General features: G+C 41.5%; 44 protein-coding genes (1 of these 44 running past the window's edge). 17 read left to right on the top strand and 27 right to left on the bottom strand.

The window, feature by feature from the left end; all coding sequences use genetic code 11:
- A protein-coding gene (locus ACFEL9_RS04995) for a sugar phosphate nucleotidyltransferase (protein ID WP_385886682.1) crosses the window boundary here: on the bottom strand, positions 1-397 show its beginning. It extends 596 nt beyond the left edge of the window; only the first 397 of its 993 coding nucleotides appear in the window; the start codon lies at positions 395-397; its stop codon lies beyond the left edge, outside the window.
- A gap of 348 nt (positions 398-745) precedes the next feature.
- Between ACFEL9_RS04995 and glyA the strand changes: the two genes are divergently transcribed.
- The 3 genes from glyA (at position 746) to ACFEL9_RS04980 (ending at position 3189) form a co-directional block, all read left to right on the top strand.
- The gene (glyA, locus tag ACFEL9_RS04990; protein WP_385886680.1) at positions 746-2026 is read left to right on the top strand and encodes a serine hydroxymethyltransferase; all 1281 of its coding nucleotides are present in this window, start codon (positions 746-748) and stop codon (positions 2024-2026) included.
- Positions 2027-2198: 172 nt separating this feature from the next.
- On the top strand, positions 2199-2810 hold the full coding sequence (locus ACFEL9_RS04985) for a hypothetical protein (protein WP_385886679.1): 612 nt from the start codon (positions 2199-2201) through the stop codon (positions 2808-2810).
- 28 nt (positions 2811-2838) lie between these two features.
- A complete protein-coding gene (locus ACFEL9_RS04980; RefSeq protein ID WP_385886677.1) occupies positions 2839-3189 on the top strand; it encodes a carboxypeptidase-like regulatory domain-containing protein in 351 nt (116 codons plus the stop codon).
- Positions 3190-3224: 35 nt separating this feature from the next.
- Here the strand turns inward: ACFEL9_RS04980 and ACFEL9_RS04975 are convergent, their stop codons facing one another.
- The 4 genes from ACFEL9_RS04975 to ACFEL9_RS04960 all read right to left on the bottom strand — a co-directional run bounded on the left by ACFEL9_RS04975 (position 3225) and on the right by ACFEL9_RS04960 (position 8187).
- Positions 3225-6035 (bottom strand): CHAT domain-containing protein, encoded by a 2811-nt coding sequence (locus ACFEL9_RS04975; protein WP_385886675.1) that lies wholly within the window; start codon positions 6033-6035, stop codon positions 3225-3227.
- 5 nt (positions 6036-6040) lie between these two features.
- Positions 6041-6505, bottom strand: a complete 465-nt coding sequence (locus ACFEL9_RS04970; RefSeq protein ID WP_385886673.1) for a hypothetical protein — start codon at positions 6503-6505, stop codon at positions 6041-6043.
- 338 nt (positions 6506-6843) lie between these two features.
- Positions 6844-7584 carry a tetratricopeptide repeat protein gene (locus ACFEL9_RS04965; protein WP_385886672.1) on the bottom strand — a complete coding sequence of 247 codons (741 nt, stop codon included), beginning with the start codon at positions 7582-7584 and terminating at the stop codon, positions 6844-6846.
- A gap of 12 nt (positions 7585-7596) precedes the next feature.
- Entirely contained in the window at positions 7597-8187 is a 591-nt protein-coding gene (locus tag ACFEL9_RS04960; RefSeq protein ID WP_385886670.1) for an RNA polymerase sigma factor, read from the bottom strand.
- A gap of 244 nt (positions 8188-8431) precedes the next feature.
- Here ACFEL9_RS04960 and ACFEL9_RS04955 point away from each other — a divergent pair, with 244 nt between their 5' ends.
- The 7 genes from ACFEL9_RS04955 (at position 8432) to ACFEL9_RS04925 (ending at position 12640) form a co-directional block, all read left to right on the top strand.
- Entirely contained in the window at positions 8432-8983 is a 552-nt protein-coding gene (locus tag ACFEL9_RS04955; RefSeq protein WP_385886668.1) for a hypothetical protein, read from the top strand.
- A 141-nt stretch (positions 8984-9124) separates the two neighbouring features.
- Complete coding sequence (locus ACFEL9_RS04950; RefSeq protein ID WP_385886666.1) at positions 9125-9961, top strand: DUF6597 domain-containing transcriptional factor; 837 nt, start codon at positions 9125-9127, stop codon at positions 9959-9961.
- A gap of 87 nt (positions 9962-10048) precedes the next feature.
- Positions 10049-10687 (top strand): DinB family protein, encoded by a 639-nt coding sequence (locus tag ACFEL9_RS04945; RefSeq protein WP_385886664.1) that lies wholly within the window; start codon positions 10049-10051, stop codon positions 10685-10687.
- A 35-nt stretch (positions 10688-10722) separates the two neighbouring features.
- Positions 10723-11166: an ester cyclase gene (locus ACFEL9_RS04940; protein ID WP_385886662.1), complete on the top strand. Its 444-nt coding sequence runs from the start codon at positions 10723-10725 to the stop codon at positions 11164-11166.
- Positions 11167-11191: 25 nt separating this feature from the next.
- Positions 11192-11599: a nuclear transport factor 2 family protein gene (locus tag ACFEL9_RS04935; protein ID WP_385886660.1), complete on the top strand. Its 408-nt coding sequence runs from the start codon at positions 11192-11194 to the stop codon at positions 11597-11599.
- Between the two features lie 26 nt (positions 11600-11625).
- The gene (locus ACFEL9_RS04930) at positions 11626-11982 is read left to right on the top strand and encodes a hypothetical protein (RefSeq protein WP_385886658.1); all 357 of its coding nucleotides are present in this window, start codon (positions 11626-11628) and stop codon (positions 11980-11982) included.
- A 241-nt stretch (positions 11983-12223) separates the two neighbouring features.
- The gene (locus ACFEL9_RS04925) at positions 12224-12640 is read left to right on the top strand and encodes a DUF4293 family protein (protein ID WP_385886656.1); all 417 of its coding nucleotides are present in this window, start codon (positions 12224-12226) and stop codon (positions 12638-12640) included.
- Positions 12641-12798: 158 nt separating this feature from the next.
- Here ACFEL9_RS04925 and ACFEL9_RS04920 read toward each other — a convergent pair whose 3' ends face one another.
- The 5 genes from ACFEL9_RS04920 to uvrA form a co-directional block, all read right to left on the bottom strand.
- Positions 12799-14631 carry a T9SS type A sorting domain-containing protein gene (locus tag ACFEL9_RS04920; protein WP_385886655.1) on the bottom strand — a complete coding sequence of 611 codons (1833 nt, stop codon included), beginning with the start codon at positions 14629-14631 and terminating at the stop codon, positions 12799-12801.
- A 308-nt stretch (positions 14632-14939) separates the two neighbouring features.
- Positions 14940-17468, bottom strand: a complete 2529-nt coding sequence (locus tag ACFEL9_RS04915; RefSeq protein ID WP_385886653.1) for a T9SS type A sorting domain-containing protein — start codon at positions 17466-17468, stop codon at positions 14940-14942.
- Between the two features lie 399 nt (positions 17469-17867).
- Positions 17868-19937, bottom strand: coding sequence for a beta strand repeat-containing protein (locus ACFEL9_RS04910; RefSeq protein WP_385886651.1), 2070 nt, complete (start codon positions 19935-19937; stop codon positions 17868-17870).
- Between the two features lie 613 nt (positions 19938-20550).
- On the bottom strand, positions 20551-23289 hold the full coding sequence (locus ACFEL9_RS04905) for a T9SS type A sorting domain-containing protein (protein WP_385886649.1): 2739 nt from the start codon (positions 23287-23289) through the stop codon (positions 20551-20553).
- A gap of 298 nt (positions 23290-23587) precedes the next feature.
- Complete coding sequence (uvrA, locus tag ACFEL9_RS04900; RefSeq protein ID WP_385886647.1) at positions 23588-26476, bottom strand: excinuclease ABC subunit UvrA; 2889 nt, start codon at positions 26474-26476, stop codon at positions 23588-23590.
- Between the two features lie 305 nt (positions 26477-26781).
- On the opposite strand from uvrA, the gene ACFEL9_RS04895 reads away from it, so the two are divergent.
- The gene (locus tag ACFEL9_RS04895) at positions 26782-27363 is read left to right on the top strand and encodes an RNA polymerase sigma factor (RefSeq protein ID WP_276501186.1); all 582 of its coding nucleotides are present in this window, start codon (positions 26782-26784) and stop codon (positions 27361-27363) included.
- 219 nt (positions 27364-27582) lie between these two features.
- Here ACFEL9_RS04895 and ACFEL9_RS04890 read toward each other — a convergent pair whose 3' ends face one another.
- From ACFEL9_RS04890 to ACFEL9_RS04870, 5 genes are all read right to left on the bottom strand, one after another.
- Entirely contained in the window at positions 27583-29559 is a 1977-nt protein-coding gene (locus ACFEL9_RS04890; protein WP_385886645.1) for a protein-disulfide reductase DsbD family protein, read from the bottom strand.
- 71 nt (positions 29560-29630) lie between these two features.
- Positions 29631-30083, bottom strand: a complete 453-nt coding sequence (locus ACFEL9_RS04885) for a protein-disulfide reductase DsbD domain-containing protein (protein WP_385886643.1) — start codon at positions 30081-30083, stop codon at positions 29631-29633.
- A 106-nt stretch (positions 30084-30189) separates the two neighbouring features.
- Positions 30190-30864, bottom strand: a complete 675-nt coding sequence (gene purQ / locus ACFEL9_RS04880) for a phosphoribosylformylglycinamidine synthase subunit PurQ (protein WP_385886641.1) — start codon at positions 30862-30864, stop codon at positions 30190-30192.
- A gap of 152 nt (positions 30865-31016) precedes the next feature.
- The gene (locus tag ACFEL9_RS04875) at positions 31017-31922 is read right to left on the bottom strand and encodes a hypothetical protein (protein ID WP_385886640.1); all 906 of its coding nucleotides are present in this window, start codon (positions 31920-31922) and stop codon (positions 31017-31019) included.
- A 107-nt stretch (positions 31923-32029) separates the two neighbouring features.
- A complete protein-coding gene (locus ACFEL9_RS04870; protein ID WP_385886639.1) occupies positions 32030-33550 on the bottom strand; it encodes a hypothetical protein in 1521 nt (506 codons plus the stop codon).
- A gap of 232 nt (positions 33551-33782) precedes the next feature.
- On the opposite strand from ACFEL9_RS04870, the gene ACFEL9_RS04865 reads away from it, so the two are divergent.
- The 3 genes from ACFEL9_RS04865 (at position 33783) to ACFEL9_RS04855 (ending at position 37868) form a co-directional block, all read left to right on the top strand.
- Positions 33783-35756: a KUP/HAK/KT family potassium transporter gene (locus ACFEL9_RS04865; RefSeq protein ID WP_385886637.1), complete on the top strand. Its 1974-nt coding sequence runs from the start codon at positions 33783-33785 to the stop codon at positions 35754-35756.
- A 71-nt stretch (positions 35757-35827) separates the two neighbouring features.
- Complete coding sequence (locus ACFEL9_RS04860; RefSeq protein ID WP_385886635.1) at positions 35828-36616, top strand: alpha/beta hydrolase; 789 nt, start codon at positions 35828-35830, stop codon at positions 36614-36616.
- Positions 36617-36722: 106 nt separating this feature from the next.
- Positions 36723-37868 carry a hypothetical protein gene (locus ACFEL9_RS04855; RefSeq protein ID WP_385886634.1) on the top strand — a complete coding sequence of 382 codons (1146 nt, stop codon included), beginning with the start codon at positions 36723-36725 and terminating at the stop codon, positions 37866-37868.
- Between the two features lie 79 nt (positions 37869-37947).
- Here the strand turns inward: ACFEL9_RS04855 and ACFEL9_RS04850 are convergent, their stop codons facing one another.
- From ACFEL9_RS04850 to metG, 5 genes are all read right to left on the bottom strand, one after another.
- Positions 37948-39126: an ABC transporter substrate-binding protein gene (locus ACFEL9_RS04850; RefSeq protein WP_385886632.1), complete on the bottom strand. Its 1179-nt coding sequence runs from the start codon at positions 39124-39126 to the stop codon at positions 37948-37950.
- A 40-nt stretch (positions 39127-39166) separates the two neighbouring features.
- Positions 39167-40702, bottom strand: a complete 1536-nt coding sequence (gene guaA / locus ACFEL9_RS04845; protein WP_385886630.1) for a glutamine-hydrolyzing GMP synthase — start codon at positions 40700-40702, stop codon at positions 39167-39169.
- 74 nt (positions 40703-40776) lie between these two features.
- Positions 40777-44601, bottom strand: a complete 3825-nt coding sequence (locus tag ACFEL9_RS04840) for a hypothetical protein (RefSeq protein ID WP_385886629.1) — start codon at positions 44599-44601, stop codon at positions 40777-40779.
- Between the two features lie 122 nt (positions 44602-44723).
- A complete protein-coding gene (locus tag ACFEL9_RS04835; RefSeq protein WP_385886628.1) occupies positions 44724-45161 on the bottom strand; it encodes a YbjN domain-containing protein in 438 nt (145 codons plus the stop codon).
- 157 nt (positions 45162-45318) lie between these two features.
- Positions 45319-47490, bottom strand: a complete 2172-nt coding sequence (gene metG / locus ACFEL9_RS04830; protein WP_385886627.1) for a methionine--tRNA ligase — start codon at positions 47488-47490, stop codon at positions 45319-45321.
- 97 nt (positions 47491-47587) lie between these two features.
- On the opposite strand from metG, the gene ACFEL9_RS04825 reads away from it, so the two are divergent.
- Together ACFEL9_RS04825 and ACFEL9_RS04820 are read left to right on the top strand one after the other, a co-directional pair.
- A complete protein-coding gene (locus ACFEL9_RS04825; RefSeq protein WP_385886626.1) occupies positions 47588-48634 on the top strand; it encodes a S66 peptidase family protein in 1047 nt (348 codons plus the stop codon).
- A gap of 57 nt (positions 48635-48691) precedes the next feature.
- On the top strand, positions 48692-49603 hold the full coding sequence (locus ACFEL9_RS04820; RefSeq protein ID WP_385886624.1) for a S66 peptidase family protein: 912 nt from the start codon (positions 48692-48694) through the stop codon (positions 49601-49603).
- A gap of 102 nt (positions 49604-49705) precedes the next feature.
- Here the strand turns inward: ACFEL9_RS04820 and katG are convergent, their stop codons facing one another.
- Positions 49706-51991, bottom strand: a complete 2286-nt coding sequence (gene katG, locus ACFEL9_RS04815; RefSeq protein WP_385886623.1) for a catalase/peroxidase HPI — start codon at positions 51989-51991, stop codon at positions 49706-49708.
- 103 nt (positions 51992-52094) lie between these two features.
- Between katG and ACFEL9_RS04810 the strand changes: the two genes are divergently transcribed.
- The gene (locus ACFEL9_RS04810; protein WP_385886622.1) at positions 52095-53030 is read left to right on the top strand and encodes a hydrogen peroxide-inducible genes activator; all 936 of its coding nucleotides are present in this window, start codon (positions 52095-52097) and stop codon (positions 53028-53030) included.
- A gap of 56 nt (positions 53031-53086) precedes the next feature.
- Here ACFEL9_RS04810 and ACFEL9_RS04805 read toward each other — a convergent pair whose 3' ends face one another.
- The 6 genes from ACFEL9_RS04805 to ACFEL9_RS04780 all read right to left on the bottom strand — a co-directional run.
- Complete coding sequence (locus tag ACFEL9_RS04805; protein ID WP_385886621.1) at positions 53087-53560, bottom strand: hypothetical protein; 474 nt, start codon at positions 53558-53560, stop codon at positions 53087-53089.
- A gap of 78 nt (positions 53561-53638) precedes the next feature.
- The gene (locus tag ACFEL9_RS04800) at positions 53639-53839 is read right to left on the bottom strand and encodes a helix-turn-helix transcriptional regulator (protein WP_385886620.1); all 201 of its coding nucleotides are present in this window, start codon (positions 53837-53839) and stop codon (positions 53639-53641) included.
- 12 nt (positions 53840-53851) lie between these two features.
- Positions 53852-54298, bottom strand: coding sequence for a hypothetical protein (locus ACFEL9_RS04795; RefSeq protein WP_385886618.1), 447 nt, complete (start codon positions 54296-54298; stop codon positions 53852-53854).
- A 72-nt stretch (positions 54299-54370) separates the two neighbouring features.
- Positions 54371-55195 (bottom strand): alpha/beta hydrolase, encoded by an 825-nt coding sequence (locus ACFEL9_RS04790; RefSeq protein WP_385886616.1) that lies wholly within the window; start codon positions 55193-55195, stop codon positions 54371-54373.
- A gap of 18 nt (positions 55196-55213) precedes the next feature.
- On the bottom strand, positions 55214-55618 hold the full coding sequence (locus ACFEL9_RS04785; RefSeq protein WP_385886615.1) for a Dabb family protein: 405 nt from the start codon (positions 55616-55618) through the stop codon (positions 55214-55216).
- 100 nt (positions 55619-55718) lie between these two features.
- Positions 55719-57671, bottom strand: a 1953-nt coding sequence (locus tag ACFEL9_RS04780; protein WP_385886613.1) for a T9SS type A sorting domain-containing protein, incomplete at its 5' end; no start/stop codon positions are given.

Below are 57671 nucleotides of genomic sequence, written 5' to 3'. Positions count from 1 at the left end.
GGGGATCATCTACTTTTCGTACACCCAACATCGAGCAAGGGCTATTTACGACGTCCAACACATCGTATTCACAAATAGTGTCCCCTAACACCACCATCACTTCATCATTGTTCACTACTTCTTTCGTGATTTTGATGGCATGCCCTACCCCCTGTCTGTCGATTTGCTGAACATAGTGAGCTTGCAGATCAGGATACTTTGCCTGTACATAATCCCTGATCTTATCACCCAAATAGCCAACAATAAATACAAATTCCTGGATTCCGGCATCCCGCATTTGATCGATAATGATGCTTAGCACGGTCTTTCCTGCAAGCGGAATAAGAGCCTTTGGTTGTGTATAACTATGAGGACGCAGCTTGGTTCCTGCCCCTGCTACTGGTATAATTGCCTTCATTAATTAGTTGATAAATACCTGCCTCGTCGCCGTTCCGCCTTACGTTTGTAAGGTTTTGGCGGTAAAGCCAACGAAAGTAAGGATTTTTGAGACAATCAAAAAGTTATCAATACTTCCCCCTTTTAATACGTCACACACTTAATTTTGCAACCTGAAATTGTGTAACCAGCTGTTGTACTACTATGGGCTTATGTTGCGTCGCACTCTTCAGCGCCTGGATCGCTATTCAGCAAGGTTCAAAGGATTAAAGGTCTAAGAAGTTTACAAAGTTCCTTCAACGGGATCCGGCTTCGTAACCTCTGCAACTTTTGGAACCCATGAAACCTATTAACTTTTGAAACAATTTATATGCAAAAAGATACCCAGATATTTGATCTTATCAACCAGGAATTGCAACGCCAACGCAACGGCATTGAATTAATTGCTTCTGAAAATTTTACTTCCCTGCAGGTAATGCAAGCCATGGGAACCGTCCCTACTAATAAATATGCAGAAGGCTATCCCGGAAAAAGATATTATGGAGGTTGCGAAGTGGTTGATGAAATAGAAACACTGGCTATTGAAAGGCTGAAAAAAGTCTTCAACGCAAGTTGGGCCAATGTGCAACCGCATAGTGGAGCCCAGGCCAATGCAGCGGTGTTCCTGGCCTGTGTAAAGCCCGGTGAAAAGGTATTAGGCCTGGACCTAAGCATGGGCGGCCACTTAACACACGGTAGCCCGGCCAATTTCAGCGGCAAAAACTTCCAGGCGCTTTTCTACGGAGTCAAAAAAGAAACCGGCCTGGTAGATTATGACCAGCTTGAAGCCACCGCATTAAAAGAAAAACCTAAAATGATCATTTGCGGCGCTTCGGCTTACAGCCGCGACTGGGATTATAAACGTATTCGTGAAGTAGCCGATAAGATCGGCGCGGTGATTATGGCTGACATTGCCCACCCGGCTGGCTTGATCGCAAAAGGATTACTGAATGATCCATTCGAGCATTGCCATATTGTAACTTCCACTACACATAAAACTTTACGGGGACCAAGAGGTGGTATCATCATGTTGCGCCATGATTTTGAAAATCCCTGGGGCATCAAAGATCCAAAAGGCAACACCCGTACGATGAGCCAATTGCTGGATCTCGCTGTTTTCCCTGGCACCCAGGGTGGACCGTTGGAGCATGTCATCGCTGCCAAAGCAGTCGCTTTTGGTGAAATTCTTTCCGACGACTTTGCCACTTATGCAAAGCAGGTTATTACCAATGCACAGGCAATGGCAAAAGCCCTTGTAAGTCGTGGCTATGATTTGATCAGCAACGGCACAGACAACCACCTGATGCTAATCGATCTGCGCAACAAGAACCTGACGGGTAAAAAAGCACAGGAAACCCTGGACAAAGCCCATATCACGTTAAACAAAAATGCCGTGCCTTTTGATGACAAGTCTCCTTTTGTTACCTCGGGAATCCGTGTTGGTGTTCCGGCGATAACCACCCGCGGTATGAAAGAAAAAGATATGGAAACAGTGGTAAGTATGATTGATAAGGTATTGATGAATGCTGATGATGAAAAAACGATCTCTGCTACAAAAGAAGAGGTAAAGACATTTATGCAGCAGTTTCCGCTGTATCCCGAGTTAGGATAAAAACTCAATAACGATCTGAAGAGCCATCCGCCTAAGGCGGATGGCTCTTTTATTTCAACTCAGGAAAGATTGTTTACTTCCATTTAAACACTTCGACTAATTCATAAAAGCAATCATCTGAGACTTGTTGGTTCCTTTCCGTGCCTGATTGAATATTACAAAAACTTGTGGTATGGAAAGTTCAATTGTCTACTGGTCTATTCTTTACGGCGCCTATGTGCTTTTACCGGTAATACCAGCTGTAATCATATATAAGCACTTTCCGGATACTTCCGTAGGGGCCAAAGGCATCCTGGGAGGTTTAAAGATAAATGCTACTGGTGCCTTCGGAGCTTATATCATAACCTGTTTGCTGGGAGTATTTATTATCAAAAAAGCGTTGGTATTTATCGAGGATACAAGTAATAAAAACTGGACCATCAGTGCACAAATTCGATTTGCTGACGAAAATGGCAAAGAGCTCGATCTTGACACCGACCAATTGGAAAGTATGACTCGCCTGACCAATGTTAGTTTTAATCCTCCGGACTCAGTTATGAAATCAAGTGCAAAAATTGAAGCTAAAATCAACTGCTTATCGAAACGTCCTTGCATTTACTATACAAAAGATGGCTTCATGCCTGCCATTATCGATTTGGATACTATCGAAACGAATATCAACAATATTAAAAGAACAATTAAGCTTGGTACCATCTATCTTAAAAAAGCCAGTAATAAATATCAAGTTGATGAAAGCAAAGATTTTGTGAAAGCCGGTCCTCCGGTCCAAATAAAAAATAATTAAAAAACTCATCACTGAAAAAAATAAACAGATGAAAAAAATATTCGTATTGTCCACTTTATTACTTGCAGCAGTAATGATACAGGCTCAACAACAAAGGGTGAACCTGAGAGGATTGGTTCGTACAACTGATCCGGTAACTCATTCCTCTGTGCCGCTCCCTAAAATTTCCGTTGATTTATTTCGCAAGCAAGCAAATAACGAAAACTGGCAGTTGGTCGCTTCTGCTTATACTGATGAAAGCGGCTTTTATTATTTTAATAATATAAGCCTGGGAAGCTATTATATACAAATCAACAAACGAAAAAACTATGATATCAGCGTTACCCCTATTGATGAAAGACGACAAAGCTTTTTAGACATTCCTGTGCTAAAATATTAAACCATGTTAACCCTAATCTTATTACCTCTCATCCTTTATGCTGCTTTTTTGAAAATGGCCCACTTGCGTGCTACAAAGAAAACAATGCACCCAACCCCAGCTAATAGAGCTATCCATTTCCAGGGTTGAGTTTTTTCTAAATGTATAGCATCACTCTTTCCTACCAGCACCGGCGCTGCCCAGTAAAAAGGCAACGATTTTTCCCCGGAAGCATTTTTTAAAAATTCAAGCTTGGCCTTTTGCAGCGCTATATCAATCGGCAGATCTTTCGACAGCCACTTATAAAACAACTCCGTAAGTTCATACGTCGATTCATTGTCCACAGCCCACAAATTTGTGATGGCCGAGGGAATTCCCAAAGCAGCAAATCCCCGGTTAAAGCTGAACACTCCTTCACCGTTATATAGCTTACCCCTGCCTGTTTCACAAGCGGATAGTACGATAAGCCTTGTCACAGGTTTAGATTCATGGATAAGTTCTGATAGATACAAGGCTGAGTCAGCGAAATAAATCACAGGTTCATTGTTAACACTACTGTCGGCGGCATGGGTATACAGCTGAATGATTTTATACCCGGAGAATTGCCGCAAGAAATTATTTCGTGAAGCGTTGACGGCAACCTGTTTTGCACTGGATCCAAAATAACTTCGTATTCGTTGTAACGACTGGTCACTGCCCGGTAAGGATGCCAGCGAAAAAGAAGCGGGATAGTTAATCGGTGCCACACCTATAAAATTCCTTCCCTTTCCCGAAGCAGCCTTAAAATCATTCATCAGAAACCTCGCTGAATAGGTATAGCTGACAGCATGATCACTTATTAAATATCCCGGCGATTGGACAGCATTAGTTGAAACCAATGATTCAAATGGGAAGTATTGCCCATCAGGTGATATGATAAGGCGTTGCCCTGGCGGTAACTTATCGTTAAAGATCAGGCTATACAGGTGGGAAGCTACCTTGATGTAACCAGCAAAATCACGATTTAATACACTACTATTGGAAATATAGGAAATGTATTCGCCTACGGTATTCTCATAGTCCTGCTTATCTATTCTTTTTAAAAAAGTATGGCGGGTAGTTATCAGTAAAACGTATACTGCACTATCACCGGAAAATAGTTCCAGCAGTACCTGGTTATCGTTCAACAAGTTCCTTTGTGTATAAGCCAGTGAAATAACCCCGGTATCAAGGAAGTTTTGGTAATATAACGGGTTTTTGTTTTTTATTGATTGCTCCAGCCTATCCAACTCCTGCTTGGCTGAAAAAATTTGCGATTGAAATGCTGAATATTTCGCTCCCGGACTTTTCTCGTTGGCCAGTCCTCGTTCAAGATTTAGTATACTTTTCCTAAGTTGAGTTTGCTGTAGAATCTCTCCTTCACCCATCCACTGTTGTTCATTGAGTTGATCATTGAGTAGTACGGCCCGGCTTTTTTCAAAGAAATAAAGCGCATCAGTCGCATTACCTTGCAAGTAACAGGCTTCAATGGCATTTTCATAAAGACGGCGTGAATCGCTGCGCCAGAAAAGTTTGGATTGCAGATCGAATTGCACTGCCTTGATTTTGTCCAATAACAAGTCTGCGTTTTTATAAATGAACGCAGCATTTTTTAGGTCTCCCGGCAATTTATCCCTCTTAAATTTATGCAAGTATGCATTTCCCTTTTCAATTACCAGGTTACTTAAATAATAGATCTTTTTATTTTCTCTAAAATCTTCTGCTGAACTGTTCAGGATACTCCGTTCATGGAGACCTGGTTTGATTTGGTCAAAGGCATGCTGAAAATATTTAAATGCGGAGTCATACAAGCTTTTTTTAATATAGACTTTTGCAATGTTTGTAAATATATCGGCTGATTCAAACACATCTTCCATATACCAAGCTTTGTCTGTGGTAGCATATCTCAAGGCTCTTTTATAATAATCTAGTGCAGTACCCACATCGTTTAAATGTGTGAAGTAAATGTTGTGTCCAATGTCTTTTAATGTTTGTTTACAATTGAACGAATCTTTGTTGAGCTGGTAAGAAAGAAGGGATTTGTTATAATAGAATAACGATTGTTTAAAATTTCCCTTATGCTTTTCCACCATTGCTAACTGTCCATACACTAATCCGAGATAATTTGTTAGTCCGCTCTTACTATATTCTTCGACTTTGTTTTGCAAAAGTCCTTCTGCCAGCTCGTATTTATTTAGGTTCAAAAGTGCATTTACCTGCCAGCCCAGACTGCTTAAGCCGTAACTCTCCCCGACACTTTTTTCATAGCCGATATTTTTTTTCGAATATTCTCCAGCTAATAAACGGCATTTCTCTGCATAATCAATGCAACGATGATAATCACCAATATCAAAGTAGTATTCTACCTGAGTGTATAATGCTGTCAACACAGATATGTCAACATATTTTAACCTGGCTGCAATGGTAGCACAGCTATCCAGTGCCTTCATTTTTTCACCAAAGTTGCCTAGTGAATCATAAGCAACCGATATATAATAATAAATACCGGGCAATGTCTCTGCTCTAACAAAGGGTTTACCTACATTTTTTGAAACGATGCCGGCAGCCTGGCGGCGAAATTCTATCGCCTTTAAGTAATCTCCCTGTTTAATATATACATCAGCGATCTTCCGAAGTAAATACGCATGGGTGGAGTCAAACTTATAAGAACAATTTTTTAAGCTATCCAGTGAAGACAAAAGATTGGTGAGTTGATGCTGAGGATCAAGTTTTGAATGCCTTAAATTAGACAATCGACTCCATAAAGCGTCCCTATCCGGACATTGAGCCAGCAGGGACGCCGAATTGAAAATAATAATACCAAATAGTATTAGTAGTTTTTTAACCATAATACCTATGACTCTGGTGGTGGCGGTGCAGGGGGCTTTGGTGGATCAACATTGTATTCCGGAGGGGTAAAACTGATGTAAATCCTTATTTTATCCTTTTTTCCACCTTTTTCTTCAGAGAACCATTCGAAATAAATCTTATGCTCAAAATCCTTTGTAGGATACTCCTTCCATTCAGGACATCCCCCTGTGCCTTGCGGATATTTTTTAAATTCTACATCGTGATAATAAAGAAATCCACCACAAAATATTTCATATTTTCTTCGTCCTGTCTCGCTAAGTGATGGCAATTCCTTAAAGTTATTATATATACCCGGATAAGTAACCCATTCGACTAATCCTAACTTTTCAAGCTCATCTTTAAGTTCAGGATCTCCATCCTTGTATTTAAGATCAAGCTCTTCGAACATAAATTTTTCGTTATCCGGTAAATGTGGAGGAAATTTTCCTTTTCTAATTTTCCATTTCATAAAAACTAGTTTTTATTTTTATATAATCGGGTTGCCTATTTCTTTAGATTTAATCCATAAGTTTTTGAAGGGTAGCCAAACGAAATCGCTCCAAATGGTTGTGGTTCACTATATGACTGAGCGGTAAGATTAAAAAGAATGATAAAGAATTTTCCGGGGCTGGAAAAAGGTAAGTGCTCTGTACTCACAATTCGGATCACAAGCCAGAGAAACCGACGGATGAAGATTGTCTTCAGGTTAAGACGGGATTAATAATATATCTGGGAGGGATTAGAAGAAAAATTTCAATGGCAATTTCCTGCTTCTAATTTACAGCTTTTCATTCGTTCCCTATCACTTTACATTTTCTTCAACCATATCGCTGCTTCCTTGTTTCCTTCCAGGCGATTTTGTACCACGTCATTTAAAAGGTGTTTGGCTCTTTCAGCATCACCGGGCTGATTACGTTTCATGAGAGTGAGGGCATGATAAAATTTTCCGGGGTTGGAATAAAGGTGAGTATAGCTTTCTAATTGAACGAAATGATTTATTGCTTTGTCGTACTCCCCAAGTTGGAGGGCAACAATTCCAGCATATTTTTTTGCTTCAACGGAAGCCGTATCATTTGTCACCAGGGATTCAAATTGTTTTTGTGCTGCCTGCAATTTGCCTTCATTATACAAGGCCAAACCCGCCTGCAGACTGTCCTGTTTACTACCCATCGTCACGGATAATACCGACAGATTTTCTTTTACATACTTATCGGCCAGTTCTTTGTAGGACGAAGGCTGCCGGAAAATAGTTAAGCCCCACACAATAGCGGCCAGGACGGCTGCAGCAGCAACCCAAGGCAGGATTCTTCGCATCAAAGCTGGCTGTGGTTTTGATAAGGGCTTTCCCTTTTTATACTCCTCAAAAACCCGTCTTAAATCTGCCCTCTTCTCCATCATTGCCGAGGCTGCGAATTGCTTTGTTGACATATAAAAAGCGACTTCGTCTGCAAACAGCGGATCGCCGATAATTCTTTGTTCAAACTCTCGTTGCATTTCATCGGAAAGCTCGTGACTACAGTATGCCTCTATCATTTCTATATTGCTCAAGTTATTTTTGTTTTAACTAGTCCTATATAATTGGCGCAGTTTTTCCAGGCAGCGCAACCGGGTCGTTTTTACTACGTCAGCTGTTTTGTATTCAAATATGGTCGCAATTTCTTTGTCACTAAATCCGTCGGCCCAATGCTGCAGAAGCTGACGGCAGTTCTCTCCTATCTCTTTCAACTTTTGCTTTAACAGGTCAGCGTCTGTTTTATCCATCATCTCCTGGATTATCGTCTTTGCATTATCAGCCATATGCAGCAAGACTGCTGAAAGATCACCGGTACGATGCACACTGTTTTTATTAGTCGTCTTCTTGCGGACAAGGTCAACACATTTATGGTGAAAAATCTGGAAGAGCCAGGTTTTCAGGGAAGATCTGCCTTCAAAAGAATGGTCACTTATCCTGGCAATTGCTGCAATAACGGTATCAGCATAAATGGTAAAGGCTTCGTCTTCCCGGAAAGAATATTTGCGCATGGCTTGTTCAATGAAGTAAGCATATTGTGTAAAAAGTTGCTCTTCTGCTTTTTTCCGGTCAATACCGTCCTGCAATAAATTATTAATGATGTCCTGATCAGAGCGGGATGTTAGTTGGTGAAAAGGCATATACCTTTTTTGTACTCATAAGATACTGAAAAACGGGGATTAAGAAAAAACTCTTTTGCATGTTTCCCTTATCACCCTCTTATCCGACAAATATTTCAAATACACATTTTTTCGAAAAAGTGAGCCGGTTTGCCTGCCATTTGTCAACCAACTCTTTCCCCAGCCCAGGGCCCACTCTGGCAGGCGCCGGCTTTTTGAAATCATTCTTCCTCATCAAGAACCATTAACCATTAAACTTTAAAAAATGAAAAGACTATTTTTTCGCTATACAACAGGGTTCATCCCGTTTATAGTACTATGCAGTGCCCTCTGCGCCCAGGACAACCTCAATACAATATCTCCTGATCCGGGAGCAAAGGATTTAGCCTATAATGCCAAAGCTAAATCCCGCAACCTGCTCGTGCCCGAGGGCACTACATTTATCAGCATCAATGCAAAGGCTGTAAAGGATTTTAGCAAAACTTACAAGCATGCCGCAAACGCCAGTTGGTTTGAATTGAAAGACGGCTACCTTGCCAAATTCGAAAAAGATGGAGTGATAACAAAAGTTTATTATGACAGTAAAGGAAGGTTGCTTGGAAACATCCGCTCATATTTTGAAGACAAACTGGCCCGTGATATCCGTCACCAGGTGAAGAGCAGCTATTATGATCACAACATCTGTTACATTCATGAGTTAAGCGTAGGCACTCACAAGGTATACCTGGTAAAACTAGAAGGCAAAAATGATTGGAAGACAATTCGGCTCGTCGACGGCGAAATGGAAGAAACTGAGTCTTTTCAAAAAACCAAATAGCTTGACGCAATGTTTAAAAAATCAGTTCGGTCCAGGGTTAGGTTAAACAACATTAAACTTTAAACCCCGTCTTAAAATGGCGGGGCTTTTTGTTGGAAGCCTGCCTATTATTTGCGAACTTTAAAAACCAAGTTTTCTCTGATGATTTATCAGAAATTTCAACCAAACGAAATACTGTCGCAATATGTGGAATGTTATTTCGACTGGCATTCCGCTGAATTATTGGATAAAGAATTTATTGTCGAATCACCGCCCAATTGTTTTTGCTCGCTTGTTATCAACTACGGAGATTCTTATTTCCTGGAAAATAAAAAGTATGAACGTTTACCGGTGCCCGCACAGTTCGTTTGTGGTTTGTCGACGTATAGTTACAAATTATCCCTAAAAGGTAAAATCGGGATAACCGGCATTGTCTTCAAACCCGCGGCCCTGGCCACACTTTTTGGCTTAAATGCATATGAGCTAACAGAAGAACGAATCGACCTTTTCTCAGTGTTACCGCAGGATTATATAAAAAACTATGCCTGCAAAGTCAGGGAAGCAACCACGGCTGTTCAAAAAGCAAACTTACTGGAAGAGCTGCTGCTATATCATATCCGGCGGGTGAACCCACAGCCCGATTATATCGACAAAGCAGCCAACATCATCGTGGAAAGAAATGGGATGTTACAGGTAACCGATTTGCTTGCCGACAGCTGTATGTCACGAAGAACTTTTGAGCGACGATTTTTCCAAAAGGTTGGATTAAGTCCAAAATACTATGCCCGGATCAGGCGCATTGGCTATATATTTAACCTGGTAGCAGGTAAGAAAAAAGTAAACTGGCCGGAAATATTTTATGAAGGTGAGTTTTATGACCAGGCTCATTTTATCAAAGACTTTGAGGCCTTTACCGGCAGAACTCCACAACAATATTTAAAAGAAAACCTTGAGCTGGCCAATTATGTGGAGAAGCCTGTCACCCGGAAGTTGACCTAAGCCTGTCGCAATTTTACAACGGGTTGACGCAGTTTTACAATGTTTCCGCATATAGCTGATGCTACCTTAGCAGTAAATTAAACTGCTATGAAGAAAGCATTTTTCTTTTTATTACTCTTGAACTTTTCAATCGCTTATTCACAAAAACAGGACGAAGCTCTTACAATTGACCCGGAGGTGAAACAATGGACCAACAGCGACCGTCAATATCTTCTTGAAAATCTAATCCGCAGTAAAGCTGAGCTTGTAAAGGAAACGGCGGGCCTTACAAAGGAACAATGGAATTTCAAAGAAACGCCGGATAGGTGGTCTATCAACCAGGTGATTGAACATATTTCAATGTGGGAAATGCTAATTAGCCATGATATAAGCAGAGCCCTGGCTGATGGTCCAAAACCTGATCTTTCAAAAACGTCCAGGCCTGATAGCGTTTTTGTAACTTTTATCATGGAAGAGAAACCGCATATTTCGACAGATTATACCAAACCGTTTACCTATACAGTTCCCATGGGCATCAATGAAGGGAAAAACAATTTGGAATGGTTTTTAAAACTGAGAAATGAAGCGATTAGTCATCTTACAACTACAAATGACGACCTGAGAAGCTATAATCTTAAGCCTGGAAGCCCCGACATTCATCAGCGATATATCATCATTTTTGGCCATTGCGATCGCCACCTTCGTCAAATTCGAAAGATTAAACAGCATAGTAATTATCCCGGCTAGGCCGGTATTATTCAATAACCATTCAATCTTATATTATGGACACTCTCGTAAAACAACAACAAGAACTAAGTTTAAAAAACGCCTGCGTCTCTTTTATGTTTGCCTATCAGCAAAGAGACGTAGACAAGATGTTGAGCTTTTGCAACCCGGAAGGTGAAGTTTATTTCAAACCGCTTGGAGATTCGGGTAAAGGAAAAATCGGCGAGTTGGGTAAGGCTATCTGGACTTCATTGATCGATTGCTTCCCTGATATTGATAATACAGTAGATGCTGCTATAGCTGAGGATGGTGATACAGTACGCTGCCAGGTAGTGATAAGAGGTACGCAGGCGAAAGACTTTGCAGGTATTCCCAGCAAAGGAAAATCATTTGACAGCGATCATATTTTTATTTTCCGCCTGAATCCAGCTGGAAAAATTGAAAAAATAGAGATTGAATGGGATCACGCCGATTTTCAACGGCAACTGGGGGCAAACTAATTCTTCACCATTAACCATTAATCAAATGCCAACAATTACCTTATCAAAAAGCCAAATCCTTCACCAGGTAGCCAAAGACTATGTATTAAAAGGATTAGGAGGTAAAAACTTTGATGCCATCCCTTATGCCGATGATGTGGTACTAAGAGCTCCTATTTGTCCCGGCGGTTCAGCAAATCCTTTAAAGGGAAAAGAAAATTTAAGAACCCAGTGGTGGGCACCTTTACCATCCTTGCTGGGAGGCGTTGAACTCATCGAAACGTTTATCAATAGCGATGAAACGACGGCTACTGCAGAATTTCATTGTCATATTACACAACCAGCCTGTACGCTACGGATTATTGATCGGTTCATTGTAGACGAGGAAGGGAAAATAATAGAACAGGAAAACTTTTTTGATCCAAGAGATATTACGAATCCCGGCTGGAGATAATTTTCATAACATACAAATCGGTTACGATGATAAATCGAATTTGTGGGTCAATACTGTTGGCCCTGCCGGTCATCTTTTTCTCCAGGTGTACTGATGGACCTGCCAAAGGCCGGGATACAGCAGGGGGCAAAGAAAATTCCACGACCGCGCCGATCGGTGGCGCCTTGCAGGTCGTGGGCAAAACGGTCGATGGGGAGTTTATAGAAAAGGCAAAATTCAGCCAGTTCAAAATGTTTCACAATGACTTCTTTTTATTATCGAAAGATTCATCAGGTAATGAAACAATAGTCGGATCAGGCACATTTTCCTTAAATGGAAATATTTACCAGGAAACGTTCAAATACAGCAACGTACCTGAATACACTGGTGCCGCCGATTGGTAGGAATACGAATTGAAAGGAGATACATAACATCCCGCTATCCAAAATTTGAAGAAAAAAAGCGAGAGTTAAATACCAGTTTCTAACTATAATTATTTTGCCTGATCAATAAAATTTCATGTTTTGATTTTTGTCAAAAAACAATCGGTAGGATATAACGGAATATCCAAACAGGCATTATTGACTGCACCGAAAAACACCATGAAAGCATTTATGCTTATTTTTGACAGAAACAATTCATTTTATGATTCAACGGCAGCAGACACTTTGGTTATTGTTAGCGGCGGTATCTTCTTTCCTAAGTTTCAAGTTCTCTTTTTATACTGGCAATATCCTGGAAGATAATATATCACGGTTTGCCGAATTGAATGGCGGAAGTACTTTTTTTCTTTTGATTTTAACCGGTGCTTCTTTATTGATCTCAGCGATAGCTATTTTTCTGTTTAAAGACCGGAAAACACAAGTCAAACTAACCATCACCGGTACACTAGTAGCCGCGACCCTCCTGGTGCTTTATTTTCTACAGGTAAAAAAATTTACCAGTGGCAACTTTGCACTCACGGCTATTTTTGTATTTGCTATTCTTATCGGGTATATAATGGCTACAAGAGGCATATTGAAAGATGAAAAATTGGTAAAAAGTCTCGATAAATTAAGGTAAATAATTTCTCTAAGTAAAAAGGCCCAAGTTTTTAAATCAAACTTGCGGCCTTTTTTATTGCCGGCTTCCAAACTGCCCAAACTCGCTTACTGAATAAGAAAAGGGCCAGCACAACTCTGAATGGCCAGCCCTTTCTTCTCTATTGGTACTCTATACCCTCATTGAACAATGAGTGTCTTGCTTTCCCGATAGTTGTCACCGGTAATTACTAAATTATAGATGCCTGGCCTTATTGCTGAAGGCAACTTTAATGTCTTTATGGTGGAACTCCCTTTATTATTAATGATGTCGCGAAATGCGTTTTGACCAGCACTATTATATAGCATCAGGTTATAGTTACCTTCCCGAATGCTACTCAGTGAAATAATCAATTGGTTATTGGTAACGGGATTGGGGTATAAACTAATACCCTGTTTTTCTTTGTCCCTTTCTACCCGCAGCACCTTACTAAAAATGATCTTCATCGATTTTTCAATCACCTTAACCCGGTAAAAATTCAGACCAGGCAATGGATTGATATCAAAATATTGATAACTGGCTTTGTCGTCACGGTTGCTTTTGGGAAGAATTTGGGAAATGATGGAATAATCACTGCCATTTCCTGAGCGTTCGACAAAATAAGTGGCAATATCTCTCTCGGTAAGATTACTCCATTCTATAACAACGCCATTATTGTTCTCGTAAGCAATAACATGATCAAACATTACCGGTAAAGGATCATTAGCCGTTGTGATATTACCCAGTGTAAAATATTTTTCTTTTTGTGTCAGCATTACTCCCCCTGAATCTGATACTACGAAACCATTTATCCCGTCAACGCTATCTTTCGAATTGCCAATTTGTGTCCATGCTGCACCATTGGACCTGGCTACCCTTGCCGCAGAAAGATCCCTCATGCTTGAAACCGGACTGCAGTTGCTATAGGCATTCCGGTATAATGTTACAATCCCTTTGACATTCTCTCCTGCAGGAAACAATTCCCAATATTCGCAATAGCTGATATGGTGTAAGGGGGCGTTAATTGTGTTTCCCTTGTTTGTTGCAGGCAGCCTCCTATATTCCGCCTGTATAGATGCGTTTGCCCCCATAACACTAACGCCAATGGGTATTCTGCCGCCGCCAGCTCCTGCCCATCCGGTGGGGAATGTAAAAGGAGTGTTTCCTATTTTCCTCATTGGCCCCGTCACAAACGCATTCTCGTTCCCAACAGTTAACACGCCATCCTCATCAACGACAAGCATATTCTCATCTGAACTTTGGATAAACCCATTTTTTAGCATCAATTCGCCGGTGACAGTCGTCGACCTGGAAAGGGTTACTCCACCTCCCTGATTTGATCCGCTTGTATTGTCAATAGTGAGATTTTTGACTTTGACCGGTAATCCTAGCCCGGTTACCTGCTGTCCGGAACCTGAGTAAACGTATGTGGCGTTGCTGTCAAAACTTCTTTTTCCTGCAACCTTAACGGCGCCCGTTGATCCTGTCAAAGAAATGCCTTGTGCATGCGCTGTTATTAACTTAGCTTCCTTGTCAATTGTAAAGTCACCATCGCCATCCACAACTGATTCTCCAAGATTAAGAGTAGCACCCGCTGAAACAATAAAGGTGCCGTCAATTCTTGCATAAGCGTTATTAAATAGCTCCAACCCCAGATTATTGGCAATCGTCAATGAGGCACCCTTGAAAACTTTTAATGCATTGTTTTGGGAATTGTCTCCTAACAAAACCCGAGGCTCACCAGCTGTAACGCCGTGTAAAATAATTTCACCGCTACTAACAATAATTCCTTTAAAAGAATAAGCAGGTACATTGAAAATTGCAGCAGTGCCGCTATTAAATTCAAGTATATCTGTTTCCATCGGAATCCCGGATGGTGTCCATTTTGTTGCATCATTCCAATTACCATTTCCTCCATTCCAGGTACGAATTTGGGACCGGGCAGTCAAAACAAGCAGTAAAAGAAAAAATAGGGAATAAGATTTCCTTATCACTGTAAATAACGTTTATTATTACCGTGCAATGTTTTTAAAAAAGACCGACAGCTTTTTTAAAGGAGTTGGATTAACTGTAAACCTGGAGGTTATTTTAAAGGTTTAGCAGTTATCAATAAAAATTTTCAGTTACTCACCTGCTTGTAAATGGATTCGAAGGATCGGAATTCAGAAGGATTGGAGAAGATAATAACGATACCAGGCTATTTTGGCCTGATTTGAAAATAAAGCATGCTTAAGAGAGAGGGGGGTGATAAATATTAATCAATAGAGGGCCACATTGTGCGGCCCCCTATTGATAATATACATTATTGTACTATAAACATCTTGCTTTCACGATAGTCATCTCCGGTTATCACCATATTGTAAACTCCTGGCTTAATGGAAGATGGCAAATCAATAGTTTGAGTGAAATTGCTGCTCTGATTAGTTATAATTTGTTTATGAATATCCTGGCCACCAACATTTACCACACGAATATTGTATTGACCACGTTTGATATTAGACAAACTGATAGTAACCTGGTTCCCGCTTACCGGGTTTGGATATAAGCTTAAACCTTTTCCAGCTTTACCAAGGTTTACACTCAACACTTTACTGTAAACAGTTTTACCGGTAGTTTCAACTGCTTTGATACGATAGTAGTTAACACCTGCAAACGGACTTGCATCAAATGCACTGTAGTCAGCCTGGTCGTTTTGGTTACTGGTTGGCAACTGTTCAGCAATACCACTAAAGTCTCTTCCATTAGAAGAACGTTCTACGGTATAAGTAGCTACATCTTTCTCTGTTAAGTTGCTCCACTCGATTTGTACACCTGCATTTTTTTCGTACGCTCTTACATTAGCAAACACAACAGGAAGCGGGTTTGCTGCGCTGGAACTTGCCAGGGCAAAGGCATTATTAATGCCTCCACCAATAACGCCAGACTGCACAGTACCTGCAGTCAAGGTACCGGTAATTCCATCATTTCCTTTATCAGTCCAAACCGTGCCTTCTAAACGTGCAACACGCAGATCCAATGGTTGGGAAACATATGCACCGCCATTGCATGAGCTGTTAGCAGCCCATGAAAGAGTAACCCTGGCAGGGGCGTTTCCTGCAGTACGATTCATTGTCCAATATTCGCAGCCGCTAACTCTTGTAAGGCCAGTGCCGATTGTACCAACAGGTGGGGCTTCTCTAAAGAATTCTGCACGGTAAGTATTATTAGTTCCGTTTTGAGGAGTGATTCCAATCGTCCGAAGACCTCCATCAACTTTACCAACAGGGAAAGTGAAGGATTGTCCCTGTACAGTGGTCATTTTTGCCAACGGACCGTTTACGAAAGCACCATTCAGCGTCGATGCAGTTCCCGTAAATCCAACAGTTATTAAATTAGTTGCGGTAGTCGTAACATGTCCATTGGTTAGTGTTAATGCATCGCTTACCAAAAAAGATCTTGCAGCTATCACTTCACCAGTCGTAGAATTATTAATAATAAGGCTTCTCACTTGTCCTGCCGCACCACCTGTTGTGGTAAACACGCCTGTTGTAGGACCCTGGAACTCATAGTCGGCTGCACTCGAAAAAATTCTGCTGATACGGATCGAACCCGTACCACCCAATCCAGCGGGATTCGAAGTAATGATTTTACCACCGGCATTTAATGTAAATAATCCAGCGCCTCCATTTAAAATAGAAGTGCCGAAGTCAACCTTTGCGTCAGGATTAATATTAAAATCAATAGTTTGAGCAATCACACCGTCTTCGGTCTTTGTAAAGGATTGTACAGCTGTGCCTGCAAAATTGATGACGCCTTTTCCTGCTCCATTCTCAGTGATCCTTCCACCGGTAAGTGAAAAATCACCCATAACGTTGATCGTACCTATGCCTCCAAGAGCCGCATAGATACCTGCGAAAAGGTCGCCGCCTGTAATTGAAACATCTCCGCTAACATTCAAGGTTCTTGATGTAGGAACTGGAAGTCCTGCCACAGTATTGTCGGTTCCGATTGCAAAATTACCTCCGCTTTGATTGAAGTTACCGACGCTCAAATTTTCCTGGTCCATCTGTAAACGGGATTCACCTGTATTCACTACGGAAAACGTGCCTGCTACGGACATTCCCGCAGCTGCAAGCCTTGCAACTCTTTTTTGTCCGGGAGCATCCCACACAAAATTGCCAAATGCCCTGTTTAGGAACCGGGGAGCGTCAAATATCATACCTGTGATTCTGACAGTTGATTCAGGATCAAAGTTGGCATCAGGAATATCTCCTTCGTCTTCAGCATGTATATAGGTACTTCCTGACAGGAAAAGAAGCCGTGTTTCTGTCCCGGTTACCAATCCCCTGTTCTCGATGATACCGCTAACTGAAGTGCTTACAGCATTAAAATCGGTTTCGTACGATGTACCGAAGTTGATGATAAAGGTTCCGGCAATAGATGCTTTAACAAACTGATCAACCTGTAAATGAATACTAATTCCATTTGGATATACACCATTACCCAATGTGAGAACAGAGCCGCCTTCTACTCTAAAGTCTGTCACATTAGGACCGTCCTGAATTGTAATGGTATTAGCACTTGAGGTGTTCTGAAGTGTTACGGTGGAGGTATTGGCGATAGTCAGCCCACCAAGAGTGATTGTTGGTACATTTAATACGGTTCGGGTAGTACCGTCGTCAAATACTACAAGATCACCTGTTTGAGGAACACCCGGGGCGCCTACGCCTGTTTCCCAGTTAATAGCCGAAGTCCATAATCCGTTATCTGGTCCCACCCATCTGCGGGTTGTTTGTGACCATAAAGTCGTTGTAGCCAAAACCATGGCCAAACCAAAGTAAATTTTTTTCATCGCTCAGAGTTTTAGGTTATAGAGAATAAGAGTTCACAATCCGGGGATTTGCACGGGGAGGATCTGTGATCTTTAAACAGGAGTTGGATGAAAAAGCACTGGTTAGATATCAGTATAGTAGTTTGCACAACGGCCCTATGCCTGCACCAGTTCTTGTCACAATAAAGTTTTTAGGATTTGGGTACGGAATTCAGAAGAATGTGGATAGTTGAGGATGTGTTACAGATAACACTGAACAAATCTATATTCCCATTTTCAATTCTGCAACTATTTCAGGATTTTTTTTAAAAAATAATATTTCAGTACCTGATGTAATGCTAAGTTGAGTTGAACCATTAGTTAATTATAAAAAGAAACCGGCTAATTTAGCCGGTTCTTTTGGTCCTCTATTTGTACACTTTATTGAACAATGAACATTTTGCTTTCACGATAAGTGTCTCCAATGATTAACATATTATAGACACCCGGCTTAATGGCAGAAGGCAATTCCAGTGTCTGAGTCAACGTATTGCTGTTTGCATTGATGGCTTGTCTGTATACATCTTGTCCGGCTGTATTTAAAACCCTCAGGCTATATTGACCATTTTTCACGTTGGAAAGACTAATGGTAACCTGGTTGCCGGTTACCGGGTTTGGATACAATCTTAAAGCCTGACCTGATTTACCAAGGCTTACACTTAAAACCTGGCTGTAAACAACTTTACCAGAAACCTCTACTGCTTTAATGCGATAGTAATTAACTCCGGTATTAGGGGTAGCATCGAAAGCACTGTAGTCAGCTTTGTCATTTTGGTTGCTAGCGGGTAGCTGGGTAGTAATGCTGCTGAAATCGCTGCCATTTACAGAGCGTTCAACAGAGTAAGAAGCTACATCTTTCTCTGTCAGATTGCTCCACTCTACCTGTACACCTTTATTCTTTTCATAAGCTTTTACATTGGCATATACTACAGGAAGTGGGTTAGCTGCAGCATCAGTAGTACCTAAAGCAAATGGGCTAAAAGTGTTCACAGATCCCCAGGTTACTGATCCTACTGCTGGTGTTCCCGCTCCAAAGCCGGTGCTGGCTGCATCCCATTGAGTACCGTTATAATGAACAGCTCTCATCGACTGTACATCTGAAATATAAGTTCCACCACAAGGACTATTAGCATTCCAATGCAGGATAAGGCTGATGGCAGTAGTACCGGCGCTTCTATCCAATGTCCAATATTCGCATGAGCTTATGGCCTGGATGCCAGCCGCAGTGATGTTGGTACGATTAGGAGCTGTTGCACGAATATATTCTGCCGTAAAGGTATTACCCACACCTGCAACCGCACCGATTTCAATCGGTACAAAGCCATTTGCTTTTCCAACCGGGAAAACAAATGCATCGTTACCAATTTTTCTTACTGGTCCGTGTACGTAAGAAGTCGTTGCTGCGTTGGTAGCAACTAAGGAAGAAGTAGCGTCGTCGTTAAATATTAATAAGTTGGTAGCATCAGTTGTTACGACACCGCTTGTAAAGGTTGCGGATCCTGTTACAGTTACAGGTTTACTTAAAGTAATACCACCATTTGTATTTGCAAAAGTTACTGCACTAAAGGTAGTAGCCTGTGAACCACCAATGGATTGTGCAGCAGCGCCGTTAAATGTTACTCCAGCAGCTCCTTGTACAAAAGTGCCGTTATTGATCCAATTACCACCAATGCTCAAGGGTTTATTACTACTTCCCTGAACTGTTGTCCCTGCTTCGATAGTCAAATCTCCGGCCAGGAGAATTGATCCGGCGCCACCAGCATTCGGAAATGACTTAGTAGCATTACCAGATAAAGTCAGGTTATCATAATTACCCGGAAAAATATCCTGGCTACCAGTTCCGTTATATTCTACTGATGACACGGCGCCAGCAGTAAAATTATCAATCGAGTTACCCCCATTATTTGCTACGGCACCACTTATTTTCAAGGTACCATTTACTGTTAAATTATAATTTGTTTGAGTATTACCGGCTCCTCCGCTCACAGAACCTGTTTGTACAGTCAATCCCGTGCCAATCACAAATGCTGCGATGTCACCATTTGTACCGTTAATAGTTAAGGCACCGGTATTGATGCTACCTGCACCCGAAACTGTAGAAGTTTGGTTTGTGAGAGCGGCGCTTGCCAATGTAGTTGTTGTAACCGGCGCAGCAACCGAAAGATCATTATCAGCACCTACAGTCAGTGCATTCAAGGTCAAAGCACCAGTGCCGGAGATATTAGAAGAACCTGTGTTAGCAGTTGTTAATGTAGTAAAGGAACGGGCAACATCCATGTTTAATGTCCCGCCTGCATTAATAACTATGGCAGTATTGGCCGTAATATTACTGGCATCCAGAGTTTGACCATTGTTAATAGTTGTTTGCGCAAAACTTGTTGCTGTAAAAAACACACCTGCGAAAAACAGGCTCACTTTTACGTGTACGGAGTTGAGTAGATTTGTTTTCATTGTTCAAAGTTTTATTTAGAGTATAGAGAACACGAGTACGACAACATAGAATTTGGATCGGGCAAAACATGGACATATCGCTATCTTCAGATATCAATCAACAGTTCAAAACCTGGAACTGCCTCAATAAACTATTTATATGTCACGGGTATTTGGTACGGATTTCAAGGAGTGGTTGGATGAGTAGGTGTTGTATTATTAACACGCAACAAAACTATATCGCAACTTCCGATTTCGCAAGTATTTTCCACAAAAAATTTCATTATTCCACGTAAAATTACCCGAAAACATCGCTGCATATATTACGATCAAGACTTACAAAAGGTTCATTATCAACATTATAAAACAGAACTGTTGATTAAATAAATAACCTTTTTTTTTGAATATTATTTAAGTAGCATGTTACCGAAGAGTAAATATTTGGCTCCATTGTAATACTCCCAAGGCAATTACGATGGTATAAACGCCAGGTTTGATAGAAGAAAACATACCTGATAAAGGAAAAATTACTGCCCGGAGAAATGACTAAAAAACAATAACTGAGCCCTGAAATAAAACACCCGGTAATATTTTGATTGCCGGGTGTCGAAACCAGATTTATATTGAATGAATTTTATTGCACAATGAAAATTTTACTTTCATTAAATCCATCTCCGGTTACAATCATGTTATAAGCTCCGGTTTTGAGCGAAGCAGGGAGGTCAATCACTTGTGTTATCTTGTTACTGATACTATTGATAGATTGCCTGAATACCTGCTGACCGGATGAGCTGACAACTTTCAAATAGTATTGACCACGTTTCAAATTGGCAAGGCTAACTGTAACCTGCTTACCAATAACAGGGTTGGGGTACAATTGCAGGCTCAACGCATTATTTTTCAGGTTGACACTCAAAATCCTGGTATAGGTTACTTTTCCTCCTGTTTCTTCTACCCTGATACGATAATAGTTCACTCCCGTCATTGGAGCAGCATCAAAGGCCAGGTAATCCGCTTTATCATTCGAATTGTTGATTGCCTGTTGCTGAGCTATCATTGTAAAATCTCTTCCGTTGGTTGAGCGTTCGACGGAATAACTAAGAACATCTCTCTCGGTCAAATTGCTCCATCCTATCTCTACACCATTATCTTTCTCTATCACCCGCACATTGGCAAATATAACCGGCAACGGATTAGCTGCGCTACTGCTGGCTAATGCAAAAGGACTAAACACCGATACGGCATTGGCTGAAGTAATGGTGCCGGCAGTATTATTACCGGTAGGAGTTATACCGCCCTCATTAAGCCAGGTGCCTCCTACCAGGTGAGCCACTCTCAATGTTGATGGCTGAGTAACGTATCCACCGCCAGGTGTACAAGGGCTATTAGCAGACCACGACAAAATTACCCTGGCAGCCGAGCCTGCCGGACGTTCTACTTCCCAATACTCACAACCACTTATTCTGGTAAGAGTGGCAGCCAAATCACCCGTGGGAGGAGTGGCTCTGAAAAATTCAGCTGTAAATGTAGAGGCGGTGGCGGCTGTTGTAGCAATACCGACGGTTCGCAATCCACCGTCCACCTTGCCTACCGGGAATGTAAACGTTGACACACTATTAGTATTCTTTGCCAGCGGCCCGTTTACAAATGCGCCGTTAGCTGTGGTGGCTGTTCCAGCCGTTCCGACCGTTAATAAATTTGTTGTAGTGGTGAGATACCCATTTGTAAGAGTCAGGGCACCTGTTACCAACATTGGCTGAGAAAGCGTGACATTGCTGGTTGTAGAGTTATTTACAATGAAATTTCTTGCTGTATTAGCTGTTGGTGAAGTAGCAAAAGTTCCCGTGGCGGCACCCCGGAACTCATAATCCGCCGCACTACTAAATGTGGCTGTCAGGTTGTTTCCTGTATTAATAGCTCCCTGGACACCATTTGCACTTCCTGTAATCAATTTACCGCCCGGTAATAATTGAAACTCCGCAAATGCAGTTTCAGGTGCGGGTACATCGCCTTCAATTTGTGACGAAACCACAAAGGTGGCAGTATTTAAGGCACCTCCATCTTCTACTATTAACTTACCGACAAAATTTGGAAGATTATCCCTGCTGATTCTTAAGCCGGAAGCCAACCTCAATGTGCTTCCGTTCGCCACTGTGTAGTTTGTATAAGTAATGTTGGTAGGTGTCGTGGCCGTGTAAATTTGTTCCCCGGCCTTATTAAAGGTAATCAAGCCGTTAATAACTGCATCGTCAATCACAGTAGTTCTGATTGTCCCGGCTGTCTGGGTGAAGTTTCCTTTTACATATAAAAATGCCCGTCTTCCTTCGGGACCTTCATCACCACTGGTAAAATCAAGATCTCCGCCCTCCTGTAAAAAGTTCCCATTCAAATTAATAATGACAGTCCCATTGTCCCCATCGCTGTTTACATCTGCCAAAACAAGATTTCCGCTTTTGTGATTGTAATTGCCTGTTATGTTCAGGGTTATGCTGCCGGTGCCTTCATCCAGCAAAACAACATTCGTAGTTGCCGGCGCTGTTTGCTGAACGACTAAATTTCCCCCGATGTTAAGATTTGTAAGGGGGCCGGTCTCTTTAAAAATGAGTTGGTGCACTGTACTATTTGCGCTAGTCTTTACAATTTCCAGATTACCTGCGACCGTGGTGAGCGTTCCATTAAGATTAATGTCTGCAGTTTGTGCATTATCCCATTTTACATTCCCAAAGGTCTGTGCAAGATTGGAAGGAACAGTAGTGGTAATACCGGTAATGTTAAGATTCGAAGCCGGATCCCAGGTGGCAGTAGGTATTGTTGCTCCATTTTGAGCATGGATATAGGTGGCCCCGCTATTAAATAGCAACCTTATCACCTGAGTACTGGTTACGGTCCCTCCATTATTATTTAAAATACCGGTAGAAGTAACAGTTGTAACAGCAGCACTTCCATTTGTATTATAAACTCGCCCGGTTTGCAAATTCAATTGACCGGCAATTGAAGCATTTGCATTATCCCCCAATGTGATGTTAACATTGGTACTGAGTGTCAATTGGGCACCAGTCTCAATGATCAAGTCATTTCCTGCGGCTCCGTTAGAAATTGTCAAAGTCCGGCCGGCAGTTGCCTGTAAAGTAATACTCGAATTACCCTGTATCGACAAACTTGCCAAAGAAATATTTCCACCTTGAGCTACCCTCGTTATAATAGTTGCAAAATTGGTGGGGAAAATAACAATATCACCAGTTGCAGGAATTCCATTGCTCCAATTAGCTGCATTGTCCCAGTTAGCATTCGCACTCCCGTCCCATGTAGTTGTTTTTGTCCAGCCAGTAATTGAAATAAAAACAGTGGCCAGAATTAAGTAAAAATTTTTCATTGCTACCTTTTTTGTTTTATAGAGAATAAGAATTTACTAAGCGTCAGGGGTAGATCGTTTGTAAAATGGCTTGCTTAAATTTTAAAGGAATTGGAAAAACTAAAAGGGGTACGTCAGAACCCGACGCAATTTGGGCAGATTAGATTTTTTTTCAAGGGTAGAATAAATAACCCAGGGTAGGAGAATGGTGTATTAATATAAACAGGGTGGATTACAAAGCTAGGCGATTTTATATTACCTAAAATATTTTGGTGGAAAAATAATCCCGGTAGATAAGACCAGGCTTATAAAAGCCCGATCATATAAATCGGGCCGTATGACTTTCTTTTATTGACTTTATATCCGCTGGCTTCCCGGCATAAACAAGATTACCTCCTCCTTCTCCGGCTTCGGGTCCTAAATCTATCAACCAGTCTGCATTTTTTATTACGTCAGTATTATGTTCAATAACAATGATTGAATGCCCCTGCTCAATTAAAGCATGGAAGGATGTGAGCAATTTTTGTATGTCGTGAAAGTGAAGGCCTGTAGTAGGCTCGTCAAAAATGAAAAGAATTTTATTGGCGCTTCGACCCTTCCCTAAAAAAGAAGCCAGCTTTACCCGTTGAGCTTCGCCGCCCGACAGTGTATCGGAAGATTGACCGAGCTTCACATAGCCAAGCCCGACATCGCTTAAAGGTTGTATCGCCCTGGCAATATTTTGTTCATCTTTTCCGGTACCCGCAAAAAAATCAATCGCTTCATCCACGCCCATTTCCAACACGTCGAAAATATTTTTGTCGTTATACTTTACTTCCAGGATTTCGTCTTTGAATTTTTTACCCCCGCAAGCTTCACATACCAGGTGCACATCGGCCAGGAATTGCATTTCTACCACTTGTTCTCCCTCACCCTTGCAGGTGTCGCAACGGCCGCCATCCACGTTAAAGGAAAAATGTTTCGGCTGAAATCCACGCATTTTACTCAAGGGCTGCTTCGCAAATAAATCCCTTATTTCATCATATGCTTTGATGTAGGTAACAGGGTTACTCCGCGACGATTTGCCAATAGGGTTTTGATCGATCATTTCTATCTGACCAATACTATCTATGTCACCGGTAATAGCTCTATGATAGCCTATCTTATCACCAAACTCTCCTTTAAGCTTTCTTAATGCGGGATAAAGAATCTGTTTTACCAATGTTGTTTTACCACTTCCGCTAACACCACTTACGACGCATAGTACATTGAGTGGAAACTCAACAGTAATATTTTTAAGATTGTGCTGCCTGGCGCCTTCCACCTTTATCGACCTGTTCCATTTTCTTACAGTTTTTGGTGGTTCAATTTTTAAAATGCCATCCAAATATTTTCCAGTTAGACTTTGTGGATTGCGAATAATTTCATCATAGTCGCCTTCAGCAATTACTTCTCCGCCAAGATGAGAGGCCAACGGTCCCATATCGATAATATGGTCGGCTTCACGCATCATTATCTCATCATGCTCAACCACTACCACTGTGTTGCCTAAATCCCTCAACTCTTTTAACACATTTATCAAATTCGATGTATCTCTCGGGTGTAGCCCGATGGAAGGCTCATCAAGGATATATAATGAATCAGTCAAATTACTTCCAAGACTACGAGTTAATTGAATACGCTGACTTTCCCCGCCGCTCAGGGTATTGGCAAGGCGATTCAAAGTCAAATATCCAAGCCCAACATCCAGCAACGTTTTGAGCCGATGATGAATTTCCAGCAAGATTCTCTTTCCGATTTGTTTATCATGATCGCTCAGCTTTTTTTCCATTCCGATAAACCAAACGTTCAAATCTTTTACCGGCATTTCGCCTAATTGCCCAATGTGTTTATCACCCACTTTTACATACAATGCTTCTTTTCTTAACCGATAACCTTTGCATTCGGGACAGAGGGCCCGGCCACGATATCGGCTTAACAACACACGGTACTGAACTTTGTAAAGATTCTGCTCTACTTCTTTGAAAAAGTCATTAATCCCTTCCACATATTCATTTCCATCCCACAAAACCTGGTATTGTTTTTCGGTGAGATCAGCAATGGGTTTATGGACAGGGAAATTGAATTTCTTCGCTTCCTTAATAAACCTTTCTTTCCATAGACCCAGTTTTTCTCCCTTCCAGGGTGCAACGGCACCCTCGTAAACACTAAGGCTTCTGTCGGGTATCACCAATTCACTGTCTATCCCGAGCACCTGGCTAAAGCCTTCACAGGTCGGACATGCACCAAACGGGTTATTAAAGGAAAAAAGATTGGGTACGGGTTCTTCAAACTGTATATCATCTAATTCGAAGCGGTTGTTGAAATGAAGAAGTGAGTTGTTATTTTTTGCCTTTGCCTTCAAGCCGTTACCAGTTGTCACCTGATCACTATCAGTCGCTGTTTGCGCCTCGATGTATACATCCCCCTCTCCCTCGTAAAAGGCAGTGCCGACCGAATCAGATATCCTGTGGATATCATCTTCATCAAACTCCTTTACAACCAGCCTATCAACCAAAATATATAAACGGGACCCTTTAGCGCCAAACTGTCCCTTAAGGTCGTTATCCGCCAACTCCAGCAAGTCTTCTATATTATAAACAGTGCCGGCAGGATTTTTTCCCTCTTCATGATTATAAACCCGCGTAAAGCCTTTTTGTAAAAGAATATTCAATTCTTCTTTTATATTTCTGTTTTTATGCTGCTTAAATAAGGCCAGGATAAAAACTTTGGTCCCGGGTTCCATACTTGTTATAGCCTTAACCACATCGGTTACATCATCTTTTTTCACCTGCTTTCCTGAAACTGGTGAAATAGTTTTACCGATCCTGGCAAAAAGGAGCCGCAGATAGTCATAGACCTCTGTCATACTCCCCACTGTACTGCGTGGAGTTCGTGTAATCACTTTCTGTTCGATAGCTATGGCGGGGCAAAGACCTTTTATAAAATCAACATCCGGCTTATTCATCCGGTTCAGAAACTGGCGGGCATAAGCACTGAGGCTTTCCGCATAACGCCGTTGTCCTTCGGCATACAAGGTGTCAATAGTCAGTGAAGACTTGCCGGATCCGGACACACCGGTTACAACCACCAGCTTGTTTCGGGGTATTTCAACTGTAACGTTCTTTAAGTTGTGGACCCGGGCACCCTTGATAAGGATGTTTTCTGCAGGATTTACGGTTTTCGTCACTAAGGGTTTTTTCCCTATTATTTCCTTTTCCATTTTCTAGAATATCAAAGTTAAACCCTTATCCCACGCAAACTTCAAGGGTTATGATTAACATTTTTTTTGCAATAAAGTTTAAATCTTTTTTTGGAGGGGTGTTTGGAACATCAACTAAAAACTATATTTTTATTATCCAATATCCAAAAAATGAATAACCAAAAAATTACCCCGCCTATCGCATATACTTCTACTTTTTATTAGCGAATCACCCATTTTTATTTTTAGTTTTTAAACCTATCCCATTCAACCACCTAAACTGTAGAAGTTTTATGAAAGCTTTTATCGAAAAAACCGACCATGAACTTATCCATCTTTTTAAGGATGGCAATCTTAGCGCCCTTGAAGCTTTAGTGCTTCGCCACAAGGACAAGTTATACACTTCTATCCTTTTTCTGGTAAAGGACAAATACCTCGCTGAAGACATTTTCCAGGATGTTTTTATCCGGATCATCGATACGATGCGTGGTGGCCGTTATACTGAAGAAGGCAAGTTTCTGCCCTGGGCTATGCGCATTGCTCACAACCTTTGCGTTGATCATTTTCGTAAAGTAAAAAGGACACCTACGATCCGCAATAGCGAAGACAAAGACATTTTTGAAGTCCTGAACTTTGCAGATGACAGTGCCGAAACTGTTTTGATAAAAAGACAAAGTCATAATCGTGTCCGTGAAATGCTGGAAAGGTTACCCGAAGATCAGCGGGAAGTAATCATCCTTCGTCATTATGCAGACATGAGCTTTAAAGAAATTGCAGCTACAACCAACTGCAGCATCAATACAGCTTTGGGCCGTATGCGCTACGGTCTTATTAATCTCAGAAAATTGATGATTCAAAAACAAATTGCATTATAGTCTTTGTGGATTGAATCAGTTCTTTATATCTTTGATGCAGCTTATTGAAAAAAATATTGTCATTCTGTTTCTCCCGTTGCACCTGAAAGATTCGTACTAAAAGAATTTTTCCTTTGCTTGCCCGGCAACAGGCTGTTGCAGAATGACACCAAATTGAAACGTCCCGATCAATAATCGGGACGTTTTTTATTTAATATGATTGATAGCCGAACGATGATTTTATTTTGCCATCGTTGTTTGATTATGTTTTTGAAATGCCTCTAATCCACACTGCAGCCATTCGGCAAATTCGGTTGGATCAGGGGTATAAAATTTTGTTTTGACCATCGCTTTTTCATCGGCACTGATGATTGCGTATTGTGGTTGGGAAGTAGCGCCAAAGTTTTCTGTTTGAAAAGTCGACCATTTGTCTCCCACGGTTATAATGGACTTTTCACTGCCATTGGGAGCTCTATACCTGGTTTGTTCTGTTAACGGCAGTTTTTTTCTTTCATCGACATATAAGGATAACACAACAAATTTTGTCCGCATCAGGCTATCCACCATAGGATCGGGCCATACCTTTTCCTCCATTCTGCGGCAGTTTACACATGCCCAGCCGGTAAAGTCAATCAGGACCGGTTTATTTTCTTTTTTGGCAATAGCCAACGCTTCGTCGTATTTATTATGAATGGGCTCGAAAACACTTTTATTATCATCAAAGCTGTATAAGCTGTATGTACGTGGCGGTGGAAATCCACTGATCAATTTCAAATCCGCCCATTTTGTTTTAGAAAGGCCCGGCAACAGATAAATAGTAAAAGATGCAAACAAAACAATAAAGGCTATCCTTGTAAAGGAAAAACGCCTTACCGGTGAGCTATGCGAAAATTTCAGTTTTCCCAGCAGGTATAACGTAAGTAATATTCCAATTAGAATCCAAAGGCCTATAAAAATTTCTCTTTTCAACAATCCCCATTGTTTTACAAGATCCGCGTTAGACAAAAACTTAATCGCTAACGCAAGCTCTAAGAATCCTAACACGACCTTTACATCAGTCATCCAGCCACCTGATTTTGGCAGTGAATGGAGCCAATTCGGAAACATGGCAAACAAGGCAAAGGGCAATCCAAGCGCAATCCCAAAACCTGCAGCCCCTGCTGTTAATGGCCAGGCGCCTTGTTCTGCAACACCAACCAACAGCGTTCCCAAAATGGGCCCCGTACAGGAAAATGAAACGATCGCCAGCGTTGACGCCATAAAGAAAATACCACCGATATTACCCAGTCCCGATTTTGAGTCCATTTTATTCGCTAGGCCAGCCGGGAGGCCTATTTCAAAAAGGCCAAAAAAGGAAAGAGCAAATACCACAAAAACGGCGAAGAATAATAGGTTTAGCCAGACATTGGTGGAAATATTATTAAAGATTTCGGGGCTTATTGCTTTGTCAGCAATATGAAAGGGAAGAGTGATCAGAACATAGATCAGGAAAATGAAAAGGCCATAAAGAATAGCGTTGGTTATTCCCCTGCTTTTATCGTGCGATTTTTTTGTGAAAAACGTTACCGTCACAGGCATCATAGGAAATACGCAGGGTGTCAGCAAGGCTATGAGTCCTCCGAGTAAGCCAAGAAGGAAAATTGACAGTATGCTTTTATTTTTCGTACCCTCATCTCCACAGTCGTTTACAGGCTTTCCTATGTTTATAGAGGGAACTAAGATTTTTGTTGTGGAAGCGACGCCTCCCTCCAATTCCACAACAAAAGGAATAGCCGTGGCCGGATAAAACTCATCATTCTTACCATAAGTATATAGCAAACTCCCTTGCAACTGAGCCGGTATATTGCCATCAACTATGACCGTTGCTCTCCAAACAGCATCGCCGGGAAATATTTTGATGATTGTATTTTCAAAAATTGAACTGGGTTCTTCTTTTACCTGCGAAGTCTCTATCTTAAAGTCTCCTTCCTGCCGGATAGAAGAATCGGCAAAAACTAATTCAGTTGTTTTTACCTCCAGCAGGGTTTGATTAGGCGCATAAATTTTCCATTCGCCGGTTGCAGCAGTAGAAAATGAAAGCTCATATTTACCATCAACCAGCTTCTTGCTTGCAACTTTCCATTGATGAGGAACGGGAAGAGAATCCTGGGCAAATGAAGCGAGAGATAAAAATAGGCTTGCAACAATAACAATAATGGCTTTACTTTTTCTACGCATTCGTTTGCCTGTTTAATAAAAAAGGGTTCTAAAGAAGAACCCGTTAAATTTTGTACAACAATTTAATCAGCTTATTTGACGGGAACACTAAAATTAACAGTCTTTGGCGGCAGGCATTTCTTATCATCACAAGTCTGGAATTCCACGCTGCCGGTAAGATTTGTTTTTGCGTTGGCCTTTAATTTCACTACCTGCACAAAATCTACTTTATTGGCGTATTGATTGGCCGATACCTGCAGCTTTGCATCATGAAATTTTTCCATTTTTCCAACCTCCTTAATCTTTCCGTCCAGGGAAAGTAAAGGATTATTATTGATCTTAAAATCCGTAGGCTGAGCTATGGCATCCTCCGGTTGAACTTGTGAATATAAATGCCATCCTGACTGCATGGTTGCTGTCAGGTGTATTTCGTATGTTTTATCATTTATTTTCCTGGAAGAAAAAGACCAGCTAACAGGATTCAATTGGGCATTAACCGAAGTCGTTACAAAAGCCACCAATAAAATTGCTAAAATTTTTTTCATTCGAACGTGGTTGTATTAATACAAGACAAAAATAGAATACATCCGGGTATCTAATTGTCAGCAAAGTGATAAAAGGCTGCTAAATATTTCCTTGTAGACGATGCGACTACCCTACCAGTTGCCCCGCCATTAACAGATCTTTAATTATCTGGCGCCCATCCGTATTACCCAGCGTGTCTGAACAAGCCCTTTCGGGATGCGGCATCATACCAAATACGTTACGATTTGAATTGCAGATTCCTGCAATATTGTTAATAGCACCATTAGGATTGGCGTCAGCATTCACCTTACCATGCTCGTCGCAATACCGGAAAATGATCTGTCCATTGGCTTCCAACTCACTGAGTATTTTGTCATCCGCGTAATAACGACCTTCTCCGTGTGCCACTGGTATCTTGTAGATATTATCTGCCTGGTCTTTTATGTAAACGTTTTTACAAACAAATTGTTGATTGCTGTTTCTTAACAAGGCGCCCGGCAAAAGATGGGACTCACATAATATCTGGAAGCCATTACAAACTCCCAATACCTTGCCGCCGGCATTAGCAAATTCGATAACACTTTGCATCAATGGGCTAAACCTTGCAATGGCGCCACAACGCAAATAGTCGCCATAAGAAAAGCCGCCGGGGAGTATGATGCAGTCTTCCGTATCAAACTGGCTGAGATCTTTGTCTTTATGCCAAAGCATCGTTACTTCCTGCCCCAGATCGTATTTAAGGGCATCATGCATATCTCTGTCACAATTAGAACCAGGAAAAACAACTACCCCGAATTTCATTTGCTTATGTATTATTTTGTTAAGCCCAATGGAAACGATGCTGCATTTTCCATCTTTTACGGCTAAAATTTAAAACGCAAATATAAGCAACAGTGCCCAAGCTGCAAGAGGGATAAATGACCAGTTATATTAAACAAGTGTTGGTTTGAAGTCTACCAACCGGGCCCATAATATTGATAAGCGAAAATAAAAACAATGGTTAGCCAAAAAATAATGAGCGGGAAAACTCTCCATTTTGACTGCAGATAACCATATCCGTGAAAAGTAGCCATCGGTACCATGGCCATGATCCAGTTTTCAAATGTTGCGCTGCTATTCACAAACGGGAGCAATAAGGCCGCCAACAAGTACAATAACAAAAGACTCCAGCCTTTCCTGATGTTGATCAGCATCTTCCGGAGATTTTCCTGCACATGATACCCCCCGCTTAAAAAAGGTATCATCACCAGGAAAATGCTGCCAGCCAGCCAGGCTGATTGTTTAAGCGATGGAACACCCAGGCTAAGCTGGGGAATAAATTCCTGCCACGTGAAATGTCCATTTATTACCGTATAGATCGCATAAAAATAAAAGGGAGTTGTTATACCAAGCAGGCAGATCAGCCATTCATTGATTCTAAACGGCCGCATTACGGCTAATGCCAGCAAGATCCAGATGATGAATGTCAATGAAGAAATAAATAGAAATCCGGCAATTCCTAATGCCAGGCCCACATTGTAAATTGCGCCTTTGGCATTGGGCTTATTGTAAACCCCAAATAGTGCCGATAAAATAAATAATAGAATTGTATTGCAAAGCAACGGGGCTGAAAAATAATTCCACTCCGGCAAAAGTGAAGTGATAAGCATGTAAGCAATCCCTGCCAGGTAATTGGGCTTATTCATCATCCGCTGGTTATTGATAAAGCGGGTGATCATTACAGCCTGCAAAAACAATAAGGCAAAGGTCAATACCGGATAAAATACCGGGTTCGATTTGGCAATAGGATCAAAAAAAGCAATAATTCCTTCAAACAGGATTCCATCGGCAGGTCGCACTACAGCCGCATGCGGTCTCATAAACATGGGCATTTTGATCAAAATGCCGGTTATAAGCAGTAGTAAAAGATTGGCCGGGTTTTTCTGTTTAAATAGTGCGATCACGGATAAAGGAAAAATTATATCGTTTAATTGTACTCAAGCTTTGCAAAGCAAATATAATTCCTGTACACACACGGTATAATCACCTGCCTTGAACTCACCTGTTTGGCGTATTTGGGCATTAATTCGTAACCCCTGTCAAGGTTTTTTAAAGTTGGATTACGGGTAATCTTACCATCGGGTTGCAGGCTAAAATCGCTGAGAAGATTAGCCCTTTTTTCCAGGTTGTTAAACAAAAAATGCAGCTGTCCGCCCGTGTTCATAACCTGGTAAGATAACAAGTCATCCGATTGATCGTCGAATTGCTCCTTGGTGATAACACTGCTCCATTTATGCTTTCCATCTTTATCGAAAGACAATATCGTTATGTTATCAGCCTGGTAACGGACCGACTGCCCCATATTCCACCTGTTTGCCCACAGGTTGTTATAAGAATAGGGTGAATAATAATAATAATCATAAGACCGAAGGAATGGCGAACCGTAAAGGTTGCTCCACCTGTTCCAACCACCGCCTCTTGAAGTAGTATAGTAAGACTCGCTTGTTATTATAAAACCGCCGTCCCGCTGGTTAATGATATTCCGAATAAAGTAGTCATTAAATGCCGTACGGGTTCCCGCATTGCCTCTTGCTTCACGCCGCAGCTCATCACTAAAAATCAACGTATCCTCTGCAACCGGCTGCCCTGTTTGCTTATCCCAGATATAAAAATAATAGCCATCCACATTACCACGTCTCTGCTTGTAGTAGAAAGAAGTAATCAGGTACCGCTTATTATAATTATCAGGTTTTATTCTTATTTCATCCAGGTATCTTTTTTCTGTATCCAATGGGGTTATTTTAAACGAGTCGGCCTGGGCATATTTAATTATAAAAGCAGCATTACCGATGTTTTCGCTGTTTACCCGGTCGAATTTGGTAAAAATCAAATCCCCGTCATTGTCTACCTGGAACTCGTTCAGGTAATCATCCCGGTCATTCATTTCCAGTGATAACCTGCTTTTTTTAATAAGGGAAAGCTTATCATCCATCAACAGGGTGGTGATTTTATATAACTTCTTGTTTTTACTATTGATTTTAAACACCATGATCTTACTCTTGTCTTCGCTCGTTACCACAGAATAGATCTTGTTATCAGCGCCAAAGTTCACCTGGGTGGTATCCAATTCAGTCAATTCTCCTACTTTTTGACCGTTGCCGTCAATTTTAGCGGCGATGCAATAAATAATATTTTTCTTGCGGTACTGGTAAATCATGTACACAAAATCGCTGTAAGGGAAAAAGTCAACATTGATTACCCTGTCATTATCGGGGAGATAATCCTGTTCAACACTTTTAACCAATTTCATATCATTGTCGAGCAGGGCGATCCAATTTTTATTCCTTACATTTTTATAGATAAGAAAATTGCCATTGATCTTTCCAACAATTTCAAAGTTCAGCCGGCGGGTATCGTCTTTCTCAGGTTCGGAATACACAAGTTTTTGTGATTGGGCGGATAACGCGGCGAAAAACAAAAAGACAATCAACAATCGTCCACGAAGCATAATATTCTGATTTTTTGCAAATTAAAGTTACACGTTGGCTGCCAAAAAATGTGAAGTTTTATTTTAGTTTGGCAGCATCAGGGAGACGGCTTTTGGTAACGTTTAGTTGTATTAAATATTGCTTGCACAAAGTTTTAACAAGCTCTTCTTTGTAATTGAATTTTGCCTATACCTTTGCAGGCAAACTGTTACAGAATCAATTTCTGTACCTGGATAACAACAACCCCCGATAGTGAAAAAAAACACTAACCAAGCTACAGCGGCTGGACTACTCATTGCACTAGGAATTATTTACGGAGATATAGGTACATCCCCCCTCTATGTATTTAATGCGATCATCAATGGACGGATAGTCGATGAAGCTCTTATTCTCGGTTCGCTTTCCTGTATTATATGGACGCTTACCTTACAAACAACCATCAAATATGTGATCCTGATTCTTCGGGCTGACAACCGTGGTGAGGGTGGCACATTTGCGTTGTATGCACTGGTAAGAAGGCGACGAAAGTGGCTGGTAATTCCAGCCATGCTCGGTGGAGCGGCTTTATTAGCTGATGGCATTATCACCCCTCCCATCTCTATCACTTCCGCCGTCGAAGGACTTGGTGAACTTCCGGCCTTAAGAGGTATGCCTGTCGATACCATTGTGATCATTGTGTTGGTTATCCTCTCTTCATTCTTTTTCCTTCAACAATTTGGCACCGCCTCTATTGGCAAAATCTTTGGACCGGTCATGTTTCTCTGGTTCACCATGCTGGCGATATTGGGAATCATCCATGTTTTTGATGATCTTACCATTTTCAAAGCGGTTAGTCCTCACTATGCCATTCAATTTCTCCGTACCTACCCGGAAGGATTTTGGTTATTGGGAGCCGTCTTTCTCTGTACCACGGGTGCCGAAGCCCTTTATAGCGACTTGGGACATTGTGGCCGGGGAAATATCCGCTTTTCTTGGATTTATGTAAAAACCTGTTTGCTGATCAATTATTTTGGACAGGGAGCAAACTTGCTAGCCCATAGAAATGGCCTCCAGGTTACATCGGAGGTCAAAAAAGCCATGGGCATTAACGCCTTTTATGACCTGATGCCGGAGTGGTTCATTATTCCCGGCGTAGTTATCGCAACAACGGCCGCTATCATTGCCAGCCAGGCTATGATTTCAGGCGCCTTTACGCTGATCAGTGAAGCCATGCGATTAAACCTGTGGCCAAAGATGAAGATTCGCTATCCCTCGGAAGAAAAAGGTCAACTTTTTATCCCCGGCATCAATATTATTCTCTTCGTTGGTTGTGTTGGTGTGGTCTTACACTTCAGGCAATCTTCCTCCATGGAAGCAGCGTATGGCCTCGCCATTATTATGACTATGCTCTCAACCACCATTTTATTTGCCAATTACCTGGTACTTCATCGATATAAGGAATATAAGATCTATGTATTCCTGATCGGTTACCTTATCGTTGAGATCGTCTACTTCGTTGCATTAATGGACAAGTTCATTCATGGAGGTTATATTACCTTATTGATCGGTGGCCTGATGTTTACGATCATGTATGTGTGGTATCGTGCCCGTAAGATCAAAAACCGCTATGTGGAATTTGTCAGGATGGAACATTATGTGCCCAAGATACAGGAGCTGAGCAATGACAAGGCCGTGCCAAAATATGCCACGCACCTGGTTTATCTTACCAGTGCTAATAACCCTAAAGAAATTGAGCATAAGATCATCTATTCCATTCTGAATAAAAAACCAAAACGTGCCGACATTTATTGGTTTGTTCACGTAGACACCATGGACGATCCTTATACCTGCGAGTATAAAGTGGACCACATTATTCCGAACGATATTATTCGTATTGATTTCAGGCTGGGCTTCAGAATGGAGCCGCGGATTAACCTGATGTTCCGTAAAGTAGTGGAAGATTTAGTTGCCAATAAAGAAGTAAATATCATCAGCCGTTATGAAAGCCTCGCCAGCAGCAATACAGTTGGTGACTTCCAATTTATGGTCATGGAAAAATATCTCAGCCAGGATAACGAGCTGCCTTTTATCGAACGGGTGATCATGAAACTTCATTTCTGGCTCAAGGATCATAGTCTTTCTGAAGAAAAAGGCTTCGGGTTGGACTTAGCCAATGTAACAGTTGAAAAATTCCCGCTGATCGTAGCGCCTGTTACCAATTTGCGATTGAAAAGAGTGGAAGATTAGTTTGCTTTACATAGCTTTTGAGTTCTTGGAGAATCGGGCTATCTTGACTCCAAAACTGTAAACTTTAAAAATTGCCCCCATTTGTCCTGTATATTATTGGTGGTATTATCGCCTTATCAATTGCAGCTTACTTTTTACAGGAAAAATTCATTTTTAAACCAGAGAAGCTAAGGCAGGACTTCCAGTTTAAATACGACATTCCCTTTAAAGAATACTTTTTTGATATAGAGCCCGGCGTCCGGATCAATGGCCTGCATTTTTTCAGGGAAAATCCCGCAGGACTTATTCTTTATTTTCATGGTAATACCCGTAGTATCAAGGGTTGGGCAAAATATGCCCGCGATTTTTATCGTTACAACTACGACGTGGTGTTAGTGGATTATCGTGGGTTTGGTAAAAGCACCGGCAAAAGAAGTGAAAGAGAAATGCTGAATGATATGCAGTTTGTCTATCAAACACTATTGCAGTCGTATCCTGAACAGCATTTGATAGTGTATGGGCGAAGTATCGGCAGTGGCTTTGCCTCAAAAGTCGCTTCCGACAACAATCCCAGGTATCTTATTCTCGATGCGCCCTATTATAGTTTTTTGAAAGTTGCGGAAAGATTTTTGCCGATCCTGCCTGTTCGTTATGTATTGCGATATCATTTGCGAACCGATAAATGGATTGCATTGGTAAAATGTCACACCTATATTATTCACGGAACAAGAGACTGGCTCATTCCCATTAAACATAGCGAAAGGCTGCAAAAGATCAACCCTAAAAAAATCACCCTGATCCGTATCCAGGGAGGTGGGCATAACAACCTGCCGATGTATGACGAGTACCATAATTTCGTAAGGGATATCTTGAAGTATTAACGTTTGAAACACACAACCAGTCACTAACATGTTAAGCTTTTTGTAAATAGAGTCTGCTACTATAACTTAATTTTGACCCATACGTCCAATATTTAAATGAAGATTTATGAAACTGAAACTTTACTCACTTCTTTTTGTCGCCAGCCTTTTTCTCTTCTCCTGTAAAACGCCGGAGAAGGTCTATTCAAAAGGCAACTACGACGAAGCTATAATGCTTGCCACTAAAAAACTGCAGAAAAAACCGGGCGATACGAAACTTATCAATATTGTCCAGGACGCCTATCGCTTTGCCGTAGAAGATCATGAAAGCAGGATCCGCAACTATTCCAATAGTAATACATCGCTGAAGTTTGAAAACATCTACCATGAGTATGCTCAGCTGCAAGGGCTTTATGAAGCCATCCGCCGCTCACCTTCAGTTTTCAAAATTGTTCAGCCTACAGACTACTCATCGTATATAACTACTTATAAAGAAGAGGCCGGTAATGCCCGGGTGGAACGCGGCCTTGAATTAATGAACCAAAACAGCAAAGCAGGCTTTCGTGAAGCCTATTATGAATTTCAAAAAGCATTGTCATTAAAACCAGGGGATCTCTCTATTAAGCAAAAAATTGATGAGGCCTATGAAAATGCTGTGACCAATGTTATGGTTCGTCCCCTGACCCGATATGGATTCCAATATGGCTCCTACAATTTTGATTATAATAATTTCAACTACAACCTGCTTCGCTATCTGAATAATAATAACAAGAGCCGCTTTCTTCGTTTTTATCAACAATCAGGACCGGGAACCCAACAAGTGCGTACGGACAATATAGCCGACATGCGTTTTAGCGATGTAAATATTGGCCGTTACCGCGACGAAAGGGATACAAGGGAAGTATCGAAACAAATTGTAGGCAAAGAAATTGTTGTCACGAAGGACTCTGTCAGAAAAGAATACATCACTGTTAAAGCCAAAATCACGACCACTACCCGTACCATACAAGCCAACGGCCTGTTGCAGGCTACGATCAGGGACTATGATAACCGTTGGTTATGGAGTGATACGTATCGCGGCGATTATAACTGGATAGCGTCGTTTGCCACTTTTACCGGCGATGAAAGAGCATTAAGCGATGAAGACAAAATGCTCATCAATCAAAAAGAGCAATGGCCGCCTTCGAGTGATGAAATCATCCGCATCATCATGGATGATATCAGAAGAAAAACGGAATGCGGCATCGGTGAATATTTTAACCGGGTAAATTAAGTTTTTCAAATACTAAAAAAGAAAGCGGGAAGATGTTTAAAACATCTTCCCGCTTTCTTTTTCTGCCTATCCAAAACTCTTACCAGTTCACGCCTTTCACTATCCCATCTTCCCATTTAAGAAAGTATAATTTTTTATTTTCGAAATAATCCAACACCATCGTTTGCTTATTAAGAACGGGTTGAATATCGAAGTCAGTAAATACATTGCCTTGTTTGTTGCCGATGTTAGAAGCAAGATCGTTTTTATATTTCGCAAGAAGTTTAGCAAACTTCCAGGTTACTTCATAACCACGAAATACCATATCACTTGGCCTTGCAAACATAACGGTGGTAAAATATTCATTGATGGATTCGCTTATCTTATCGGTCTTTGCGTTGTAAAAAGGGGAACTGTAAATAATTTCTATCCCTTTAAACTCAGGCTTGTTAAACTCCCTGATCCCATCCCAGGTGGGCATTCCCATTACTACAGCAGGATACTCATCTACCAAAGATGCAAGACTTGAAGCCAGGCGCTTACCAAAATTCATATCCAGGCTTCCGGCCAGGCATAAAGTGGTGCGATTGGAATCAAGATGGGCTTTCAACTGCATTGTCGAAAAGTTGTCAGGCAACTCAACGTATTTAATTTTCAATGGTACAGATGAGGTGCTCTTGCTATACTCATCCAGTATTTTTTTTATCTGGTCATCAAAGGTTCCTTTTCGCTTAAAAACTACCACCGGGTTGATGGCAAAATATTTCTGGATATACCGGTAGATGCCTTCACACTGTGTTTTCAAAGTGGGGTTAAGAATTACAAAAAAAGGATTGGAAGCAGTACCTGCATCATTAGGTACCGTCGTATTGATTACTGGTATCTTTTTTTTGAAAGCCGTCTCTGCTAACAGGCGTACTTCATTATTGCTGCAATGGGCGATAATGAGAGAGACGTCATTTAATTCGGGCTTCATTAATTGCTCTTCCAATTTTTCTGTAGCAGACCTTGTGTCATATACATACACTTCCAGCTCCGCACCCTCCTTATCTAACGAATCAAGGGCAAGACGGGCCCCCTCATAAAATTCAAGCCCGGAGTTAATAAATTTTGGAAAAACGTTTTTTGCGTATTTATAATTATTGACGCCGTCAAATGCTGAGTCAAGATAAAGCGGGGCAAAAATGGCAATCTTATGCTTGCTGAGAGTATCCTGGGAAAATACAGCTGTTTGTGAAAGCACTAATACAAAAATCAGGTGCCATGCTTTTATCTTCATTATTGGTAACTGTTTAATTACAATATCAATTTGTACTGCTTTACTCCCATTCAATAGTAGCCGGTGGTTTGCTGCTTATATCGTACACTACCCTGTTGATCCCTTTTACGTTGTTGATGATTTCGTTTGAGATATAAGCTAAAAAATCATAAGGTAAATGAGACCAATCTGCCGTCATTCCATCTACGCTGGTAACCGCCCTTAAGGCCAGGGTAAACTCATAAGTCCTTTCGTCGCCCATTACTCCTACGCTTTTTACCGGTAGCAAGATTGCCCCGGCCTGCCAAACAGTTGCATACAGGTTTCGATCCTTTAATCCTTTAACATATAAATGGTCAGCCTCCTGCAATAATTTTACTTTTTCTTCTGTGATTTCACCCAGGATGCGTATGGCCAATCCAGGACCTGGAAAAGGATGCCTGTCGATCATGTCCGCCGGTATTCCCAACTCACGGCCTACTTTTCTCACCTCGTCTTTAAACAAAGAACGCAACGGCTCTACCAACTCCAGGTGGAGGTGTTCGGGTAACCCGCCCACATTGTGATGCGACTTGATTGTCACAGAAGGTCCATGCACTGAAACACTTTCTATCACATCCGGATAGATGGTTCCCTGTCCTAACAACCCGATACCTTCAATTTTTTTGGCTTCCTCTTGGAAGATGTCAATGAACAAACTACCGATTACTTTTCTTTTTTGTTCCGGATCTTCTTTACCCGCCAGGCCGTCATAGAATCTTTGCTTGGCGTCAATGCCCTTTACATTCAACCCCAGCTTGGCGTAAGTATCTAATACATTCTGAAACTCATTCTTTCTTAATACACCATTGTCAACAAATATGCCGAATAACCGATCTCCAATCGCTTTATGAATGAGGGTTGCTGCAACGGTTGAATCCACTCCCCCGCTTAATGCCATTACTACTTTCCGATCACCAATCTGCTTTTGCAATGCCTCAACGGTATCGGTAATAAAATGAGCAGGCGTCCAGTCCTGGCTGCAGCCACAGATATTGACCAGGAAGTTTTTGAGGATTTTTTTCCCTTCGGTAGAGTGATATACTTCCGGGTGAAACTGTACTCCGTATAAAGGGTTGAAGTCAGCGCCATTTTTTTTGAAGGCCGCCACCGGTATACTTTCGGTATCAGCTAATAGTTCGAATCCAACAGGTAATTCCTTAATGGTATCGCTATGACTCATCCAAGCCTGGCTGTGCGACGATACATCCTGCAATAAGATATCCTGCTTTTTCAATTGCAACTGGGCCCGGCCATACTCTCTTTTATCGCTTTTTTCTACCTTTCCACCATACCGCCTGGCAGTCAGCTGTGCCCCATAGCAAATACCTAAAACAGGTACCTTTTCAATAAAACCCTGCACATCCACATCAGGAGCATCCTTTTCATTTACTGAAAAAGGAGATCCGGAAAGAATAATTCCTTTTAAAGCCGGTTCAAATTCAATTTTTTTATGATAAGGGACTATTTCGCAGTACACATTGGCTTCTCTTACAGCACGGGCAATTAACTGAGTATATTGAGAACCAAAGTCAAGGATCAGTATCTTTTCTGTCATGGGGGCGAAGGTAAAAAAAGGTTTTGATTAAGACTTTACCATATTAAAACCGTCCTGACCCAAACGTTTGTAACCTATCCCGGCTTTACGATTTTGAAATTGCGATGAATGGTTTGTTGCTTATTCTTTCGTGAAAGCCGGTCGTTTTTTTTGAGGCCAATGCTGCTACTGACCCCGCTCAAGGTAATCTTAACGAGATAGTTAACAGCCGACCGGTTCCGAAGTCGTTTGAAAAAAACCGTTCCTAATTTCTCCGCGTTGTTATTCTTTATCACGCTATTGGCAAAAAAAGTAATGATCCCCCGGAAAGCAGATTTTTTTTCATCATTTTTTATTATCCTGACTTTTAAATCGCGGTAGGCCATTTTTATTTTCCCATAGGCCATTTCCTCACGACCAACCACATACATATACATGCTGTCAAGATAACCTGACTTTAATTCCGCCAGGGCCAGCGGCTTTAAAACGGGATTTAAAACAGTCAGATCTGCTGAATCCATTATTACAGTCATTACAAAGCCACCCAACGGGTCGGCATAAGATTCCTTTACATTCAAGTGAGTGTGCAGCTTTTTCTCAATATAGCCACTTGCTTTTAGCTGCAGGCTGTCCCCGTCCCCTAAATTATAATTCCGGATTTGCGTAACCGTACCATTTAAATCACCTACGGTTATTTTTCCTGGAACACCTGTTTTTTCATTCACTTCTTCATATTCTACACGGGCATTTTTCAGGTTCAATGTATCAACCAACAACCGCATGGGGATTTTTTTAATAAGATTGGCGGGTAATAGCCGAATGACGCCTGGCTCCTGTGGCTTTCGTTTGTCACGATAACTACTAAATGCAGCGTCGTTAATAGTTACAACGCCCATTTCGAGAACACTATCTCTTCCATACCTGTCAATATCAAAAGGACCAATAGCGATTGCACCTGTTTTTGCCACGATGTAGTCTGCCTGGTAAGGAGCGTTTTGAATAAACTCATCCCTGCTTGCCATTGGATGATAGGTGAAAGAATCCATGGTAAAATACCTGGTGCTTTTATCATAAGTTGTATTATACCAATCAAACCGGCTTTTGCTGTTTTGATAACTTCCTGTTATTTCCTGTAACCTGGAAGAAATATTAGTCTTCAGCATTTCATGAAGACTGAGCAGGTTAGCGGAATTTAACGAGAGATTTTTCAGTTTACCTTTCTCAATAAAAAGTCTTCCTTCATTTTTACCGAGGCTGTCTGCTACAATGTTGCTGGCGTCGAGGCTTTTGATAAATCCACTCCAATCCCAGGCTCCCACATCATTTTGCTGCAGCCTTATTTTTTCTATGTCCACGTCCAACTGACCTTTTCCGGCATCTATTGTCCGGCCCTTTGGAGTTGAATACGAAAACTTATGAAGTGACAGTTTCAAGGCGGCAGCAGAAATTTCAGGCGACGATTGATGATTGATAAAGAGACTGATCAATTCAAAAACTTTCCCCTCGCCATTCCATTTTAAACTTGACAATCCATTTTCAGTTCTTTTACTAAAGTCAAGGACCGGTTGTTCAATGATAAGACTGCCAATTTTTGTTTCCGGCCATTTTTTTGTTTCGGTCGCCGGTTGTTTGACAGCATAAATAGAAATAAGCGGATTTACAATATGCACAACGCCTGCATATAGCTTGCCATCTATAATCGTGTTGATATCTGGTGTTGTTCGAACAGATGGAATTATCACCTTTACTGAATCAGTAGCCGTTTTTTTCAGGTACAAAATATCTTCAAGCACCGACGCCCGTTTATCTGCAAGATTAAATTGCCCAATCTGCAGTTTTTCACTTCCGTGCGAAATACTCAACTTATTGCCAGCGGCCGCCAACCCCGCAAGCAATAGTTTGTTACCGGCGCTCGTTGACAGTTCATCTGCCTGAATATTTTTAAGATATACCGAAAGTTTCCCGGAGCTATCTTCGATTGACACCTGTGTGTTCGCACCCTTAATATCGCTTAATTTAAACGCAGTTGAATTATCCTTGTTTTGTTTCGGAAATGTGAAAAGCTTTATATCAGCCTGTTTCCAATCAATGCCCCCGATCCCGGTGTGCTGAAGATCGTCGTTGATGATCATGGAACGAATAGAGGCATCCTTAATCACCACATCCAGCTCATTCTTATTTTTAATATGAATGGTACCGGCATGCAGGTGATTCGCAGGGCTTCCTGCAAAATTTACATCGGCCAGGTCGGCGACCAATTGGCGCATTTTAAAAACCCCTTTTTTAAAATAAAGTGCCGTAACGGAATTTTGAATGTTATTGATCTTACGTGAGTCTACGAGCCGCCGGCCCAGTACATTGATGTTAGCATTCTCAAGCTTTAGCTGGATATTATTCTTAAAAAAGAGATTTACCTGGCCATCATTGATAGTAAGATTTTCCAACTGCATGAAATTGCCAATACCAGCCAGCGTTTGAAATATATCCTTTGATTTATACCTCTTTTGTTCAACGGTGTAATTGATAACAGGCCGGTATAAATTCACTTTGTTAGCTGCAAGCCGTTTGTTAAACACTAAATCATCCCAGGACAGTCCCTGCAATTCAAACTGCGGCATGCTTAGGGTGTTTACCGGCTTTCCATTCTCAAGATCCTGGAATTTAAAATTACTCAGGCTGATCCTGTTATCATTAATAAGGATACTATCAAATTGCATGGCGTAACTGCTGTCACGCAAAAAATTTTCATAGTTGCGGATAGCCATCACAAATTTTTCAACTGTCAAAGGTTTGGGTCCATACTTTCTTATCTGTAATCCCTGCAGCTCGAAATTATTTTTATCAGAAGTAAAGGAACTTAATTGTCCATCCCTTGTCGTATTAATGTCGAACGCCCCGTTTTCTACCACCACGAAAGCTAACTGCATATTACCGGTTAATTGCCTTATCAATTCATCGAGGCGGGGAGTTGATTTGCTTGCACCAGACCGGCGGGTAATATCTACATCCAGTTTAAATCTTGGGTTAATGCAGTAAACCGAATCAGCTTTGATAATCTCCTTGTGATACAGTGTTGAAAAATCAATACTGGTCATTTGCAGCTTATCAAAAAAGATGCTGAAAGAGTTGTTTGTACTGTCGTCTTTTGTGGCCATTACGGTACAGCTATCAAACTCAGCCAGCCTGTTCATAATATTGATGCGGAAATTTTTAAAACTCAACCGGTGCCTTCCATCAGGAAAGACAATATTCTGATTGGATGTATGCAGGGCCACATTATCGCTGAACAATATCTTTTCTTTACTCTCCTTTTCCGTTGTATCAACCTGCAGGTTTTCCAAATGAAAATTTATATCGGTAATGACGACCGGCGGCTCTTTGAGCCTGATTTTATTGACCAGTGAAAACTTACCCTTGTCTATCTGGAAACGATCCACCTGCAGCACCCGAAGGGCGTCCTGTATGGAATTGTAAATTCGTCCCATTTCCTGGGGAATGGACATACTGGTATCCGACTCATCGGTTGAATCCTTCAGGGATCTTAACCGCGTCACTACTATATCGGGATTGATGAGTTGAATTGAATCAATCAGTATTCTTTTTTCAAAAACAAGGGGTAATATTTCCTGGACCTTTACCTTAATTCTTGCTACGTTGAACTGGTAGGAGGTAGCAGCACCGGTATCAGCAGAATAAAAATTTGCTTTCCGCAACTCCATCCTGTAGCTAAACCAATCAAATTTGAACCGGTCAATTTTTAATTTCAGTTTTCCGTTTGATTGTGCACTCACCATATCTTCCAGCAATTGCCCGGCATGATTGACAAACCAAATATGAAACGCCGTCATCAATACCAGGATACCACCCAGTATGAAAGCGGTAATCTTCAGCGTTCGTATTGACAGGCGTTTTAACGTCAAGGTGCGGAAGGATTAAGACCTGAATTTACTAAAAATAGGCGGGGTAAAAAACACAAAATCAAATAAATACATTGATTATGAATCCTATTTAACGCATGAATGGGAGAATTGTTACCAGCTGGTCAGGCTTTGCTAAACTTAGCGGTAAGATAATCATCCAAAAGATCCGCATAGTTGCTGATATCACTAATGAGACTAATGAATTCGTGGTAGTCCATTCCATCGATATCCCGTTCTGCAATGGCGCACAGCAATCCTTTATCCGGAATAGTGCTGAGTTTAATGCCCATATGCCTTGTATTCAATTCAAGAGCTTCCTGGAAAAGATTATGCCGGGCAACAGGATTGTTGGGTATTGAAAAAACAGGAGCAAAACAGCGAATGAATGTACGGCTGCTGCCATCATCTTCTTCTTTACTGGTCAGGAATACCTCAATCGTAGATGAACCTCTTGAAAAATACCAGGCGCTGGTTTTCGAATTGTAGATCTGGTGCGATGTGGTACCTATGTCTTTGCAAAGACGTTCGATATAAGCTTTTACAAATTCAATGGTTGACATTCCATGGTGAGTTGTGAGTAGTAAACGGTGAATAAGCCCTGCTCATTGTTCGGCCCTTTTAAAACATCGGGCTGAGGTCGCTCTTTTTCACTCATCCCGAGCGAAGTCGAAGGGTTCACTTCTCAATATTTAATCTGGTCAATTCTCATTATTCACCCTAACTCACTGACGAGCCATTATCAACCGTTTCATCAGGATTCACAAATTTCAATTGCCCTTCGGCATTTTCCGCCATCAGGATCATCCCATTGCTTTCAATACCTCTCATTTTACGTGGCGCCAAATTAGCGACCACCACTACCTGTCTACCCACAATTGTATCCGGTTGAAAATGCAATGCTATACCTGAAACGATCGTTCTTTTTTCGAAACCAAGATCCACTTCCAGTTTCAACAATTTATCTGCCTTCGGTACTTTTTCAGCAGCAGTTATCGTTCCTACTTTTAAGTCCAGTTTTGCAAAATCATCATATTGTATTTCTTGTTTCCGGTTCCCTGTTTCCGGTTGCCTGTTAGCTGGCAACTGGGAACTGGGAACTGGTTTCACCAACCCCGCTTTCAATTTCTCCACCTGTGCGCTGATCTCCGCATCCTCAATTTTCCTGAATAACAAGTGTGGTTCCCGCAAGCTATAGCCGACGCTCAATAGTTTAAGGCTTCCTGCATTTTCCCATTCCAGCATTTTATCTACCACTTTCATCATGTGCAGCATTTTCAATGCTGTGTTCGGTAGAAAAGGATTGATCAAAACGGCCAGGTTAGCGGTCAATTGCAGGCAGAGGTGTAAACTATTGTCAATGCTTTTTTGGGCTTCCGACGTAGGCTGTCCATCGGCACCAGTTTGTTTTGCAACAATCCAGGGCTCCTTATCCTGCATGTATTTATTGCCACTTCTTGCCAGGTCAATTACTTCAAATAAGGCATCACGGAAACGGAAATTCTCCAATGCAGATTGCACTTTGGTTTTGGCAGCTTTTATTTCGGCAATAATGGCCTTATCCGTTTCATCCAAAATATCCTCGTGTAATTTTGGCACTTTACCACCGCACAGTTTATGCATTAACACAAAAGTGCGGTTCACAAAATTGCCAAAGATCGATACAAGTTCGCTGTTATTTCTATCCTGGAAGTCTTTCCAGGTAAAATCATTGTCTTTTGTTTCGGGTGCATTGGCACAAAGCACATAGCGCAACACATCTTCACAACCAGGAAAGTCGTTGATGTATTCGTTCACCCATACTGCCCAGTTACGGGAAGTGGATACTTTATCACCTTCAATATTCAGAAACTCATTGGCAGGTACGTTATCCGGCAGTACAAAATTTCCATGCGCCTTCAACATGGCCGGGAAAATGATACAGTGAAATACGATATTATCCTTACCGATAAAGTGCACCAATTTAGTATCTTCTTTACACCAGTAATCGGCCCAATGGTCGGTTAATTCTTTGGTAGCGCTGATATAACCTATCGGTGCATCAAACCAAACATACAGCACTTTGCCATCTGCACCCGGAATAGGCACTTTTACTCCCCAGTTGCTATCCCTTGTCATCGCCCGGCTTTGCAGCCCGTTGTCGAGCCAGCTCCGGCATTGGCCGTATACATTGTTTTTCCATTCCTGGTGATCTTCGAGTACCCATTTTTTTAAAAACGTCTCATAATTCTGCAAAGGGAAATACCAATGGGTAGTCTTCTTTTTTACCGGGATGGCGTCACTTAATGTACTGCGCGGATTGATCAACTGTTCCGGTGATAATGAGCTTCCGCATTTCTCACACTGGTCGCCATAAGCACCCGGGTTGCCGCATACGGGACAGGTACCTGTGATATAACGATCAGCCAAAAATGTCTTAGCTTTTTCATCATAAAATTGTTCTGTTTCTTTTTCTTCAAAAAGACCATCATCATACATTTTTTTAAAAAATGCCGCAGCCGTTTCATGATGCACCTTATTCGATGTTCTTGAATAAATATCGAAAGAGATGCCCATTTTCGCAAAGCTGTCTTTGATAATCGCATGGTATTTATCCACCACTTGCTGGGGTGTGATACCTTCCTTCATCGCCCGGATGGTAATCGGCACTCCATGTTCATCACTACCACAAACAAATTTTACATCCTTTTTTTGCGCCCGCAGAAAGCGAACATAGATATCAGAGGGTATATAACAACCAGCCAAATGACCAATATGAACGGGGCCATTAGCATAGGGAAGAGCTGCTGTAACTAAATATCGTTTGAAATCTGTCATATCCTTTTTTAAAGCTTGAGCCTGCAAAAATACCTTAATCAGGGTCATTGCCCAAATGATGAGTGAGCTTAACATATCCCTTTTTTATTTTCTCAAAACCGAATAGCCATTAGATATCGCTCCTGTCATTGCAATCGCAGCAAGTTTTACATATTTCTGATAACTTTAAAAAATGAAGCGATCAGATTTCTTGCATTCGGCAACAGGTTGTATTGCTGGCACCACCCTGGCCCCTTTTATGGAACAGTTGATCAAAGCCGGTACAGCTCACACAGGAGATGAAGAGGCATTGTCTTCAATTCCACCTTATTTAAAAAAAGGTAGTGTTATAGGCATTACTTCTCCCGCTGGCTATATCACCCTGGAAGAAATACAACCCGCCATGCAATTGATGGAAAGTTGGGGCTATACCATAAAAATCGGCGACACAATCGGCAAGAAAGATTTCACTTTTGGAGGTACTGATGAAGAAAGAGCCTATGACCTGCAACAAATGCTCGATGATAAAAAAATAAAAGCCATCATGTGTGCAAGAGGCGGCTACGGCGTTATCCGCATTATCGATAAATTGAAATGGGAAAAATTTAAAGAATGTCCCAAATGGATCATTGGCTTTAGTGATGTGACGGTTATTCACTCACATCTTAATAGAAATTTGGGTATTGCCAGCATTCATTCAAAAATGTGTAACAGTTTTCCCAACAACTGGGAAAAAGCGGAACCTATCCAGGCCGAGACTATTGTTTCCATAAAAAAAGCACTAAGTGGCGAAAAGATGAAATATAGTTTTACCGCTAATACATTCAATAAACAAGGCACTGCTGTTGGAAAACTGGTTGGCGGAAATTTAAAAACAATTGAAAGCCTGGCTGGTTCAAAGTCAGATATTGATACGGCAGGAAAAATTTTATTTGTAGAAGATACCGGGGAATACATGTATAGCATCGACCGGATGTTCTGGAACCTGAAGCGAAGTGGGAAATTATCATCCCTGAAAGGATTGATTATCGGCGGTTTTAAAATAAAAGTGGATGAAGGTGACGATGATTTTGGTAAGATCCTTGAAGAGGTTGTGCTGGAAAAAGTGAAAAATTATGATTATCCCGTTTGTTTCGATTTTCCGGTAGGGCATCAGAAAAATAACTTTGCTTTGAAGTGTGGCGTAAAACATAAACTAATTGTACAACCACAACAATGTATCTTAACAGAAATGTCATAATGGGTAGAAGGGATTTTCCCGGGAATGATCTGCATTAATTTTAAAAAAAGTTGCTCAATGATCAAAACTCCTCCTTACTTAAAAAAAGGTGATACAATAGGATTGGTTTGTCCTGCCGGATATATGGCAATGGAAAGAGTTACAGAATGCATCCGCGTATTACAGGAAGAATGGGGATATAAAGTAAAACTTGGCAAAACCGTTGGCAGTAGCTCCGCGACTTATTTTTCCGGAACAGATGAAGAACGTTTGAATGATTTTCAGCAAATGCTCGATGATGACGAAGTGAATGCGATACTTTGCGCAAGGGGTGGTTACGGCATGGGGCGTATCATTGATCAACTCAATTTTAAGAAATTTAAGAAACAACCCAAGTGGATCATTGGCTTTAGCGATATCACTGTTTTGCATGCACATCTTTATTCCAATTATTATATTTCATCACTTCATGCACCAATGGCCGGGGCCTTTAATGATGCAGGATATATTAATCGTTATGTACAATCATTAAAGAGTGCGTTGGAAGGAAAATGGGCGAAATATACTGTTGACGGGCATGATCTCAACAGAAGTGGAGAAGCAATCGGTGAATTGATAGGCGGCAACCTTGCCTTATTGGCCAATATAGTTGGGACTGATTCGGATATCAAAACACGGGGCCGGATTTTGTTTATTGAAGATATCGGCGAATACCTCTATAATATTGACCGGATGCTTTACCAGCTAAAACGAAGTGGAAAGTTAGCCAAACTGGCTGGATTGATCATAGGAGGTTTTAGTGATATGAAAGATACTGATAGGCCCTTTGGCAAGACCGTGTATGAAATTATTTACGATATAATAAAAGAATATAAATACCCAGTTTGCTTTGGCTTCCCGGTGAGTCATGTCAAAGAAAACTATGCATTGAAGATCGGTGCAGGGTATAAATTGAAGGTTACAAAAACAAAAGTGCTATTGGAAGAATAAAAAAACCGCCTCGTTAAAAAACGAGACGGTTTTCCCGGCTTTACTTAAGTATTGATAAGTTTAAACTGCGGTAGCTGCTTAAGGCTAACGCCAAAAAAAAAATCAAGCGAGATCAAAGCGATCAAGGTTCATTACTTTGTTCCATGCTGCCACAAAATCCTTCACAAATTTTTCTTTAGCATCTGTACTTCCGTAAACTTCAGCAATTGCCCTAAGCTCCGAGTTAGAACCAAAGATCAGATCTGCACGGGTTGCTGTCCATTTTGGCCTGCCTGTTGTTCGATCATTGCCTTCAAACACTTCGTTATGTTCATCAATTGCTTTCCAGGCCGTGCTCATGTCAAGCAGGTTTACAAAGAAATCATTGGTAAGCGTTTCAGGATTTTTTGTGAACACACCATGTTTAGAACCATCATAGTTGGCATTCAGTACCCGCATACCGCCTACAAGCACTGTCATTTCAGGAGCAGTCAGCGTCAGCAATTGCGCTTTATCAACCAATAATTCTTCTGTTGATACGCTGTATCTTCCCTTTGAGTAGTTACGGAAACCATCAGCAATAGGTTCCAGTACTGCAAATGATTCCACATCGGTTTGTTCCTGTGTAGCATCAGTTCTTCCGGGTGTAAAAGGCACGGTCGCATTGTATCCGGCATTCTTCACCGCTTTTTCAACTGCTGCACAACCTGCTAATACAATAAGATCAGCAAGAGAAACTTTTTTACCGCCCGTTTGTGCAGCATTAAATTCTTTTTGAATTGCTTCCAATTTATCCAGCACTTTTGAAAGTTGAGATGGATTGTTCACCGCCCAATATTTTTGCGGAGCTAAACGAATACGGGCACCATTGGCGCCACCACGTTTGTCTGAACCACGAAACGTAGAGGCGGAAGCCCATGCTGTTGACACCAGTTGCGATATTGTCAATCCTGATTCAACCAGTTTTGATTTCAATGCAACAATATCTTTTTCATCAATCAATTTATGATCCACTGCAGGAACCGGATCTTGCCAGATCAGTTCTTCTTTCGGCACTTCAGGTCCTAAGTAACGTGCAATCGGACCCATGTCGCGGTGGGTTAGCTTAAACCATGCACGGGCAAAAGCATCTGCAAAATCATCAGGATTTTCAAGGAAGCGTCTTGATATTTTTTCATAAACAGGATCAAATCTTAGTGACAGATCCGTTGTCAGCATTCTGGGTGCATGACTCTTTGTTTTATCATACGCATCAGGGATTATACCGGCACCATTTTTTGCCACCCACTGATGTGCACCTGCAGGGCTTTTTGTTAATTCCCATTCGAAGCCGAACAGATTTTCAAAATAATTATTGCTCCATTTCGTAGGAGTTTTAGTCCATATCACTTCAAGGCCACTGGTAATAGTGTCAGCGCCTTTACCGGAACCAAAACTATTCTTCCATCCGAAACCCTGTTCTTCAATGCCGGCTGCTTCAGGTTCAACTCCAACATATTTGCCTGCTTCGGCAGCGCCATGTGTTTTACCAAATGAATGACCGCCTGCAATCAATGCAACAGTCTCTTCATCATTCATGGCCATTCGTTTAAAAGTCTCACGAATATCACGGGCTGCTGCAATCGGATCAGGATTGCCATCGGGTCCTTCCGGGTTTACATAGATCAATCCCATTTGTACGGCAGCCAGTGGATTTTCCAAATTACGGGAGTGAATATCGCCATCTGCTTTATCATCCGTAACAACCACAGCACCTTTTTTCTCTACCCCTTCGGAGCCATGCGCATAACGTATATCACCACCCAGCCATTTGGTTTCAGCGCCCCAATACACATCTTCCTGCGGCTCCCAAACATCCGGGCGACCACCGCCAAAACCAAAAGTTTTAAAACCCATTGATTCTAATGCAACATTACCAGCAAGGATCATAAGATCTGCCCAGGAAATCTTGCGACCATATTTTTGTTTGATGGGCCAAAGCAACCTGCGTGCCTTATCCAGACTCACATTGTCGGGCCAACTATTGAGCGGAGCAAAGCGTTGTTGTCCTGCTCCTGCCCCACCACGGCCATCGCCGGTACGATATGTACCTGCACTATGCCATGCCATACGAATAAACAAACCCCCATAGTGTCCGAAATCTGCCGGCCACCAATCCTGCGAATCGGTCATTAGTTTATGAAGGTCTTTTTTCAACGCTTCATAGTCGAGGCTTTTAAATTCTTTTGCGTAATCAAAATCTTCGCCCATCGGGTTAGATAAGGAAGACTGCTGCCGCAGGATGCTTAATTTTAATTGATTTGGCCACCAATCGCGGTTTTTTGTTCCGCCGCCGCCAACTGGTTTTTTCAAAGATGCCCCGTTGTGAAATGGGCATTTGCTGATGTCGTTATTGTTATTTTCACTCATAACTAAAGAATTTCATCGGTTTGTAAATGTCTGGCGAATGTATGACTATTTACCTATCAATGAAATCGATTAATTTTATAATCTAATAGATAAAATTTATATCATGACATTGGTACAACTGGAATATGTAGTAGCCCTCGATCGTTTCCGGCATTTCGCATTGGCGGCTGATAATTGCTATGTGACTCAACCTACTTTAAGCATGCAAATTCACAAGCTGGAGCAGGAGCTTGGCATGAAGATATTTGACCGTAGCAAACAGCCGGTGATGCCGACCGAAGCCGGGTTGGCCATTATTGAGCATGCAAAAAAAATACTGGCGGAAAGGGATGCGATGAACGAAATGCTGAATACCCGAAAAGGCATTTTGAGCGGAGAGCTGAAAATCGGTATCATCCCCACATTGGCTCCATATCTTTTACCCTTGTTTGCACAGCAGTTCACCAAAAAATACCCGCATGTAAAATTGATCGTCAATGAAATGATGACCGATTTGATAGTAAACCGCCTGCGTGAAGGAACCATTGATGCCGGCATATTGGTGACACCTCTACAGGAATATGGCGTGAAGGAACACGTACTTTTTTATGAAGAACTATTGGTGTATATCTCCCGAAAAAACAAAGATTTCAAAAAGCATTATGTACTGGCGCAGGATATTGATCCGCATAAACTGTGGCTGCTGGAAGAGGGGCATTGTTTTCGTTCACAGATCATGAATCTATGCGAACTGCAAAAAGCCAGTAAGGAAGGCCAGTCTTTTGAATACGAAGCAGGCAGTATTGAAACTCTCCGGCGCATGGTCGAGTTGAGCGATGGCATTACCATCCTGCCGGAACTGGCAAGTATGGAACTAAACGGCAAACAGCAGGAACAATTGCGTCAGTTTAAACGGCCAGCACCTATGAGAGAAGTAAGTTTAGCGGTACATCGTGATTTTGTAAAAAAACGATTAGTTGAAATATTGAAAAAAGAAATTATTGCATCAGTACCAGAAAAGATCAAAAAGAATAAGAACTTAAATGTCTTACCCATATAACTCCAAAAGCTAACTGTATAACGACAGTTAGCTCCATTCACCGGCAGGCTGCTTATCTATTCATTGAACGATCGGATCCTTGTAAAGCCATACACGGCAGAACTTTCGGTAGATGCTGGCATACCGGCCTTTATAGTCTCGAATTTTTCAATGCTGATCGGGTCATTATTAGGATACATCCATATCTTGTTATAGTCTACGTCTCTCACTATTACGCCATGGTCAGAGCAGATGACTTCTGCATGTGTCATATCGACTGGAGAAATGGTAGAGCCACCAGGTATTTTTTGCAGAACAACAATCTCGCGGTAATCATTAAGTAACAAAACAAGACCTTCCTCATCACCGACTGAACTGAGTGATCCTGATATTTTCTCACCGCCAATCAGGCCTATAAGATTGTGGTCGTCGGCGGGAGCTGTGAATCGGTCTCCTGTATTTTTCGTGCAGGACAGGAGCATTAACAGAATAATAATCTTTGTACATGGCAATAGAAGTCTGCCATGTAATTTTACATGTTGTGTTTTCATTGTTTAAAATTTTAAAAGATGAACTAATCTGGTTTCATATTGCTGCGGGGGTGAATGCATGTTTGTGAAATTTGCGGGTCAATCATTTTCTTCCAACTGGAAAATCTCCTCTACTTTTTTCTCAAATAAACGGGCAATCTTAAGCGCCAATACAGTGGACGGTATATATTTATTGCTTTCAATAGCATTAATGGTTTGACGGGAAACACCGATTTTTTCAGCCAGCTCCTGCTGCGTGATATTTTGGATGGCCCTTTCTATCCTTATTGTATTTTTCATGTGTTATCCTGTTTAATTCCCGGTCTGTTTGCTTCGGAACAATACATAGTTGAACCGTATAATAAAAATGACAAGAACCGTTAGCATATTATACATCATTACCTCGATAAAATTCCAGCCATTGATGAGCCAGGTAGCCGCCAGCAGTAAAACATAATTGATGAGGACGGCCCATTGCAGCGATTCCAGTCTCACTTTACTAATGAATTCATCTTCCTGTTTTTCCCGGGCAAATGCCATCATCAGCAAACCGAGTATCACACCGGTGAGAGCCACTTCATTGGTCAGATTATAATCAGTGCTATTAAATATATTCCCTGATGAGGTATACGATTTTATGTTCAGGAAATGAAAAGTAAAATCATAGTAAATCACTAAGATGCCAAGTACAACTGATGGAACGAACAATGCAAGACCGATCCATTTGAATTTGGGTGGCAAAAGAAGATTAACTGCCATGGTGTAAAGATTTATTGCCCAAAAGTAAAGTAAACTTTACATAAAGACAAGTTTTTTTTACAAAACGGCTACTTATTTCAATGTCAGTAACGAATCAAGCTTCTGTTGAAAAAGTGGGAAACTGTTCAGGTTGTTGTGTTGACCTTTTTCAATCGCCACCAGTTGAACACCGGGATTTTCTTTTGCTAAACGAGCGGATTGCTTGTAGGGGATTATTTCATCTTTTGTACCATGAAATATGAAGATTGAAGCATCCACTTTTTTTAAGTATTGATAGTTGGGCAAATGATATTTCGTCATCCAACTAACCGGATACATGAAAGCATAGTGACTGAATAAAGCATCAATACTATAATAAGGAGTTTCCAATACCAGCATTTTACAATCTCTTATAGAAGCTAATTGAGAGGCTATACCGGTGCCAATGGATTTTCCATAGATGATAATACTGTCTTTTGCAAAGCGGGCCCTTGCCATTTGATAAAGGATGGCTGCGTCCTCATACATCGCCCCTTCGGTTCGCCTGCCTGTTGTTTTGCCGAAGCCGGGATAGTCGATCATCCAGACTTCGTAATTGTGCCTGGTGAAATTGCCGGCATAAGGCGCATAGTAGGCAATATTTTTCCTGTTACCGTGAAAATAAAGTACTACCCGTTTACAAAGAGTATCCCTTGTTTTAAACTGGATGATGTTGAGCGTCTTTTCTTTGTTTACCGGCAGGTTTATTTCTTTGAAGGGAACACCGAAATTGTAAGCATAATCACCGGGTAATTTCCCAGGATGAAATAAAAATTTTTCCTGCAGAAAATACAATGCGATCCCTACTATCACATAGATAATAAGAATGATCAGCAACCATCGTTTAATCTTCCTGGATTTTTTGCTTTGCAGCGCCACCTTTGTTATTGATAAAAATTATACGACATCCATATCATACACAACCACTTTATCCCAGAGATGGCTGTATTTTTCTACAAAGGCTTTATGAATAGGATGAACCTGGTATGCATTCTGCCCTTCTATACTGTCAAAAAACATGAGCTCTGAAACATCATAGCTATTGTCTACTACTCCCCGCTGTTCTGTTGGCGAAGGTGTGCCAACCATCAGCTTTTTAACTTCTTTAATTCCCGCAAGGGTTTTGAGTCCTTCTATTAATTGCTGGCGATCGGCGACTGAACCCTTATTTTTTAACCAGAAAAAAACATGGTGCACCAACTTTGTTGAATCTTTCTTTTCTCCCAATTCATCCATTACCAAAGGTGCAGCAGCCATTCCGGAAGCGGTGGCAATAAACTGACGACGATTATATTCCTTCATAGATTTTAAATGAGGGATGAAATTAGGAAAAGATACGGAACGATCACCCACAAAAAAAGACCACCCGTTTACACAGGTGGTCTTGATGTATGGAGTCGCCTTAATTTAGTTTTATTACCTTTAGGACAGTTTTCTCGTTCTGACCCGCTTGCCTTGCTTCCAGTATATACATACCCGCTGCGGCATTATCACCGAAACGCAATGACTGACCAGGAGCTCCTCTTTCCACCTGTATCACTTTACCTAATACATCCACCATTCTTACTTCTACTGTTTGACTAACCGGGCTGGTCACTTTCACGGTAAAGTAGTTTTGGGTTGGATTGGGGAAGGCTTGCATATTCAGCACCATGCTAGTTGGATCAGCAGGGCTGGTATTCTTCTCTTTCAGCTTTGCTGCCAGGTTTTTTGCCAGTATAGCTTTACGAATCAGCGTAATCGGGATCTGTTCTGCAGGTTGCTCAGCCGCTGGTTTCTGGTTTGTTGGAGGTGTAGATTGGCGAACCTGTACATTACCTCCATTCAATAAGCGGCGCACAGTTTGTGTTCCATTCCAATGGCTGGAATAAATTATGGTAGAGCCATTTTGATACAGAATGCTGATCGAATCCAGCTGACCACCCGGTGAACCATCATACATATTTACAAACAGATCGGCATTACCGCTTACTGTGGTTGGATTCAGCGGATCAGTAATGTCTTTCATATTTGCTTTTGTTGCAAAATTGCCGCTCGATCCATTTACAGCAAGAGAACTGATTGCATTGCTCTTGATCTGGTATACTCTGCCATTGCGACGAATAATGATATTACACTGACCTTTTGGATTCGTTCCTGACTTAGTCCACTTCATGGTAAATCCAAAATTGGTCTTTGTACCAGTAGTACCAGCATAGGTGCCAATAGAATTGTGCATTACAAGATAGCCGCCGCCTGTTACTGATTCAGTGCCCGGAACAGAAATGGTCACATTACCCGGATCCAGCGTATTATCACCCGTGTAATAGTTATTGACGACGGCATATACATCCAGTGTTGTTCCCTTATTGGCACAATCGGTACTGCTCAAGGTGTAATTAAAGGTTGTGGATGCAGTGCCGATCATGATATTGCCTGTGTTGACCAGCACGACGGGGATATTCGGAGTGCCGAGAATGGTTCCGGCCGGGCTGCCCAGGCGGAATGTAACCGTAGCATTGCGAATATCTCCCATATAGCTATCACCACCCACTGCTGTTATGTCTTTGATAGTTGCGCTCAGTGTGATTGAGGCAACACACGAACTTGCACTGGCAGTCGAGAAGTAGGGCAAACCTGTGTAAGTAACATCTGCATTCTCTTTTGTAATAGTAAATCCGGAAATATAACTAAAGCTGCTGGATAGGTATGTGGCATCTCCGGCAAATGAGCCGCTTAAATTCGTGCTACCTGGTCCTTGTGTAAGTATAACGTAAGTATCCGCAAGGCCATTGCCATCTGTTCCATTACCCGGCGCTCCCGGACCATCCGAGGCAGATTGCGTGCCCAGGGTAAATGAAACAGTTTTTGAAACCAAAGGAGCCGATGTTGTCGCATCTCTGAGTATAGCCGTCAGGATTTGCTTATCTGAATACTGCTCGGTAAGGTCACCGGTGTAGGTAAGCGTTGTCGGACGTAGGTTCACCGTTACCTTAAATACACAAGTCTTAGTATTGCCACAAGCATCTGTCGCCGTCCAGGTAATAGTAGTTTCGCCTCCATTCAGATCAACACCATTCAATGACGTACCGTTGCCCGTTGTTGCACCTGTAAGCTCGTAAGTCAGGGATTGCAGCGAACAATTATCCGATGCCGAAATATCGAACTCGGTGCCGGCAACTGTGTAGTTGGTTTCGCCAAAGTCAAAGATTCTTGTTTGATTTGTCAGGCAGCCTGTGATGATGGGTGCTTCTGTATCTCCACCACTGTAGGTGATGTCTACAGCTGTTGCATGATTACCGCAGTCGTCATAGATCTCATAGTGATAGGTCACTGTCCAGTTACAATCTGTACCTGTTGGTGTGCCTGTCTTATC

Source organism: Terrimonas alba, from assembly GCF_042434975.1.
Taxonomy (GTDB): Bacteria; Bacteroidota; Bacteroidia; order Chitinophagales; family Chitinophagaceae; genus Terrimonas_B; species Terrimonas_B alba.
Note: the sequence above shows the minus strand (reverse complement) of the source record. Positions and strands in the feature narration are given on the sequence as shown.

What these genes read in the sequence shown, in the direction of transcription:
- glyA (WP_385886680.1), top strand. Translation starts at nt 746, where the DNA reads ATGCAAAAAGATACCCAGATATTTGATCTTATCAACCAGGAATTGCAA.
- ACFEL9_RS04985 (WP_385886679.1), top strand. Translation starts at nt 2,199, where the DNA reads ATGGAAAGTTCAATTGTCTACTGGTCTATTCTTTACGGCGCCTATGTG.
- ACFEL9_RS04980 (WP_385886677.1), top strand. Translation starts at nt 2,839, where the DNA reads ATGAAAAAAATATTCGTATTGTCCACTTTATTACTTGCAGCAGTAATG.
- ACFEL9_RS04975 (WP_385886675.1), bottom strand. Translation starts at nt 6,035, where the DNA reads ATGGTTAAAAAACTACTAATACTATTTGGTATTATTATTTTCAATTCG.
- ACFEL9_RS04970 (WP_385886673.1), bottom strand. Translation starts at nt 6,505, where the DNA reads ATGAAATGGAAAATTAGAAAAGGAAAATTTCCTCCACATTTACCGGAT.
- ACFEL9_RS04960 (WP_385886670.1), bottom strand. Translation starts at nt 8,187, where the DNA reads ATGCCTTTTCACCAACTAACATCCCGCTCTGATCAGGACATCATTAAT.
- ACFEL9_RS04955 (WP_385886668.1), top strand. Translation starts at nt 8,432, where the DNA reads ATGAAAAGACTATTTTTTCGCTATACAACAGGGTTCATCCCGTTTATA.
- ACFEL9_RS04950 (WP_385886666.1), top strand. Translation starts at nt 9,125, where the DNA reads ATGATTTATCAGAAATTTCAACCAAACGAAATACTGTCGCAATATGTG.
- ACFEL9_RS04945 (WP_385886664.1), top strand. Translation starts at nt 10,049, where the DNA reads ATGAAGAAAGCATTTTTCTTTTTATTACTCTTGAACTTTTCAATCGCT.
- ACFEL9_RS04940 (WP_385886662.1), top strand. Translation starts at nt 10,723, where the DNA reads ATGGACACTCTCGTAAAACAACAACAAGAACTAAGTTTAAAAAACGCC.
- ACFEL9_RS04935 (WP_385886660.1), top strand. Translation starts at nt 11,192, where the DNA reads ATGCCAACAATTACCTTATCAAAAAGCCAAATCCTTCACCAGGTAGCC.
- ACFEL9_RS04930 (WP_385886658.1), top strand. Translation starts at nt 11,626, where the DNA reads ATGATAAATCGAATTTGTGGGTCAATACTGTTGGCCCTGCCGGTCATC.
- ACFEL9_RS04925 (WP_385886656.1), top strand. Translation starts at nt 12,224, where the DNA reads ATGATTCAACGGCAGCAGACACTTTGGTTATTGTTAGCGGCGGTATCT.
- ACFEL9_RS04915 (WP_385886653.1), bottom strand. Translation starts at nt 17,468, where the DNA reads ATGAAAAAAATTTACTTTGGTTTGGCCATGGTTTTGGCTACAACGACT.
- ACFEL9_RS04910 (WP_385886651.1), bottom strand. Translation starts at nt 19,937, where the DNA reads ATGAAAACAAATCTACTCAACTCCGTACACGTAAAAGTGAGCCTGTTT.
- ACFEL9_RS04905 (WP_385886649.1), bottom strand. Translation starts at nt 23,289, where the DNA reads ATGAAAAATTTTTACTTAATTCTGGCCACTGTTTTTATTTCAATTACT.
- ACFEL9_RS04895 (WP_276501186.1), top strand. Translation starts at nt 26,782, where the DNA reads ATGAAAGCTTTTATCGAAAAAACCGACCATGAACTTATCCATCTTTTT.
- ACFEL9_RS04890 (WP_385886645.1), bottom strand. Translation starts at nt 29,559, where the DNA reads ATGCGTAGAAAAAGTAAAGCCATTATTGTTATTGTTGCAAGCCTATTT.
- ACFEL9_RS04885 (WP_385886643.1), bottom strand. Translation starts at nt 30,083, where the DNA reads ATGAAAAAAATTTTAGCAATTTTATTGGTGGCTTTTGTAACGACTTCG.
- purQ (WP_385886641.1), bottom strand. Translation starts at nt 30,864, where the DNA reads ATGAAATTCGGGGTAGTTGTTTTTCCTGGTTCTAATTGTGACAGAGAT.
- ACFEL9_RS04875 (WP_385886640.1), bottom strand. Translation starts at nt 31,922, where the DNA reads ATGAGACCGCATGCGGCTGTAGTGCGACCTGCCGATGGAATCCTGTTT.
- ACFEL9_RS04870 (WP_385886639.1), bottom strand. Translation starts at nt 33,550, where the DNA reads ATGCTTCGTGGACGATTGTTGATTGTCTTTTTGTTTTTCGCCGCGTTA.
- ACFEL9_RS04855 (WP_385886634.1), top strand. Translation starts at nt 36,723, where the DNA reads ATGAAACTGAAACTTTACTCACTTCTTTTTGTCGCCAGCCTTTTTCTC.
- ACFEL9_RS04850 (WP_385886632.1), bottom strand. Translation starts at nt 39,126, where the DNA reads ATGAAGATAAAAGCATGGCACCTGATTTTTGTATTAGTGCTTTCACAA.
- guaA (WP_385886630.1), bottom strand. Translation starts at nt 40,702, where the DNA reads ATGACAGAAAAGATACTGATCCTTGACTTTGGTTCTCAATATACTCAG.
- ACFEL9_RS04835 (WP_385886628.1), bottom strand. Translation starts at nt 45,161, where the DNA reads ATGTCAACCATTGAATTTGTAAAAGCTTATATCGAACGTCTTTGCAAA.
- metG (WP_385886627.1), bottom strand. Translation starts at nt 47,490, where the DNA reads ATGTTAAGCTCACTCATCATTTGGGCAATGACCCTGATTAAGGTATTT.
- ACFEL9_RS04825 (WP_385886626.1), top strand. Translation starts at nt 47,588, where the DNA reads ATGAAGCGATCAGATTTCTTGCATTCGGCAACAGGTTGTATTGCTGGC.
- ACFEL9_RS04820 (WP_385886624.1), top strand. Translation starts at nt 48,692, where the DNA reads ATGATCAAAACTCCTCCTTACTTAAAAAAAGGTGATACAATAGGATTG.
- katG (WP_385886623.1), bottom strand. Translation starts at nt 51,991, where the DNA reads ATGAGTGAAAATAACAATAACGACATCAGCAAATGCCCATTTCACAAC.
- ACFEL9_RS04810 (WP_385886622.1), top strand. Translation starts at nt 52,095, where the DNA reads ATGACATTGGTACAACTGGAATATGTAGTAGCCCTCGATCGTTTCCGG.
- ACFEL9_RS04805 (WP_385886621.1), bottom strand. Translation starts at nt 53,560, where the DNA reads ATGAAAACACAACATGTAAAATTACATGGCAGACTTCTATTGCCATGT.
- ACFEL9_RS04800 (WP_385886620.1), bottom strand. Translation starts at nt 53,839, where the DNA reads ATGAAAAATACAATAAGGATAGAAAGGGCCATCCAAAATATCACGCAG.
- ACFEL9_RS04795 (WP_385886618.1), bottom strand. Translation starts at nt 54,298, where the DNA reads ATGGCAGTTAATCTTCTTTTGCCACCCAAATTCAAATGGATCGGTCTT.
- ACFEL9_RS04785 (WP_385886615.1), bottom strand. Translation starts at nt 55,618, where the DNA reads ATGAAGGAATATAATCGTCGTCAGTTTATTGCCACCGCTTCCGGAATG.